The following is a 57,671-nucleotide window of genomic DNA, read 5'->3' on the forward strand; positions in this document are numbered from 1 at the left end:
GGCCTCCTGTTATGCGTGAGCGGTTCCTAGACAGCTCCACTCTCGCAACGGGAGGCCTTCACCCGTCAACAGATCACGCGCGATTCACGCAACAACGTCCCTGGACATCACACCTAGGTACGCCCACATGGCGGCAGCACCGGCCAGGCCGACGAACGCCACTAGGGCTGCTCCGCCGAGCGTAGCCGCGCCGTCTGTGGCGAGTGCGAACCAGAGCGCCACGGGACTCATGAGTGCGACCTCGACGCCGAAGGCGGCCTGGCTAGCGAGATGGTGATGTTTGCGCAAAGCGAAATAGACCGGATACCCCAGGCAGATCACCAACGTCACCCACGAGAGCGCGGCGGTTGCAACGAGAGAAATACTGACCGCGACGATCGCGATTGCGACCGCAATCCATTGCACTCGGCTCACCGACTCGCCGAACACCACCCGACCGACGATGACCAGAGAAATTGGCAGGAGCAGGTAACCGAGTGACGCATCGAGGCCATGGCCATGCAATGGGCTCCAGGAGAACAGCCACATCTGCACACCGACGATCAAGGATGCGGCCACTATGACGATAAGGCGTCGTGGCATCTCTCGCAGCAGTCGCATGAGCGCGCGTAGAGCGCGCCGCCCGCCCGGTGACGCCAGCGCGATCAGGAAGCACGCCAGGGTAATGACGATGCGCCAGCCGAAGATGAATTCGGCAGACGCGTCTAGCGCTCCGGAAATGTAGAACATCAGCCCGAACAACACGCTGGCAGCGAGCGAAACAACGACGCCGCGCTTGGCGCTCGAGTGGTGCCGCGTGCTCACGAGCCAGTCCGCGAAGGCGCGGTGCGGGGTGCGGCGCGCTGTTGTCCGATCAGGATCCCAGCGATAATCAATAGCGCGCCGACCGGCTCGTTCCAGTGCACGGACTCGGACAGGATGATCACGCCGAGCGTCACTGATACGACCGGATTCAGGTAGGTGACCATCGAGGCCGTCGTCGCGCCCATTGCCCGGACCACGTTGACGTTGAAGACATAGGCGATTCCGGTGCCAACGCAACCGAGCAGCAGCATGCAGATCACGATGGTTGCGTTCAGATCCACATCGTGGTCAGCGGCGACCCAGCCAGTAGCGAGTAGGCAGAGTACCGATCCGATGCCGACCTGTAGCGCCGCGATCGTGATCGGCGACAGCTCGTATTTGGCAACGACACGGCGCAGCGTGACGTAACCGCCGCCATAGCAGGCTGCCGCGCCGATACTGGCCAACTGACCGAGCAGGGTGCTGCTGCCGGTGATTGTCCACGGGCTGAGCAGGACCACGACGCCGACGAACCCTAAAGCCAGCGCGACGTACTTGCGGCCGGTCGGGCGTTCCGATGGCAGTGCCGCGATCGCGATGAGTAAGGTCCACAGCGGCGTAGTGGCGTTGTAGATGCTCATCAAGCCACTGGTGATGAACTGCCCGCCGTACGCGATCAGGAAGAACGGAACCACCGTGAGCAGCAGCGACGGCGGAATCATCTCCAACCAGACGCGTCCGCGCGGCCAGTTTTGTCGCGTCAACACGACGATCAGAACGAGGGTGATGCCCCCAAGCACCGACCGAGCCCACGCGACTTGCAGCGGGCTCAATCCGTCGAGACCGACCTTGATGAACAGGAAGGACGAGCCCCAGATGATCGGCAGGGCAGCGAACTGCAAGTAGGCGCGGACGCCGACCGACGTTGGCGCGCTGGTGTGCTCTGTCATTATCACCGCCGTCCGACGACCCAGTACTTCTAACGACTCAGTACTTCATCGCAGCACGCTACCGGCACGATGGCCGCAGCGTCGGACGGGGAGGGTGGCTATGCGGTCCCGGCGAGGACGGCGATCGTTGTACCCGACGTGATGATGTCGCCGACCTGAACGCGAACTTCGCTCACCTCGCAGTCAAAATCGGCGCGTAGCTCGTTCTCCAACTTCATCGCCTCGACGGTTGCGATCGCAGCCCCCTTACGTACGACGTCGCCCGGGCTGACGTGCAGCCGAATGATGGTTCCCTGCATGGGGGTGACGAGAGTGGAAGCCTCACCGGCCTGCATGGTGGTGCGACTCTGCATCCCGAACCCCGATCGGCTCGGGCGGGCCACGTGCTTCCCACCGTGAATTCGGTGGAATTGCCCCGCTATCCAGACCCCGCGGTCACCCGGACCGTTAGCGTCGGGTGCCGGAGCGAGCTCAGCCGCGCGGTCAAGGGCGGGGACAATGACGGTCTCGAACCAGGTGGTCGACACGCTACCGGCCTGAAATGCCGGCGAATCGGCAAGCCACGCTGCCAGAGCGAACGTGGAGGGCACGCCGGAGATTTTCGCAGTGTCTGCTATATCGCCGAGTTTGGCGAGCGCGCGTGAGCGGGTGGCTCCGTACACGATTACCTTGGCGATCAGACTGTCGTAGGTTGGCGGTACGGCATCACCGGCTAGATAGCCCGAGTCGACACGGAGGCCCGGGATCGGCGGAAACTCGAGCCGCTCGATCTGACCCGCGTGTGGTAGGAAGCCGCGAAGCGGGTCTTCAGCGTTAACCCGCAACTCGATGGCGTGGCCCCTCGCCTGGGGCTCGGTGGGCACGCACTCCCCGGCGGCCAGCCTGAGTTGTTCTTCAACGAGATCGAGGCCGTATACCTCCTCGGTGACAGTGTGTTCGACCTGCAGCCGCGTGTTCATTTCGAGGAAGTAGAAGGAATCACCGTCGAGGAGAAACTCGACGGTTCCGGCGCCTAGGTAATTGACCTGTGTTGCTAGCCGGCACGCAGCCTGCGATAGTTCGCCCCGCAGGTGGTCGGACAGTCCGGGCGCCGGCGCCTCCTCGAGTAACTTTTGGTGTCGGCGTTGTATCGAACAATCACGTGAGCCAATCGATACGACAGAGCCATATCGATCACCAAGTATCTGGATTTCGATGTGGCGGGCGTTTTCCACGAGCTTCTCGACGAACACTTCGCTACGGCCGAACGCGTGCGTGGACTCATTCCGGGCGGATTCGAGTGCAGCAGTGACGTCGACCGCGGAATCGACGCGGCGCATACCGCGACCGCCACCTCCGTGCGCTGCCTTGATCAGCACGGGCCAGCCGACCTGATCGGCGAACTCCGCGACCCGTTCGGCGGTGATGTCGCCGCTTATTCCTGGTACGAGGGGTACGTCGCCGGCCATCGCGCTGCGGCGGGCCGCGGTCTTGTCGGCCATCGTGGCAATGGCTGATGCTGATGGACCAATAAAGGAGATTCCAGTGTCCTGAAGCGCTTGAGCGAGCGCCGGGTTCTCCGAGAGGAAACCGTATCCGGGATGCAGCGCATCGCAGTTGGTACGGACGGCAGCGTCAACGATGGCTTCGACATTCAGATATGTCTCGCGCGGTGCGACGCCTGCAAGCACGACCGATTCCGTAGCCAGACGTACATGCAATGCGTCGGCGTCGTCCGGTGCGTGGACGGCGACGGTATCGATCCCAAGCCGTTCACAGGTTCGGATAATTCGCGCGGCGATCTCGCCACGATTGGCGATGAGGACCTTCGTGTACATGGTTGTCCTTAGATCGGCGAGATGGCGTGGATACGGGGCGCGGCCGACGACCGATGGCGATCGGGGACCCGTTTTAGGGTGTCGATCAGTACGGCACGTGTCTCGCTGGGCATCACCAATTCGTCGAACCCGAATCCACGTGCTGCGTAGAACGGACCGACGTGTCGAGTGAATTCATCGATAAGCGCCTGGCGATGCGCAGTAGGATCGTCGGCCGCGGCGACCTCGCGCCGATAAGCCACATCCACCGCACCAGGTATTGACATGGCGCTGATTTCAGCGGTCGGCCATGCTAAAGAAGCATCGGCGTCATAGCTACGGCCACCCCCCATCGCGACGTACCCAGCCCCGTAACCCTTGCGCATCACGACGCTGAGCAGCGGCACGGTCGCTTGTCCCATCTCGAACATCAACCGACCACTGCGACGGGCGAGTTGAGTGACCGCAGATTCGGTGCCCACCAGGAATCCGGGGATATCGATCAGGAAGAGCAGGGGCAGGCCGAAGGCGTCGCACACCGAGATGAAGTGCGCGGCCTTTTCGCAAGCGGGGCTGTCCAGCGTGCCGCCGAGGTGACTGGGCTGATTGGCGACCACCCCGATCGCGCGACCATCTAGTCGTGCAAACGCGGTCACGACGTTGCGGGCGTACTCCTCCTTGATGCTGAAGACGCTGTCCGCATCGACGAGCCCATCGATAACGTCGTGGACGTCGTAGATGGTCTTTGGGTCGGCCGGAACCACCTCGTTAATTCCTGCAGCGCCCGACGGCTCGCTGCTAGCGCCCGACGGCGGCGCCGTGGTCGCGTTCGACGGCAGGTAATCCAGGTAGAGACGAACCGCGTCCATGGCTTCTTCTTCCGAATTCACCGCTATGTCGGTTACGCCGAGCGCGGCCTGGATCTGTGCACCGCCGAGATCCTCATTGGAGATGTGCTCACCGGTTGCGGCCTCCACCAATGCTGGTCCCGCGATGCCCATCGTCGAGGTTCCTTTCACCATCACGACGAAATCGGCGAAAGCGGCGTGATTGGATGGGCCGGCGAACCCCGGACCCATGAGTACCGCGACGATCGGTATTGCGCCGGACAGGTCGGTCATGTCTTTGAATCCATGCGTTCCGCTCGCGAAATGATGGCTGTCTAAGCCCTCCTGGATACGGTGCCCGCCGCCGTCCATCAGCATCACGAGCGGAATGCCTTCGACACCGGCTCGTTCGACAGCGCGACCGATCTTGCGGCCACCGGCGACGCCGCTACTACCTCCGAAGATGGAGAAGTCGTAAGAAACGATCGCCGCGGACCGCCCGTCGATCTGGCCGATCCCGGTGACGACGCCGTCGGCGGCAGCGATGGGCTTCTCACGCCCAGGGTCGCCTTTGCCGGTGTCGACGAGAACACCGAACTCCCTGAAGGTTCCGGTATCGACGAGCATGTCGATGCGTTCACGTGCCGTGAACTTTTCGAGCTTCCGCTGCCGCTCGAGCTCGTCGGCACGTTGTGCGTCCAGCACCGCGCTGCGACGCGCACGCAGTTCGCGGGTGAGGTCCTCAAGGCTTGCATAGGTCGTCATCGTTACCCGTTCGTCCGTTCTGCTTCACAGCCGTGTGAGTCGGTGGAGTAAACATTAGTCGGTCAGCGGGCAGATTTCGAGACCGAAGGACGAATTCACCAATGCTCAAGAAGCCAATGATAAGTGCGAAGTGGTTCTCGACGTATGGGTGATTGGCTTGACATAGTCGGGCATGCGCCCGATTATTGGCAATCGAAGACACGCAATTGCCGCGGCGCATTGCGGCGGGCAGCGCTCTCGCCGGAGTGGCCTTCGCGGTACGACGGAGGGGACTACATGAAGCTGACGGTTGGGCAGGCCTTGGTGAGCCGTACCGATTCGACCCACGTGGTCGTCGTACGGGCGCCGGATCGCGAAATAGAGATTGCTTGTGGTGGACCGCCGATGGCGGATGCAAAGTCAGCGGATGCCGATGCCGCTCGGCAGGAGCCCGCTGCTGAATGGCTCAATGGCTCGCTCGTCGGCAAGCGGTATATCAGCTCGGATGAGGAGACCGAGGTACTTTGCACTCGCCCCGGTCCGGCATCGCTAGCGGTCGATGGTGTCCCGATGGACGTGAAGGCGGCTAAGTCGCTGCCGTCCTCAGACTGAATCGGCGACGGGGTACGCATGAATCTGCAACTGATCCTGGATATGGCCGTCGGTTCATTTGGGAATCGAGTCGTACTAGGTAGACGCGATGGTGGGATTACCGCCGCGGACCTGCAGCGCTCTGCCCAGGGTGGAGCCGATGAGATTCGTGAGCGTGGTGCGGATTCCCTGGTCTTCCTCGCGCCGAACGGGCCAGCATTTGTCCTGGCTATATTCGCCGCAGCGTACGCCGGTGTGCCGATGATTCCGCTCAACTACCGACTCGGCGCCGAGGCGATCAACGAATTGCTCAGTCGCCATCCCGGCGCGTTATTGGTGAGCGAAGAGCGTCGCAGCACTGTTGCCACGGGTAACTGCCTTACCCCACAGCAATGGGTTGATACGTGCGCGCAGCGCGGAGCGGATGATCTGCATGCCGAAGAGGTGCCATCAAACGACGCCGGTGACCCGACGGCAGTAATCATTTATACGAGCGGTACGACTGCGGCACCGAAGGGGGTGCTACTTGGACACCAGAATCTGATGTCCTACGTGATCGGTACGGTCGAGTTCGGTGCGGCTGAGGAAAACGATGCCGCGTTGGTGAGCCTTCCGCCCTACCACGTGGCGGCTGTCGCGAACGCCTTGACCAATCTGTACGCAGGTCGTCGGGTCGTCTCGCTGGAATCGTTCACCCCAGATGAGTGGATCGACACCGCCCGCGCCGAGGCAATCACGAACGCGCTCATCGTGCCGACCATGCTTAGCCGGCTTATCGATGCCGAGCGGCTCGATCTTCCGTCGCTGCGCACCCTGTCCTACGGCGGCGCGCCGATGCCGACAGCGTTACTGGAGCGCGCCTTACGGCGCCTGCCTGCGGTCGACTTCGTTAATGCGTACGGGCTCACCGAGACCAGTTCAACGATCACCCTGTTGAGCCCGGCCGATCACCGCACCGCAGTGTCGAGTGACGACCTGGCCGTCCGTCGGCGGCTCGGATCGGTAGGCACGGCACTTCCGGGAGTGGACATCGAAATTCGCGATGCGCACGGGCAGGGCGTGCCGAACGGGGTCAGCGGGCGGATTTGGGTTCGTGGCGAGCAGGTGTCCGGGCGGTACGCCGAAACGGGGAGTGTCCTGGACGCCGACGGCTACTTCGATACTCGCGATCGCGGAACGGTTGACGATGCCGGCTATCTGTTCATCGAAGGGCGGGACGACGACACGATTATTCGCGGCGGGGAGAATATCGCCCCAGTCGAGATCGAGGACGCGTTGTTGTGTCACGAGGATGTGGAAGACGCAGTCGTCGTAGGAGTCCCTGACGAGGAATGGGGGCACCGTATCGAGGCAATGGTGGTCATCCGTGATGGTGCCGTAGTTGATAACGGCGAGTTGCGCGAGTACGTACGAAGCAAGCTGCGTAGCAGTAAGACGCCCGAGCGAATCACTGCGGTCGCGTCAATACCGCGCACAGATACGGGCAAACTGTTGCGCCGCGAGGTACGGCGCACGCTGGCTGAGGATCATTGATCGCTCAGATATCGGATGCGACCTTGCCCGATGGTCGCGCGTACTGGGTCGGGATCCTCGGAGGCGATGACGTCTTCCAAAGGAGCACGCAGTAAACAAAGGTCGGCGCGACCGCCGACCGAGACCGTTCGTGCGGGCCCGCCCGGATCCACGGGATGAGTCAAGAACCCGCGTAGCGCCTCCCGATACGGCACGCGCTCGCGCGCACCCAAGATGGCGCCTGAGGCCGTTTTCCTAGTGACAGCTGCAGCAATGCTGCGCCAGGGGTTGAGGTCGCCGTACGGGGCGTCAGAGGACGGCGCCACTGCGATACCCGCATCAAGTAGAGATGCGTAGCGGTACAGGTGCGGCAGGTCCGCGTGCTCTACCTCGGCGAGGTAGGTGTCGCCTCGTTGCGGGATGAATGATGGCTGCGTTACGACGGTTAGCCCTAGGCGTCGAATCATGTCGTGGGTTTCGGGCGGCGTGACTGCGGCGTGCTCGAGTCGGTCACCAGCGATAACGCCGGCCGCTTGCATGGCAATGAGCACGAGTAGTAGTGACTCTCGAGTGACCGTGTGTATGGCCACCGCACGGCGGCGTGCTCCACGCGCCTGCCGGATCCGATCGATTACTGTGTCGAGGCCCGGAAGTTCGTGGTCTGAAATGACTATCTTGCGGGGGACTCGCCGCGGCTGATGCCAGATGTCGTCGTGGTCGGTCCCCAACAACATCAGCCGCGACGGGATCATCCCTTCGCACGCGGCCGCGACCAGGTACGCCGCAGCCGATTTGTCGAGATCAGGCGTGGCATCGGTGACTCCGGTGATGCCGTATGAACTCAATACCTGTCCCAGTCGTGCCAGCGGAGGGAACCGGCGTTCGATTCCGTGCAAGAGGTGATCGCGACGCCATAGACGCCCGGCCGCAACTTCTAGATCAGCGTGAGCGGGGTCGTCGGCCTCGAGTGTGCGAAGAAGCTCCGCCAGGCCGAGAGAGTTCAGATACCACAATGAACCACCCCGGTGCTGGATTCGGACGGGGCGATCGGCCACGATGCGGTCAAGGTCAAGGCGATTAAAATGGCCGGCGATGTCCTCGTGATAGTTGACCACCCGCAGCCACACTCCCGGCGCAGCGGAGTTGCTGGCTTCGCGCACGACTCGCAGGAACGTATCGCCAACCGCCCGGTCAGGGCAGTGGACCGATTCTGCGGCAGCTGCGGATGCGAGTAGGTGGATGTGGTGATCGTGCAGGCCCGGGAGAAGAGTGCCCCCGTCAGCATCGATGACGCGGTCACCGGCTTTACGGGCCACATGCGCTTCGATGAGCACGACCCGGTCGTCTTCGAGGCGAACGTCGGCGAGGTGGCCGCCGATCCGCGCCCGCCGGATGAGCACGCTCAACTGACTAGCCAACGTCGCACGGGCTCGGTATCACGGCCGAGGTCGGGCGCCGATCCTGCTGGTGCTCGAGTCGTCGGTGGTAGGACTCTAGCGGTGCCGGACCGAGTCTCGACGATCCAGCCATGTGCAACGCGAACCACCCGGTTGTCGTCAATAGCTTCGTTCGGTCCACCTAGTGCGACGGTGCTCGCAGCAACGTCGACCATTGGTATGTCGAGCATCCGTCCGCGATCGGAGCGAAGCGCGGCTAGAGTGGCTGTGGCAGCGACGACGCCGGTCAACGGATCGGCGATGGCATCCCCACAGGGAAAGCATCCTCGATCGGATATCCGGATGAGCCCGCCCTCCGCGGCCACATCGTCCCCGAAGCCCACCCGCTGAGCTTTGTCACCGGATCTACCGTGAGCGGTGATAGACGTCCACACCGTGCCCGAGGCGACGAACGATTCAGCATCAAGTCCGAGTTGTCGTAGCGCGCGCGGTCTGGACGCTTCGATCACGGCATCTGCCCGTGTCAATAACTCTCGCAGGAAAACAATGCCCGTCGCCGTCGTGAGATCCACGCTGACTGATGCTTTGCCCGCATTGAGAAGATCGAAGAACCTAGGAGAGCCGTATCGCGTACCGTCGGGTCGTCGATGGCTCTCAACCTTGACGACGCGCGCACCGGCTCGTTGCAGCATCGATCCGCACAGCGGTGCGGCCCAGAGTGATCCGAGTTCGAGAACGACCGGTCGATCTGATCGCGTGCGTCCACCGAAGGGGCGGCCGAAGCAGAACGGGGGCCGGGATGCCTGCCTACGCGGTGAGATCGTGGCGGCAGGCAGGCCGAGTAGGACAGCGCGATCAGTGGCTTGCGAGGTCGTCGTTTCGCTAGCCCATCGTCGTACGGCGTCGACAGGATCGGTATGCACGGACTCCCCGGTGAGTGCCGGCACCAGATCGAGGTCGTCTGGGCGCGCTAGAGACAACCCGAACCAGCCGTCGATCGTGCGGTACGGCGCAAACGCGCCGCCGACCGATGCAGGACCATTGCGCTGCCATCCCATAAGTGCCGCGCGCTCGGACAATAGCTGCGAGGACAGCGGTGGTGAGTCATGGAACGAGCGAGAGCCAGCCAGGTGCTCGAACATTGCCAACGCACCGGTCATCGCAGAAGCAGGGGCGCCAGGGGCGATCATCGGAGCGGCCCTGGCATGGCCGCTGAGCCACATCGCCCCGGACGCTGCCCAGTCCGCCAGCGCATCCGGCGCGTCGGAAAGGTCCAGCGGGCGTCCATTGGCGTCAGTTGATACGTCGGCCCCACAGATCGCCGCCAAGTTCCGTGCATATGCGGCTGCGGGGCCAGCGCCTAGAACCGGCATCGCCCATCCGGCCAACGGCGGGGAAGTGGCGTCAGTCGAGCTCATCAACCAATCCCCATTCCAATGCGGTGGCGACGCCGATTGGGCGTGCGGAAAGTGCAAGGTAGGACGCGCGCCATGGCCCGATCCGTGCGCGGATGCTCACCGTGCCACCAGATCCAGGGATGAGCCCCATCCGCAGCTCGGGCAGGGTGATCGTCGTGTTCTGTGCCGCAGTGACGCGTTTGGCGAACCCAGGCAACTCGATGCCTGCCCCGTAACAGCGTCCGTGCATCCGAACCTGCACCCGGTCGCTGAGGCGGAGCAATGACGCTGCGACGCTTCGTGCCATGCGCACGCGATGCGCCGTGGCGACGTCGCCCGCAGTCCCGAACTCATCGAGGTCGCCGCCGCTGCAGAACGTCGGACCATGTCCGCTGATGAGGACGTCGAGAATCGTTGGATCCTGTTGCGCGATGGCAAGCGCATCGAGTAGGTGGTGGCGCATACTCGCGCTGAAGGCGTTGTGTCGCGCCGGATCGTTCAGCGCGATCACGAGTGTGCTGTCACGGCGGGTGGTCGATACTGGCGCGGAGCTTGCCGCACGACCTGAAAGTGGCGTCGCTGATCGCCAGGTGGTGAACTCTGCGGACGCGAGCAGCGTGGAGTACGCGATGGATTCCAGATGGAGACGGTCATACGCCGGTACGGAAACGGGGATTGCGAGTAGCCGATTCAGGATATGAGTGGCATGTGGGGCCGTGTGGACCGTTGTTGCGATCTGGCGGAGTTCGGTAGCGACGTCATCGACCACGACGATCCACGGAGGTACCGGATCGCGATGACGTGCCGTGGTCAGGGTGACTGTTGCCGCGTCGCCGGCAGGCATCGGAGTGTGTGGCTCGTGAATCGCGATGATGGTTCGACCCACCTGCAGCAGGCGGCGCGCTGCACCCGCGTAATCGGCACGCAGCAGCACCTCCGAGTCGACCACAAATAACTCGTCCTCGGTCACGGGCATGTCGTCGAGCTCGTACCGGTCGACTGCAGCAAGAAGTTCCGGGCCGCCTGTCAACCGTGGCGGGTAACTATCTGACACGTGCTGATCCCGATGAACTAGCCGGGTTCGTGGAGCCTGCGCATGGTGTTCGCATCCACGAGCTCGGTAAGTATGTTCATCGTGTCTCTGGGTAGGAAGAAGGCCGCCGCAGCATCAGGGCCCAGGTCGATCTGCCGCAGTCCCTTGTCCCGCAGTTGTGCCGCGTGCAGTGCAACATCATCGACGAGGTAGGCGAGGTGGTGAACGCTGGGCCCGCGTTTGTTGAGCCAGCGGCCCATCCCCGCGCTGGCGTCGCGCGGCAATAGCAATTCGATCCGGGTGTCGCCCGCGCCCACTTTGATGAAGTGGATATCGGCATTCTCGCGCGCCATGTAGATACCCGTGTCGGGGTTGCGCTCGGCGTCGAGGGTGAATCCCAACGTTTCCAACAGTGTGTCTGAGGCTTCCTCGTACGAACGAGCAACGATGCCTACGTGATCGATCCCAAGAATCATCTCGCGACCCCTTGGCTGCCGTGATTCGGTCATCGGCAATCGGTTGTCTGCCAGATTAGAACTCTGGGTGGCGTTCGGCAAGCCGTGGTCGTCTTACCGGCCAGTACTTTGAAATACGCGCTGATTCCTCATATATCAGCGGTATCCGGGTCCGACTCGCGCAGAAAAACTCTGTCCCCGGTATTGACACGGTTCGGGTTGTTCGCTCAAAATCGGGCCACTGACCCATTAAATGTTTTCTGAGTCACACGTCGCGTCGGCGTCGAGCGTCAGGGCTGCGAATCCGCGCGCACACGCAATCGCTGAGGAGTGCACATGGCCGTAGTAGAGATCGAACGTCACGACAGCATCCTGGTCGTGCGGATGAATCGTCCGGAGAAGCGCAACGCGATGAACACCGAGATGCTCACTGAGTTGGGCAAGGCATTCACCGAGTTTCGAGACGACGGCGACCTGTCGACTGCGATTCTGACCGGCAACGGTGAAGCCTTCTGCTCGGGCGAGGATCTTGTCGAGGCAGCTGAAAGAGGCACTCCAGGTTTCGATCCCGAATTGCCGTATGACCCGTTCTGGAATGACGGGATGGGGCCCGGCGAGACGATCCGTAAACCGATCATCGCGGCGGTGAACGGTTGGGCGATGGGCGGCGGGTTCATCCAAGCGTGGATGTCCGACTTCAGAGTCGCCGCGCGCAGTGCTGTCTTCGAGATTTCAGAGGCGCGCCATTGGTTGCTCGGTGCCTATCAGTACGGATTCACCGACACACTGCCGTGGGCGATCGCGTCTGAACTCGCACTCGGCTTCCGAATGTCTGCCGAGCGCGCGTACCAAGTTGGTTTCGTGAACCGGCTCGCCGACGATGACAAGTTGCTCGACGTGGCGTTCGAAATGTGTGACCACCTGAAGGCGATTCCGCCGGCGTCGGTGGCGAACACCCTCACCATGGCCAGGGCGTTGCGCCCGCGGATACCGACCGGCGCGCGACTCTTGGGCGAAAAGCTCAAGGAGAACGGCAATCTCGATGACGTTATGGAGGCGCGCCGCGCCTTCGCTGCCAAGCGTAAGCCCGAGTTCACCGCCCTTTAGTTCAGCGAATCCTCCGTTTTAGAGATCTAGACAGCCAGGAGATCCGATGTCTCATCCAGACTCACATGACAATGCACCGGGTGCGATTCGCGCCATCGCCCAAACCGGTTTCAGTCGGCGTGGATTCCTGCGGGCAGTCGGGATCGGAGGCACCGCGATCCTCGGCAGTCAGTTACTCGCAGCATGCGGCGATAGCTCAGGTTCGGGTGCCGGCGGAACGGCAGACCCGGATGCCACGCTGAAGGCGGCATATCATCTCGCGACTACTTCGCTTGATCCGCTGCTGATGACCACGGGGCAGTTTGTGACCTTCATGTACCCGATGTATGACACTCTCTTGCAGCTCGACGAGAACGCGGCACCCGCGCCGATGCTGGCCACTGAGTGGGAGTATTCCGGTGACGGTAAGCAACTGAAACTCACTTTGCGTGATGATGTGAAGTTCCACGATGGCACCGTATTCGACGCGGAAGCGGTCAAGGTCAATATCGAGCGCGCGTTGAAGACAGAAACGTCTTCGGTCTTCACGCAGGCGAAGTCGATCGACAGCGTTACGGTCGAGTCGCCGACAGTGGCCGTGCTCAACCTGAACACTCCTGATGCGACGCTGCTGGGCGTTCTCGCGGATCGCATTGGGGCCATGGTGAGCCCGAAGGCGATCGCAGAGGGCGTTGACCTGGGAGTAACGGACGCGGGATCCGGTGCGTACACGATGGTGGAGTTCCAACAGGGAGCGCACACCTATTATGAGCGATTTGACGGTTATTGGAATCCCTCGGTACAAGCGGTAGAGCGCATTGAGTTGATGTCGGTGAATGATGGTCAGGCGCGGCTCAACGGGGTCCAAACCGGTTCGTACGATCTGGCCTACGTGACGCCGACGCAATTCCAGGCTGCAGACGGAGCCGGTCTCGGTACGTCCGAAGGCCAGAGCTTGTGGATCCTGAACATCGCTCTCAATCGGGAAGGCCCCTTGGCCGACCCTAAGGTGCGCCAGGCAATTAGTTACTCGGTCGATCGAGACGAGATTGCCAAGTCGATTTACTTCGGGCTCGCCGAGCCGACTTCGGCTTGCTTTCCCGAGTGGTATTGGGCCGGCAATCCCGATATCCCGGTGGACTACTTCACCTACGACACCGACAAGGCGAAGCAGCTACTTCAGGAAGCTGGCCATGAAGACCTAGAGTTCGAGCTGATCTTCGCTGCCGGTTCGGACCCGTATCCGCAGTTCGCTGAGATCCTGCAATCGCAAATGAAGGGGTCCGGGATCACTCTGAAAGTCAAGGCGGTCGACATTAATCAGCTCGCCGTAGATTTCTCCGGCGGCAAAGCGCAATCACTTCTCGGCGGCGGCGGTCAAGCCACAGACCCGTCGCTGTGGCTCGAGACGATGTTTGCGGAGAACGGCTTTTTCAATCCCGCCGGCGAGATCCAGCCGGAGGTTGAGGCGGCGCTAACGGCGTTGCGCACGACGACTGACCCAGATCAGCGCACACAGGCCGCAATGGAGTTGACGGGCCTGGTGGCCGAGTTGGCGCTGAATGTACCGATCGTCATTCCGAAGGTCCTGGCGGCGTACTCGACCCAGCGGATAGCGGACTACACGACGGCGCCACTCGGCGCGATCCTGCCGGTCGTGGGCGTCGAGGTCATGAGCGGATGACGCACGAAGGCAACCGCACCGACTAATCCGACACCACATCGACAGGGGGGTTCGTGAATGCTGTTGTTCATCGCCAAGCGCGTGCTCGCGATGATTCCGGTGCTTTTCATCGTCACTTTGATCACCTTCTCGCTGCTGCACATCATTCCCGGAGACCCCGCTGTCGCGATCGCTGGGCAGAGTGCAACGAATGAGCAGATCGAGTCGATCCGGCAGATGCTCGGGCTGAATGATCCGCTGATCGTCCAGTACTTCTCGTGGCTTGGATCGGCCGTCACGGGCGATCTCGGCAATTCTCTTCTCACCCAACAGCCTGTACTGGGCTCGATTCTGGATCGTGCTCCGGTAATGCTGTCGCTGTCCGTCGGAGCATTACTGGTGGCGCTGCTGGTCGGTCTGCCCGCCGGCGTCATCGCGGCAGTACGACGCGATAGAGGTGCAGACCGCGCCGTGAGCGTCGGAGCTGCGCTGGGCCTCGCATTGCCGAACTACTTCGTGGGCATGTTGTTGATCATCGTCATATCGGTGCAACTCGGGTGGTTGCCGGCGACCGGCTACACACCCTTCGCCAGCGACCCGGCCAGTTGGTTCGCGCACCTGGTGCTGCCCTGTATCGCGCTAGGCATGGTGCCAGCGGCAGTACTCACCCGCCAGCTGCGGGGGTCTTTGGTCGGTGCTTTGGAGCAGGACTACGTGCGCACGGCCCGGGCCAAGGGAATGTCGCGCAATATCGTCCTGCTCAAACACGCGCTGAAAAACGCCGCAATCGCACCGATCACTGCACTCGGCACCCAGTTTGCTGTTGTCGTAGGTGGATCTGTGGTGGTGGAGAAGGTCTTCGGTATGCCCGGACTCGGAGACCTCGCCATCTTTGCGGTGCAGAACCGGGACATACCAATGATCCAAGGAATCGTCGTGATCACAGCGATCCTCGTGCTCATCATCAACATCCTGGTCGACATCAGCTATGGATGGCTCAATCCGAAGGTGAGGGCGACCGCATGACAAGCACGATCAAGGAACCGACCGGCGCCGAGGTTGTAAAAACTCGCAACCGGCGCAATCCATTTCTCAGTCGACTGCTCAAACAGCACTTAGCTGTTGTTTCGGCAGCGTTCATCGGACTGCTCATCGTGATCGCGGTGATCGGACCCTGGATCACCCCGTTTGACCCGGATGCCCAGGACACCTCCGCATCGTTCGCCGCTCCATTTACCTGGCCGCACGTGTTAGGTACCGACCAGCTCGGTCGCGACACCTTGTCGCGGCTGATCGCCGCTGATCGTATCGCTTTGATTGCAGCAGCACAGGCTCTAGCAGTTGCCATGATTGTTGGTGTCCCGGTGGGCGTCGTGGCAGGTTATTGGGGTGGGTTTGCCGATCGCATTATCATGCGAGTCGCTGATGCCGTACAGAGCCTCCCGCCGCTGATCATCGCTATCGGTATCGTCGGCGCGCTCGGACCAGGTCTGCGTAACGCAATGCTCGCCCTTGGGCTGATCTTCTCGCCAGCGTTTATTCGCATCGTCCGAGCGTCGATCATGGAGGTGCGCGAGGAGACCTATATCGAGGCGAGCCGGAGCATTGGAACGCCGTCCTGGCGAATACTGGTGCGGCGGGTCGCGCCGAATGCATTGCCGCCGGTCCTGGTCCAGATCTCATTGGTGGCCGGAATGTCGCTCACAGCAGAGGCAGCGCTGAGCCTACTGGGCCTCGGCGTTCAGCCGCCCGATGCAAGTTGGGGCAGCATGCTGGCGCAGGGATACAACTCGATGTATATGCAGCCGTGGCTCGTGGTTTTTCCAGGTATCGCCATCGCCCTTGCCGTTCTTGCATTCAACCTGGTGGGCGACGGTCTGCGCGATGCGATTGGTAGGAGGAAGTGATGGCGATCGGCACCAGCAGTGCTGCGTCCGCTGCGATCGAACCGCTACTGAAGGTCGAGGGACTGTCGGTCGAGTTCGATATCAACGACGAATGGCGGCGCGTCGTCGACGATGTTTCCTTCACCATTAACCCAGGCGAGACCATGGGGCTGGTAGGAGAATCAGGATCCGGTAAGACGGTCACATCGATGGCCATCATGGGTCTGTTGTCGAAGCGGATTAGCCGAATCTCCAGTGGTCGCATCGATTTTGAAGGCACCGACCTACTGGCGCTACCGGAGAAGAACCTCACCGCACTATGCGGCGACCGCATTTCAATGATCTTTCAGGAGCCGATGACTAGTCTCAATCCGGCCTTCACCGTAGGGGAGCAGATCGCGGAGTCCGTTCGGCGTCACCGCAAGGTGAGTCGCAAACAGGCGAAGGCGCGCGCAGTCCAAGCCTTGTCAGATGTCGGTATTTCGGCGGCCGAGAGGCGCGCGAACGCCTACCCATATGAATTCTCCGGCGGAATGCGTCAGCGCGTCATGATCGCCATGGCCCTGTGTTGTGAGCCGAAGTTGCTGCTCGCTGACGAACCCACAACGGCGCTGGACGTGACGATTCAGGCGCAGGTGCTCGACCTGCTGCACCATATGCGCGACACGCTCGGAATGTCGATCCTGTTCGTCACGCATGATCTAGGCGTCATTGCGGATATCGCCGATCGAGTTGCGGTCATGTATGCGGGTCAAGTTGTCGAACGTGGCGGAGTCATCGACACCTTTGAAGCGCCGTCGCACCCATACACTCGTGCACTGTTACGGGCGATGCCAATGAACGCCGGAGACGATGGCCGCTCGGCGCTGTATTCGATTCCTGGCAGTCCGCCGACTGCTGGAGCTTTCCCGCCAGGATGTCGTTTTGCCCCGCGCTGCGACCTAGCGAGCGATGCGTGCGAAGAATCGGAGATTGCGCTCCTCACGCACGGTGAGCGCGACTCCCGGTGTATCAAGATCGACGAAACCCTCGCGTTGCAGAGGAGTCAGGTATGACCGAAACCCAGGACCCACTCCTGACGGTGTCCGGGCTGGGCGTTGACTTCGCTTCGCGCCGCGGCCACAAACGAGTGACGGTACGAGCAGTCCGCGACGTTAGCCTTCAGATACGCCATGAGGAGACGCTGGCGGTCGTCGGCGAGTCCGGAAGTGGGAAGTCGACGCTCGCACGCGCCGTTTTGCGACTGTTGCCCAATAGCGGTGGGACAGTCGTGCTGGATGCCACCGACCTGACAGCGTGCAAGGGCCGTGCGCTACGTGCGCAACGCAGGAATATGCAGATGGTCTTTCAGGATCCGTATTCGTCGCTGGATCCCTCCAGCACGATTCTGGGCATAGTGGGGGAACCACTACAAGAACACTTTCGGTTGCGTGGCGCGAAGCTGCGTGAGCGAGTGTGCGAACTGCTTGAGGCTGTGGGACTCAACCGTGCGGTGGTCGATCGATACATTCATGAGTTCTCTGGCGGACAGCGCCAAAGACTTGCGATCGCACGAGCCATCGCGGTTGACCCCAGTCTCGTGGTTCTCGACGAGGCGGTCAGCGCGCTCGACGTGTCAACCCAGAATCAAATACTCGAACTGCTCATCCGGCTGCAGCGCGAGAAGGGACTGAGCTATCTGTTCATCTCCCACAACCTGGGAGTCGTGCGCTGGATCGCGGATCGCACGGCGGTCATGTACCTCGGCGAGATCGTTGAGGAGGGCCCTGCCGGGCGAGTGCACGAGTCACCGGCTCATCCATATACCCGCTCGCTGCTTGCGTCCATGCCCGTGCCGGACCCGGCGCGGCAGCGCGCGCGTGAACGCGCTGTACTGCGCGGCGAGACACCAGACCCGGCGGCCGAGCTGACGGGCTGCCCGTTCCGGGGGCGTTGTCCTGTCGAGATCGAGATCTGCGCCGAAGTCAAGCCGGACTTACGGCCCGTAGCCGGTGGCGGCAGCGCGGCGTGCCATCTGCTGCCGAGCCTCGACGGCCACTACGAACCAACACTGATCGCATCCAACGAAGGGACAACGCGCCATGAAGGATAGTTTGCAAGTCGGACTGAGCAACGTCGAGGAGCGTGAGATCACCGAGGACCTCACCACCGGGCATGTGGGCGGAACGCCCGTACTCAGCACGCCGTCGATGATCGGGCTGATGGAGGGCGTCTGTCTGAATGCTGCCATCGCGCACCTCGACGATGACGAGACGACCGTCGGGATCCATGTGAACGTGTCTCATGTGGCGGGATCGGCGCTCGGCGAGCAGGTGACCGTTGCATGCCGACTTGCAGAGATCAACAAACGCCGACTCGTGTTCGAGGTGAGTGCTCGCGTGGGCGATCGGCTGCTGGGGGAGGGCACGCACCAACGAGCTGTCGTCAAGCTGAAATAGCGCGGTGATGTCTCCGCCAAGCGGGCCGGCGACGATTACGTTGTCGACCCACCACACACGCGCGATCGTGACGGACGCATTTGCAGCGGCCGGTTTGGCCCTGGACGAGGCGTCACGGATCACCGACTCACTTCTTGAGGCCGAGTTGCGTGAAGTGCCGACACACGGGATTTTTCGGGTGCCCGGATACTTACAGCGACTGCGGGACGGATCGTTGGCGCCGGCCAGGGATCTGAGTATTGAATCGGTGACCGGCGCCTGCGGCATGATTGAAGCGCCCGGGTGTTTGGGATACCTGCCGACCTGGCTGGCCGTTGAGTCGGCGGTTCGCTCATCGCACGAGTTCGGCATCGGGGCATGCGGAGTGCGTGGCATATCCGAATTCGGTCGCGCGGCGTACTACGTCGCCCGGGCAGTGGACCTCGGCGCAGTGGCGATCGTCTGCCAGAACACGCAGCCGATACTTGCGGCACCCGGGGCCGCTGTAGCGACGCACGGTAACAACCCGATCGCGTTTGGCAGCCCGGGTGCCGATGCACCGATCTTCGATGCGGCGCTGAGCCGTCGTTCGATGGGCGAGATTAAACGGCGATCCATGTTGGAGTTGCCGATTCCCCTGGAGTGGGGATATCTAGACGAAACGGGTAAGCCCACGACCGATGCCGCTCGGGCCGCTGAATCGCCACAGCAAGCCGTGGGCGGCGCGAAAGGCTTCGGTATCGCCGTACTGGTCGACCTGCTAGCAGGAGTGCTCACCGGTGCTGCTAGCGGTCCAGCAGTTGTCGCCGGCGATGCGACAGTCGGCGCCATGGTCATCGCGCTCAGCCCCAAGCGCTTCGGTCTGTCTCAGGAAAATCTGGCCGATGCGTTCGGCAACAGTGCGCGGCATGTGCGTGATGCGGGCGGTCGATGGCCCGGTGACCGTGCCTCAGCAGCGGCGGAGCGGAACAGGATGGCCGAGTCGTTCGAGGTGCCGCAACCGATACTCGCGTCAGTCTGCACGTATATCCCGGAACTGGCGAACGCGGTCCGGTAATCCTGGCACTTGGCATCAGCGGCTGGCACCTGCGGAGCCTTCACGTCCGCGGGCACTATCTCGTCACAGTGACAGTGGCCGATCACCGATCACATGATCGCGTTCGAGTTCCGCGTAGGTCTCAGCGGAGGTGCCCAGCTCATCACACAACACCTCGCGATTGTGTTCGCCCAGATACGGAGCACGTCGCGCATTGACGGTCGCTAATGGAGTGTTGCGGTAGCTGAAAGGCTGACCCGGATACTGCTTGGGGCCCGTACCGGCCCGATCCTGCACGAGATAGAAGTTTCGGGCGGCGAAATGTGGATCTTCCAGTGCGCGACGTCCATCGGCGACGACTGCCGCGATCACGCCGCGCGACTGCAATTCATACATGACGTGCTCTGCGTCTCGGGTGCTGCTCCACTCGTTGATCATGGCATCGATTTCGTCGTGCCGCGCCATTCGTTCGTCGAGGTTGAGTTCATGCAGTGCCTGAGGTGCGCCGATGTGGGCGGCAAGCGCGGCCCACTGCTGTTGCGATTCGCAGGCTATTGCGACCCAGCTGTCCGATCCTGCGCAGCGATAGATTCCTTGTGGCGCGTGGTGCGGGCTACGGTTACCGAGCCGCCCAGGCTCGGTGGACGAGAGCTGCGCTTCGACGAGTTTGTCGCCGACGAAACTCGTCGCAGTCTCCACCTGGCTCAGGTCGACGTGCTGGCCCTCGCCGGTGGCGCGGCGATGCCGCAACGCCGCGAGAATAGCGATCGCGCCCATCAGTGCGGCTAGTTCGTCACCCCCGGTGGTACCGGTGAAAACAGGTGGTCCGTCGGCATAGCCGGTGAGGTGGCACATGGTGGACATTTGCTCGGTGGTCCACGCGAACGCCGTGTAATCCCGCCACGGACTGCTCACGCCGAATCCGGGCATGGACACCATGATCAGATCCGCACGCACGGATCTCAGGTCCGCGTAACCGAGGCCGAACCCTGTCAATACCCGGGGTGTGTAGTTCTCCACGAGTACGTCGCTGGTCGCCGCCAGTCGACGGAACAGGTCGCGGCCGCGCTCATCTTGCAGGTTGAGGGTGATTCCGCGCTTGTTGCGGTTCGCCCAATTGAAGGCGGGCGAGTTCTCCCACTGATCCTCGCCTCGACCGACACCGCGCCAGCCGTCGACTCGTTGGATGGATTCGACTTTGATGACGTCGGCGCCGAGGTCCGCCAGCGGTTGTGTCGACATCGGGCCCGACTGGAACTGAGTGAAATCGAGGACCCGCACCCCGTCAAGCGGCAGCACTCCGCGATTCGTGACAGATTCGTTTGCTGCTTCGGTGGTCATCCGATGACCCCTTCTTGACGGAGTTGCTGGATGTGCGCGGCATCGAGGCCGAGCACCGATTGCATGACCGCGTCCGTCGCGTTGCCGAGCGCCGGAGGCGGCGTTGGGGCTGACGGGGATGCGCCCATCACGAACGGCACACGCGGCGTACGGATTGGCCCGACGCCGGGGATGTCGTGCGTGCAGAAGTAGTCGCGCGCCCGATGGGGGTCGAGTTCGAGGGCTTCACTCGGGGACGGGACAAGCCCAAATGGCAGTCGCCATTCCTGCGCCTCGTGGAACGCCTCATGCGTTGACTTATCGCCCAGAGCTTGCTGTGTTGCCTCGCGAATCGAATCGATCGCAGCGAGTCGCCCTTCGGCCTCGGCAAGCGATTCATCCGCGATGAATTCGCCGCGTCCGATGAACGCGCATTGCAACTCCCACTGCGGGGTTGTGAGCACGTTGATACCCAGGTAGCCATCAGTGCACTCAACGAAGTACGACGGGCCCGTCATGTAATCAGAATGCCGCCCGTCGAGTTCCTCCCAATATTCCCAGCGCATCGGATGCAACATGGTGCAGGTCAGCGCAGCCTCGTGGCCGCACACATCGATGACATCGCCGCGATCGGTGCGCTCCCGGAGTTCAAGCCCGCCGATCGCGGCGAGCGCGGCGTACGCGCCGGTGACCGTGTCAGCGAGTGAGCCGCCCGGCTGTAGGGGTTCGCGGTCGGGCGCACCACAGGTCGCCGCCCAGCAACCTAGAGCAGCGAGAGCCAAGGGATTGCCCTGGAAGTCCCGATACGGCCCGGTTGATCCAAAGGGCGACACGCACGTGATGATGAGGCGCGGAAACTTCGACGCTAACTCGTCGATAGTGAACGGACCGACGCTGCTGTCGGTGCGTCCGGCCAGGATCACAATGTCAGCTGACTCCAACAGCGGGGCGAGAATCTCTGGCGAGGCGTCGTCGGTCTGCAGCGCAACACTTCGCTTTGAGGTATTGAAATACAGGAACTCTGCAGAAGCCGGTAATTGATCTCCGTCACCGCTGCGGGACCTGCCGCGAGACGGATCGCCGCGCTCGGGCGGCTCGATCTTCAGCACATCGGCTCCGAGGTCGCCAAGGAGTTTGGCTGCATAAGCGGTGGCGGTGGACGAGCCGAACTCAAGAACACGACTACCGGCCAGCGGTCCAGAGCGTCGTTCGGCATCCGGGCCGGTGATGGGAGTGGTCATCGATAGCCTCCTGCAGGGGTGAATATCGGCCAACTGCCTGATTTATACGGCGCGACTCACCGTCGTGTCAAGGAGCGGGGAGGAAGAAGGACGCGTATAAATGCGGTTAACGAATTTCAGGAGGTCCTCCACTGTGCCCACGACCGCAAGTAGATCTGCCGGGCGGCCGCGCGACTCCAACGGCGAACGCACGCGGGCGCTGCTCATTGATGCGGCGATTGAGATGTTCTCGCGCCAAGGTCTCGCGCGTACCACGCTGAGAGATATCGCCGAAGCAGCGAACCTCTCGGGCGGAACGCTGTACCACTACTTCAATTCCAAGGCGGACCTGTACCGCGCCGCCTATCTATGGGCGATTGAGGACCAGTTCACCGATATGCGTGCGGCTATCCGCGGTAAACGTACGGTGCGATCACGCATGGTAGCGGTGATTGAGCGCAACTACGAACGCTCTTTCTCGAAACCGCAAGTGATGAATTTCGTGCTTCGGGCTTGGGTCGAGCACAACGCGGAGGACCAGCAGCCGCTACCCGTGCCGGACTATGTCGGCGAACTGTATGACGCCATCATTGGCGATGGGGTCGAGAACGGGGAGGTGAGTGCTGGCGGCGCGCAACGGGTCATTGATGCCCTGCGCTGTATGCAGTGGGGGATCTCGGCGCTGGCAGTGACCGGACGCAGCCCGAAGGAAGCGGTCGAAGGCCTGAAGGCCTTCGTGGCTGACCCGCTCGCTCGAGTGTGATGATCCAGCACGTAGTCGGGCAAGTGGCCGATTAAATGCTAATCAAGGTCTGAACTTGGTCTATCGCCCGGCAAAGCTACGCCGGGCGATAGACCGCTGAGAATCAGGCCGTTGTATTTAGATGCCGTGGCTGGGTCCGGATGCGCCCTCGGCGAGCCCGGCGGCTTCCTTCGCGGACTGCATGGCGGCTTCCATGTCGTAGTGCTTGCGGGTCACGATGCGCTGCGCGTACAGACCCCCACCGGCCTGAATGTTCGTGACCTGCTTCCAGCCGCCGTACGAATCGGCAGTAAGGTCGCGGATCGCGTGGAACAACCGGGTGCGATATTCGCCCTCGGAGGCTCCCGACATGTACTTCGACACGAGCGGGCCGATCTCGTCGTTCTCCAGATCGGAGATCGAAGGTGCGGTCACGATCGCGCCGCCGGCGATGTCATGCAGGTGACGCACCATCAGGTTGTAGTTCGCGGCGCCGGTGTACTTGCCGGCGTTCGTGTAGAGCTCGCTGGGGAACACCGCGCCGAGCGCGCCGGTCTCGGCGTGCGTGAGTGCGGCCTCCAGGCACGCGCGCACCGTCGTCGCGTGGATGATCATCTCCGAGATCTTCTCGCGCACGTGCGACATCCGGCCAAGGCCATTGGCGTTCGCGATGAGCTGCGCGAGACCGACCATGACATCGGCGCCGTCCGCCATTGAGCTCAGGCCGCCCAGGCGCTCCCATAGCCCGAGTGAGTGCGCGAACACGGCGGCACTGCCGGACTCGCCGTCCAGCATGATCCGCTCATTAGGCACGAAGACGTCGTCGAAGATGACGAAGCCTTCGGGGAAGCTCTCCTGGCCCGACACGGGGAAGTCGCGGGTATCGGCATGCCGTGGCGCGTAGGTCGTGTTCACGATCTTGACGCCTTCGGCGTTCACCGGCACCATGGCGGCGATTGCGTACTGCTCTTCACCCTGGCGCATGGACTTCGTCGGAATCGTCAGAAGTTCGTGGCCGAACGAGGCCGCCGTGATGTGCAGTTTGGCGCCGCGGATGACAACGCCATCAGCCTGGCGGTCCACGACACGGACATACTGGTCCTCGTCCTTCTGCTCTCCAGGGTGCTTCGCGCGATCACCTTTGGCGTCGGTGATGCATTGGGTGATGCGGACATCACGGTCCTGCGCGTCCTGCATGATGGCTTGGATCCGCTCGACGTAATCGGGCGCGGATTCCTTGAGGCGTCCGGCGGCAGTGGCCAGAGTCTGCAGCGATGTGTAGGTGACGTGCGCGATCATTCCCGCGTGGTGGACGAGTTCGACCGATGCGCGTAACTCCTCTTTCGTCTTCGGGATGCCGCTGAGCGGGCTCTTGCCATCGATGGCATTCGCGTTCAGCCAGTCGTACCCGTGGGCAACATTATCGACGACACCGCCGAGCAGTGGATGGTTTGGCAGGTCCTTGACTCGTTCTCCGTCAAAGAATGTTGCGCGCCCGTCATCGAGCGAATCCTTGTACTGGGCTCCGGTGAGCATGTGTATCTCCTATATCGGTTACGCGCGTTTGCGCTGGTTGAAGGGAACGCCACGCTCGGGGTCCACATCGCGTGGTAGTCCGAGCACACGTTCGCTGATGATGTTCTTCTGGATTTGGGTCGTGCCCCCTGCGATGCTCGTGGTCTTCATCGCGAGGAAGTCCTGCGAGACCCGTCGTTCCTGTTCATCACTCCAGGCCAGAGCGTGCTGGGGGTCGATCTCGGCCGCGAGGGTGCCGAAGCCCTCCTCGATTGACGCGTTGACGAGTTTTCGAATCGATCCCTCGGCGCCGACGCCACCGGGCCCGACCTCGGCGAAGGAGCGCATCGTGGTCATCTGCAGCGCGCGTTCTGTGACCACCAGCTTCAGGATCGCGTCTCGAAGCAGCGGATCGTCCCACGCGCCATTGCTGCGCGCCCGGCTGATGAGCTCATCCGAGACACCCTCGCCGACCGCCGGACGCCCGGTCAGACCGCTGCGCTCAGCCATCAGAGTCGTGATCGCGACCGACCAGCCGCCGTTGACCTCACCGAGTACGGCGTCCGCCGGGACAACGACGTCGGTCAGAAAGACCTCATTGAACTCGGCGTTGCCCGTCATCTGGCGCAGTGGTCGCGCCTCGACGCCCGGCAGCGACATGTCCAGCAGGAAGTAGGTGATTCCCTTATGCTTCGGCGACTGCGGGTCGGTCCGCGCCATCAGCAATCCGAACTCGGACACGTGCGCGTACGAGTTCCACACCTTTTGGCCGTTGATCAGCCACGACCCATCCTCCTGCCGCACTGCGCTCGTGGAGAGCCCGGCCAGATCCGAACCAGCGCCCGGTTCGCTAAAGAGCTGGCACCACCGATACTCGGCGCGGGCCAGCGGGCGCAGGAAGCGTGTCTTCTGTTCGGTCGTGCCGTGGGCCAGGATGGTCGACCCGGCGAGTGCGAGCCCGACGAAGTCATCCATACCCCGACCGGCGCGATAGTGCTCGAGAGCGTCGGCGATCGGCGCGGACTCATCTTGGCTGAGTTCCAGGCCACCGTATTCGCTGGGCCAGGTCGGTGTCGCTAACCCCGAGTCGCCGAGCGCCGCGAACCACGGTTTGCATACCGAATCATCGGCACGTAACTTCTCAACGGCCGCCCAATCGCGCGCTTCGGCCGCCTCGCGCCACTGCTCGGGCAGATTGCTGCGGATCCAATCGTGTGCGATCGCGCCGATCTGTTCTTCGGTGGCGTTGGTCGGCAGTTCGATCATGCGCTGGCTCCCTCGGTAGCCGGGGTGAGGACATCTGCTAGACGGGCGCGCCAGGACGCGGGCGTACCCAGCAGCCCGTACGCGGCGCGGGCACGACGCGCGTAGAGGTGGGCGTTGTGTTCCCAGGTAAAGCCGATCCCGCCGTGCAGCACAATGCAGTCCTTGGCCGCCTGCAGCGCTGTCTCGGATGCCTGACTGCGGGCAACTGCGGCGCCGAGTGCGAAGTCGTCAGATCCCGGCTCTTGCCAGGCCGCCCAGTATGCCGCCGAACGGGCCAATTCCAACGGTACGAGAACATCAGCCAACCCGTGTTTCACCGCTTGGAAGGACCCGATTGGCCTGCCGAACTGATGGCGGGTCTTGGCGTAGTCGGTCGTCTGCTCCAGCAGTGCGGTCGTCGCGCCGACCTGTTCGGCAGCCATCCCAATCGCGGCGGTCTGCAAGGTGCGCTCAAGGATCTTCGTGCCGTCCCCACGCGCGCCAACTCTCTTCGCTGGGGCGTCGCGCAGTTCAACGTCGCAGAGCGAGTGCGTGCCGTCGAGGGTGTCGCGGCTCAGGATCGTCGCGTCCGATGCTTGCACCGCGAATACGGAGAGTTCGCCGGCATCGAGTGCGGACACAAACAGGACGTCGGCGGCGTCGGCGTCCAGTACGAGCGTCTTCGAGCCGGAGAGCCGGTCGCCATCGGCGACAGTGGCGATGTTCGGGTCCAGCCAACCCAAGTTCGCCGCTTCGGCGGCAGCGACGGTAGCTTTCAACTCACCGGCGGCGATACCGGGCAGGTACTCCTGGCGGGTCGTCTCGTCACCGGATTCCTGCACTGCGGTGGCGGCGAGTACGACGCTCGCGAAGAAGGGGCCGCCGTACAGCACGCGGCCCATTTCCTCCAGCACGATGCAAAGATCGACCAGCGAGCCGCCCATCCCGCCGGCGTCCTCGGCTATGGCGATGGCATGAGCGCCCAGTTGGTCAGCAAGCGTCGACCACGTTCCGCGATCGGACCATCCGTCGGCGTCAAGCGCCGCGCGCGCTTGCGCGATGCACTCCTCACCACCGAGCAGCCGGCGCACCGCGTCGCGCAGCGCGTGCTGCTCATCGGTCCAGTCGAACTCCATCTAGCCCACCTTCCATGTCCGCAGGTCTCGTTTGAGAATCTTCCCGCTGGCATTTGTCGGCATCTCGTCAATCACGATGAACTCTGCGGGCACCTTGTATCGGGCGAGGCTCGCGTTGCAGTGTTCGGTCAATTCCGCACTGCTGACTTCGGCGCTCACGGTCAGGAACGCGCGTACCGTCTCACCCCAGTGTTCGTCCGGCACACCAACGACAGCGCTCTGCACCACGGCCGGATGCTCGGCGAGCACGTCCTCGATTTCATGCGGATAGATGTTCTCTCCACCTCGAATGATCATGTCCTTCTTGCGTCCGTGCAAGTACAGGTAGCCGTCCTCATCCAGATATCCCATATCGCCGGCGCGGAACCATCCGTCGCGCAGCGCATACTCGGTAGCCTCGCGCATCCCGAGGTATCCGTTCATCACCTGGTCGCTGCGGGTGGCGACTTCACCGACTTCGCCCGGAGGCAGCGGGTTCATATCGTCGTCCACGATCCGCATCGCGACGCCGAACGACGGGCGGCCATTTGAGCCGAGGAGCTTGGGTTCGCCGGCCAACGCGCGACGATGATCCTCAGGGGTCAGGACCGCCTGCAGGCCGGCCTCGGTGCCAGCTCCGAAGGCCTGTAGGAAGTCGCACCCGAAGGTGTCCAATGCTCGACGAAGCAACCCCGGCGTGATGGGGGAGGCGCCGTAGGTGATCAACTCGAGGCGGTCGTAGTCGTGATCAGCCACGCCGTCGAGTTGCAGGATGGTGCTGATCATCGTCGGCACGAGAAATGCGGCGCTGAGTTCATCGCGCGCCATCAAATCCAAAACGCGGACGGGGTCGAACTGCGGCATCAGGACCGACGTGAACCCGACTGCGATACCCATATACAGGCCGCACACGCCGGATATGTGGAAAGTGGGCGCTGCGCAGTAGCGGATGTCGTCGGCCGATGCGCGATAGTCGACCGCGCATGACTGGGTTATGGATTTCATCATCCGTTGTGACTGGATGACGCCCTTGGGCAGACCAGTAGTTCCAGAGGTGAAGGCGAGGGCGAGGATGTCCTCGTCATTGCAGATGACATTCGGCTCTGATTGCGCACCGGTGGCCAGCAGGCGCTCATAGTCGGAGTCGGCGCCGTCGAATGTAATCCACATGCGTATTGCGGGATGCTGCTCTCGCAGCGGCGCCAGTAAGTCGGCGTACCGCTCGTCGAAGAAGAACGCGTGTGGCTGCGCGCGTTCGAGTAGCGTGCCTACTTCCGAGGTCATCAACCGGTAGTTCAGCGGCACGTACGCCACGCCCATCTTCATGCAGGCGAGGATGAGCTCGATGTATCGGTGCGAATCAAGGGCGAGTACGGCGATGCGATCGCCTCGCGTGAACCCCTCGCGTCGCAGTGCATCCACGAGTTGATTCACCCGCGCGTTCGTCTCGGCGAACGATTGGCAACGGCCGTCCGGAAGGATGAACGCTGCCTTGTCACGCTCCCGTTCGGCGCTCAGCGTCAGCATTTCGCCGACCGTGATGTGCGGGCGTGCAGCGAATTGCGAAGTGAGTTCGGGGGACGACAATCGGGCCTCCGGGTTTCCTCGACCGACGGACGACCCGGCCCTGTCGCGGGCGGGCCGACACACCAAGGTGACGTGCGCGTCACCTTCCTTCGGTTCTACGGCGTGGTGGATGATCTGTCAAACATTTACGTGCATTTGATCGTACGTTCAGTATGTGCCCTCAAGACGTTGACATGTCTACCCCCGCGGTGACAATCTCGAATTGACCCACCTGTAAATTTCGCCCCGATTCCGCGGCGGCGTACGCGCTCCGGTGTGTGGTCTTCAGCCCCTGGGGCCGCGCATCATGAGATGAGGTTCAATGCTCACTGGACAGCAATACAAGGATTCGCTGCACGACGGTCGCAAGGTGTACTTCGAAGGCCGCCTGATCGAGGACTTCGCGGACGAGCCCGCGCTGGGCGTCCCGATGAACGTGGCGGCTGAGGGATACGACAAGTACTACGACGGCACTCCGGGCGCGGTCAATCCGCTGATTGACGCGCCCCGTAGCGTCGAGGAACTGCGCGACAAGATTCCATCTCTGATCGAGATGGACCTGCTGCTGAACACCACCTACCAATCGTTGATGACGCTGGCGGTCGCCGCACCGCAGATTGAGGGTGCGGCTCCTGAATGCGTCCCGCGGATCCATGAATACCTGCAGGCCGCCCGCGTCGGGGACATCCGGATCACCGAGTGCATCACCGATGCAAAGGGAAACCGCAGCCGCCCGCCAGCCAAACAGGATGACCCAGACTCGTACGTGCGGGTGGTAGATCGTGGTGCGGACGGCGTCGTGATCCGCGGCGCCAAGCTCCACATCAGCGCAGCGGCATTGGGCCATGACCTGATGGTGATGCCGACCAAGACGATGAAACCGGGCGAGGAGGACTACGCGATCGCGTGCGCCGTACCGGTCAATTCGCCGGGCGTGCACATCACGAATACGACGTACCACCCGTTGGCCGGCGACGCCCGCGACTTCCCGGTGTCCTCGCAGCACAGCGTGCCGGACAGCATGTGCATCTTCGATGACGTGTTCGTGCCGTACGAGCGGGTCTTCCTCGATGGTCAGAGCGCACAGGCAGCGGTGTTCGCGCATTCGCTCGGCCTCTGGGAGCGGCTGGGCGGGACGGCGTTCATGGTGCAGCAAGCTGACGAATTGGTCGGCCTCGCGCACCTGATCGCCGAAGCCAACGGGACTCTGAAGATTTCGCACGTGCGCGAGAAGATCGACGAGATGATCATCCACGCCAGTTTGCTGCGTGCCGGCCTGGAAGCCGCGATCACCAACGCCGGATCGACGCCCGAGGGGTACTACTACCCGGACGACATGTACACCAACGTGACCAAGTATCAGGGTGCGGTGCAGTTCAGCACGATGGTGCGACACCTGCACGACATCTCGGGAGGTGCCGTTCTCACCGCGCCGTCGATGTCGGACTTCGACAACCCGACGCTGCGGCCATTCCTAGAGAAGTACATGTCGACCGGGAACGATATCGCCGGCGAGTACCGCACCAAACTGTTCCACGCGATCCGCGACACCACCGCGGATGCCTACGGCGGCTGGCATCTGGTGACCAACCTGCAGTCCGGCGGCGGGCTGTTCGCGCAGCGCTTGGTCACTCGTCGGCACTACGACATGGACCGGGCGCGCGCGTTAGGTCTGCGCGCCGCGGGCCTGGGCGACTGAACAGTTACCCGCGGGACTCGATCAGCGCGGCGAGTTTGTCCAGCCGGGCGAGTACGACGTCCGCCGATGCTGACGGCAAACCCAGGGTGACTTCCTCGACGCCCATCGACTCAAGTTCATCCAGGCGCTCGTTCTGCGCGGGGACACCGAACGGCGCGATCCGCAGATGCTGCGGGTCGCGCCCGGCGTCCTCCCACAGTCGGCGCAATTCGGCGAAATCATCTGCGCCGTAGTTACGTAGCGGCATCCAGCCGTCGTACGCCTCGACGATTTGGTCATAGGCCCGAGCGCCCGCGCTTGATCCCAGTAATAACGGCACTCGAGGCGCATTATCCGCCCCGCGCTGCTCGGGCTTGGGCCAGGACCAGGACGGCTCGAAGTTCACATACTTGCCGTCGAACGATGCCTCGTCCTCGGCCCATAGCCGCGTCATGGCCAGCACGTGTTCCTGGGTGCGGGTACGGCGACGCTTCGGGTCGACTCCGTGCGCGGACATCTCTTCTTCGTTCCAGCCGTACCCGATGCCGAGTTCGACTCGTCCGCCGGAGATTCGGTCTAGAGTGGCGACCGCTTTAGCGGTCACCAGTGGATCACGCTGGGCTGCCAGCATGATCCCAGTGCCCAGGATGATCCGCTCGGTGGCGGCCGCGGCGGCGGCGAGTGCCACGAGCGGATCTACCGTACGGCGGTACCACTCGGGCAGTTCGGCGCCGCCCGGCCACGGGGTACGGCGGCTGGCGGGAATATGCGTGTGCTCCGGGAGCCAAAGACCGGAAAATCCGCGAGCCTCAACTTCTTTGGCAACGGTGACGGGGTCGATGGATTGATCGGTGAGGAAGATCGTTACGCCGTACTTCATGGGCCCTCCAGGGTTGCGGTATTCGACTCAGCCTACGAAAGACAGCGACCGATTCGATAGCGTGAGCAACAGACACGTTGGCGAGGTCGAAAGATCCACCAGGCCGGGGAGGGTATCGATGGGCGACACATTCGATTGGGAGCGGGCAGCAACCGAGGCGGGTATGCGTGAGGGTCGGCGTTTCAACATCGCGTCGATCGACCTGCCCGAGGACCGTGCGTTGATTTGGTACCGCGAGGACGAAAGCGTCATCGAACTCAGTAAGAAGCAGGTGCGGGCGCAAGTTACCCAACTTGCGGCTGAACTCCGGGACCTCGGAATCCAGCCGGGACAGCGCGTGGCAGGCTTGTTGAGCAAACGTCCGGAATCGTTCACTGCAGCCTTGGCCACCTGGTACATCGGCGCCGTCTACGTCCCGCTATTTTCGGGATTCAGCGGGGACGGGATCGCGGTACGACTAGGCGATAGCGGCACGTCCGCGGTGATCACCGATACCGCGAACGCTCCCGCGCTGGAAAGCATCAGCGACCAGTTCCCCCATATGCAGACGATTGTGGTCGACGCCGACGGTGATCTGTACGGTGACCTGGACGCCGAGGTCGGCGTATACGAGCCGTTCGATTCGAATATAAGCGATCTAGCGACCATCATGTACACCTCCGGCACGACTGGAAAGCCGAAAGGCTGCATGATGAGCCACAACATCATCGTTACTTTGCGTCCCTACCTCGATCACAGTCTCGGCCTCGAGCCGGGCGAGACGCTGTTCGCTCCCTCGGACGCCGGCTGGTCCTTCGGCCTGTTCACCACCGGCCTGGGACCGCTGTCACGGGGAAACCCGCGCGTCATCTATGAAGGCCGCTTCGACCCCGCAGCGTGGTGGACCGCGATGGACCGCACCGGAGCCGGACTCATCGCCGCGGCGCCAACCGCTTACCGGCAACTGGCTGCGGCGGGGCGCGAACTCATCCCGTCCTCATTCCGTGCGGCTTCAAGCGCTGGTGAACCACTGGACGCTGCGATCGCGGCCTGGTTCGAAGAGAACCCCGGGGTAACGATCTACGACTGCTACGGGCTGTCCGAGGTCGGGATGGTGGTCGGCAACCTGCGCGGCGACGTTGGACTCGACCCCATCCCGGGATCGATGGGTACCCCGGTCCCCGGTTTCGAGATCGAACTGCGTGCCGAGGACGGGTCGACCGTGTCGGGCATCGGGTCCGGGCGCCTGGCGATCAGGCAGAACGGATTCTTCGGTAGCTACGGTTATTGGGAACGAGACGAAGTCTGGCAGAAGCGTTTCGACGGCGAATGGTTCGTCACCGAGGACGTCGCACGCCGCGATGCCGACGGGCGCTACTGGTTCGAGTCCCGCAGCGATGACGTGATCGTCGCCTCGGGTATGAACGTCGGTCCGTCCGAGGTCGAGAACGCACTACTGGAGCACCCGCTGATCGATGATGCGGGCGTGGCCGGGATTCCCGACCCCACGAAGGGATCCATAGTCACTGCGCATGTGGTGCTGAATGGCGCTGCGCCTGCAGACCTGGAAAAGGAACTGCGAGCGTGGGTAACTGAGCGCGTTGGACGCCATGCGGCGCCGCGGCGGGTGAGCGTCTGGGACCAACTACCGCGAACCGCGAGCGGAAAACTGCGCCGCGTCGACTTGCGCGCCAGGCTGACGGACGAGTGATCAGGCGGGCCGCAGCCCGTGCACTTGCATCACGAACCGTAGCCGGCTGACATCGCCGAGGTTCTGCAGATCAAGTCCGGTCAGCTCGCTGACGCGCTCCAATCGGTACCGCACCGTGTTCTCGTGCACCCCGAGCGTCTTGGCGCTCGCGCGTATCTTGCCGTCCGAGGCGAGAAAGGAACGTACGGTCGGCATTAGTACATTCTCAGGATCCGCTGCACAGATGGGATCTACGAGGTCCGCGGCGTACTCCGCGGCCTGTCGCAGACCACCGGTGACGGCTGTCAGTGCGACCAAGGGCATCTGGCGCATCAGCACCGACTGAGACGCAGTGCCGAGGTCCTCCAGGGCGTTTTCGAACGCGCGAGCCTCTTCGGAATGGCGCGGCAGTTTCGCAAGCCCACACACCGGTGGGCAGACGAACAGGTATTGGGCGCCTTTTCGTTGTACACGTGGAAAGTAGGTGCTCAGCGCGGACTCGACGTGGGCTGGGCCCACCTCGTCCGGAAGCGTGATCAAGAATAAGTCCGCTCCAGGCACGCCCGTGCCGAGCAAGCTGTAGTCCCTGCCGAGTTCGTTGCGCAGTTCGGCCTCGATCTCGCCGCGCCGTGTCGTACCGGTATAACTCGCGCTTTCCACGCCGTACGAAATGCGTACCAACACATGCTGTGCATCTGCGCGTACGCCGAACACATGCGCACGGTCGCTGAGCAGCCCCGGTTCGCGCTGCCCGTGCAGCACATCGGATAGGAAGTCTCGTCGGGCGAGATCCGCGTTTTCGCCATGTTGTATATCGGTCAGCAGCTTCAGCGCGACGGCGAAGGTAGCTTGCGCGAGGATTTTCGAGTCGAAGGCCGCGAATCGCCGCCCCTGTTCCACGAACTCCAGGAACCCTTGATGCCGGCGCCCTATCGTCATCGGGTTGATCAAGCGCCGATGGTGCGATCCGATCGCAGGTATAGGCGGAATCTCCACCGTTTCGCGCAGTCCTTGGATCACCAGGTCTTTCAGGCGCGGGACCCGCAACGCGTTACGGGGGAGCGTCGGCGGTCGCTGATGCTCCATTCGCTCCGGGAGTGAGGCGGCGATCAATGCCAGATCCGGGCCGTACACGAGCACCGGAAGTCCGGCGATCTGCTGGACCCGGTCCAGTACCGATTGCAGATCGCCTCCGGCGAGCATAATCTCGGTCAGTTCGGTAGAGATCTGCGATAGTCGATTAAGGTTGCGGTTCTGGCTGACGATTGTCCGATGCCGCGCCTCCAACTCTTTGTGCAGCTCACCCTGCCGGATCGCGATCGCCGCCAGAATCCCGAAGGCGCGCGCCGTCGACATGTCGGCGTCGGTGTACTCATGCGGGCGTTCCTCGTTGTCGATATAGATCATGCCGATGACAGCGTCACTGACCACCAGCGGGACAACCAGTAGATCCCGAACCCCGAAGTACTTCATCGCGCGCTGGTTGGGGCGCGGATCTCGCTGCGCGTCGCGCACCAGTATCGGCTCGCGAGCGTGAACCGCCTCGGCCGTCATCCTGTCCCTGCCGGTCACCAGCGAGCGCACTTCGTCACCCATATCGCCAGCCCGGGCCCAGCCGACGTGGCATTGGAAGTTCTCTTCGTCCCGCCGCAAGTAGACCGTGCAGCGACTGACTCCGATCAACTCACAGAGCCGGCGTCCGATTAGACGCAGGACCTGTTCGAGGCCGGTATCACCGGCCATCGTCGTCAGCGCGATTTCTTCGAACGCGCTCACGACGTTCGCGTACTGGACGGCCCGCGTGGATGCGGGGAGGGCGGTAGGGCCATCCTTTCCTGCTACCGCATTGTCGTGCTTCATCTGCGACATGTTCGCACTAAGACACTAGAGTTCGGAAGGGTGCTTTGTAGATTCCTCCAAGCCCGTGTCGCCCATCCTCATCAGGACTCATATCGCCCTCGGTAGTTTGACCGGACTGTGATCGGCCTCACCAGGGGGCCGAATGGTGGCGGTGGACGTCGATCGACATCACCCGACGATGAGCACGCATGGTGGAGGACAGATGAGCCAGGAAGACGACAATCGCAAGCTGATCGAGCGTTTTATGGTCGATTTCAGCAGCGGTGGGCCGGAAAAGATCGCCGAGTATTTAGCGGACGACGCCACCTGGTGGACAGCGGGCAGTCTGGAAGGTCTGTCCGGCACGTTGGGCAAACAGGACTGGGTCAAGGGGATCTCCGGCGTGGCGTCGCTGGTTAAGGGCGGCGCGATCACGTTGTCCCCGAAGGCGTTTACCACCGGCGGCGACCGGGTAGCCGTCGAGACCGAGTCGTACGCCGAACTGAACAACGGCCGCGTCTACCAGAACCAGTACCACTTCTTGTTCGTGGTTCGGGACTCGAAGATCGTCGAGGCGAAGGAATACATGGACACCGATCACGCCCGAAAAGTCTTCCTGGACCCGTGATCGCTGCCTTACGAACGCTCCCGCGGTTCGCCCGGTACCTACCGTTGCCCACACCTTAAGGAGAAAGACCATGGAAGTTGGCACTCTGCTCGTCATGCAGAACTGGTACGAAGATCGCTCTGACGAGGATGTTTTTGCCAAAGAGATCAGCCTCGGCCGAGTCGCCGAGGAAGCGGGTTTCGACTCCGTGTGGTGCGCGGAGCACCACTTCGACGACTACTCGATGTCCCCGGACAATTTCCAGATACTCGCGTACGTCGCCGGGCAGACCGAACGAGTGAAGCTCGGCCTCGGTGCGGCGATTTTGCCGTGGAATGATCCGCTGCGGGTGGTGGAGAAGGCAATTTCGCTCGATCATCTCGCCAAGGGTCGCGTCGTGATGGGCCTCGGGCGCGGTCTGGCGAAGTTGGAGTACGACGCGTTCGGCATCCCGATGGATGAGGCCCGCGGACGTTTCAACGAGTCGGCGAAGATCGTCATCGATGGGCTGTACACGGGCGTGGTGGCCTCGGATGGTGAGTTCTACAAACAGCCGAAGATCGAGGTCCGGCCGCGGCCGAACCCGGACCGTACCTGGGACGACCGGATCGTGATGGCCGCGATGTCGCCGGACTCGATTCCGATCGCGGCGGAACTCGGTGTCCGAATGATGACCTTCATGCAGTTCGACAACGAAACTCATGGCGAGACGATCAACAAGTACCGCGAGTTGTTCAAGGAGGCGCACGGCCGCTATCCGGCTGCGCCGCTGGTGCAGGACTTCGTGGTGTGCCATGAGGACGAAGAGGAGGCACGGCGTCTCGCCGAGGAATACATCGCCAAATACTTCCTGTCGGTTATTCGGCACTATGACTTCGCCGGGTCACACTGGCGCGAAACCAAGGGATACGAGACATACCAGGTGGGCGCGGACATGATTCGTGAAGCCGGTATGGAGAACGCCGCCGCCGGCTACGTACAGGCGAATGTCTGGGGTACGCCCGAGCAGATCGTGGAGAAGTACCGCGCCCGGCGCGACATTTGGGGTTGTGACTTCAATGCGAATGCCGCGTTTTGTTTCGGCGGAATCCCGTTTGAAACCTCCGAGCACGGAATGCGGTTGTTCGGGGAGAAGGTGATCCCCGAATTGCACAAGTTCTGAGTTACGAGCGGGCGAGCATCTGCCGAACTCCCTCGGCCCATCCGCCACGCCAGCACGCCATATCGTGTCCGCCGTTGTACTCGACGTACGTCAGTTCGTGCGGCGTCACCGTGAGCGATTCGCGTAGCGCGCGATTGGGCTCGAGCAGCACGCTTTCCTTGGTGCCAACTGCGAGGTAGACCCGTACAGGGTGCTCGGCGCTGGCTGCGCGATCGAGCATGTCGTGCTGCCACAGCGAGGCGGACTGGCTCACCGCGCAGCCCACGCTTTGCGGGTGATCAAAGGCGACCTTGAGGGCGGTGAGTGCGCCCAAACTCTCGCCGGAGACCACGACATCAGCCGGATCCTCGCTGATTGCGAACATCGAGCGCGCCCAGGGCAAGAGATCGCGCACGATTTCTTCGGCCATCGGTCCATCGATGTGCAGGTCGGCGACGCGCTGCGCGGTCGGACCCGGATCGACCATCAGCACTAGCGGCGCTCGGATTGCGCCATCATCGATGAGCGCATCGATGGTCGTCGCGGCGTACTGGGAGGCGTGCCATACGTCGCCGTCCAGGACGACGACGATCGGACACTCGGAGGTTGCCTCGGCCGGAAGGTACGACCAGACGCGACGGCCGGTCGCGGTGACATGTTCGGTAGCGGTGCCACGCGGGTGCGCGTGCGGATCGAAGTAGCGTTGTACTGGGGCATCTTTTAGCGCCGCCACGGAGGATCGGCGGTGTCCGTGTGCCAGGCAGGAGTGCCGATTGCGCGGATCGCACACGCCGTGCTGGCGGATGTGCGCCATCGCCGCGCGTGGTTCCATCGAACACAAGGTGCTCAGTACGGCGGCATCGGCGGCGAGCACGGTATACGAGCCGCGCCAGTCGTTCTCCAGCAGGTACGAGGCATGCCATACGTCAGTGTGCGGAACGCGCTGCATGGTGCTGGACTCAAGGTCGTTCGTCACGCGGTTTACGGTGACGAGTACGGCGGCGGCTTCGGCGTCCCGCCACAATAGTGTCAACGCGGTTCCGTCGGCGACCGGTTCGATCAGCGGTGTATCGGTAGCAGTCGTCGCCCAGAACTCGGCTAGCGCCTGCTCGTGTCGTGCTCGCGTTGCTGCTCGCAATTGGTCGCTGAGCGTCTTGATCGCTGGGCTCGCTGTGCGCTCGGTCGTTCTCGGGTGCGCCGCCAATGCCAACTTCGACGGAGCGTTCATCGTTGTCTCTCCTGACGGCTCGGACCTGGATGCTGTGGCGAACGGTAATGCCCGGACGCGACCAATGCAGGGACTACCTCACTGGTGAATAGTTCTAGGGAGCGAATCGATCCGATCGGTAGCACGATCAGCCCGTCGCAGGCTTCGGTGTCGGCCCACTCGGTGATCGCGACGACCGCGTCGTCGGGCGTTCCGGTAACAGACCAATGTTGTACGTGCGCGCCAGTGCCCCGAGTGCCCGCCTCCTGGGCGAGTCGTTGCGCCTCGGCGCGAGTATCGGCCAGGCACAGTGCTAATCCCGGCAGAAGCCCCACCCGTCGACGACGCGGTTCGGCTGCTGCCCTCAACGCGGCGCGCTGCCGCTGGGAATCCTCGGGAGTCGAGGCCATCGCGAATACAAGATCGGCGTACTGCGCTGCGAACTCACGAGAGCGCGCCGAACCACCGGCGTGAACCAACGGCCACCGTCGCTGCGACACCGCCGGCACCGGAATAGGGCCGTCCGAGGCGTAGCGTCCGCGCGGCGTGGCGGTCTTGAGGGTCGATATATCGGCGAACCGACCGTTGCGGCGGTCGACGAGCAGCGCGTCGGCAGGGAAGGTCTGGCGCAGAGCCTCAATCATCTCGACGAAGTCAGTCGCGTTCGCATAAGGATCGTCCACCGAGGATTCAGGAAAGTTCTGCGCACCGCCGAGTGACGTGACCACGTTCCAGCCCACGCGCCCGCCGCTGAGCTGATCTAGGGACTGCAGTTGACGCGCCACGGTATATGGGTGCGCGAAGGTGCTGGAGATCGTCGGGATAAGCCGGATCTGCGATGTCTGCGTCGCTAACGCGGTCATGAGCACGATCGAGTCCAACGCGGCGAACCCGACGCCCCTACCCAGCGGTGCGGGATCGAGAAAACCCGCGTCCGGTTTGAACAGGAAGTCCAACTGTGCGGCCTCGGCCAGCTTGGCCGGGCCCAGATAGAACTCGGTGGAGAACATCGACTCCGCGCCGCTGGCGCGTTGGCGCCATGAATCGCCACGCAGCCACGTAGGGGATAGCGATAGCCCGATCCGTAGCGTCATCCGGCCGCCTCGTCCTCGTGCTCGCGATCGGTAAGACTCGCGATCGGGATCACCATGGGGCTCCCGAGCACCGGATCAGGTACGACCCGGCATTCGAGGTTGAACACTCGCGCCAGCAACTCCTCGGTGAGTACCTCGGCAGGGACACCGGACGCCGCGACAGCGCCGTCCTTCATCACGATCAGGTGATCGGCGTATCGAGCAGCCTGGTTCAGATCGTGCAGCACCAGCACCATCGTGCGCCCCTCGCGTTGATTGAGCGTGCGGCACAACTCCAGCACATCGAGCTGGTGGGCGATATCGAGATAGGTCGTCGGCTCGTCCAACAACATCAACGGTGCGTCTTGGGCAAGTAGCAGCGCTATCCACACCCGTTGGCGCTGACCGCCGGAGAGTTCTTCTATGTCGCGATCAGCAAGCGCCGTGGTACCGGTAGCATCCAGTGCTCTCGCCACGGCGATCTCGTCGTCGTGTGAGAACTGCTGCAGGATGCGTTGGTGTGGGAATCGTCCCCGCGCGACGAGGTCGGCTACCGTGATACCGAACGGCGCTACCGAGGTCTGCGGTAATAGACCGAGGCGCCGGGCAAGTTGTTTGGGACCGAACTCGCGCAGGTCAGCACCGTCCAGCAACACCTGCCCGGCACTGGGTTTGAGCAGCTTCGCCAGCGCGCGCAGGAGCGTGGACTTGCCGCAGGCATTGGGGCCGATGATCGTGGTCACTTGGCCCCGCGGGATTTCGACATCCAGTCCGCGGGCGACCTCTCGAGCTTCGTAAGCGAGGGTGAGTTGCTGAGCGCTTAACTCGGCGCTGCTGTCCATGATTTCCTTCCCCGCCGTCAGACTTGTCGGGAGCGACTAATGAGATACAACAGGTAGACGCCGCCGATGATGCCGGTCATTCGTCCGATCGGCACCGAAGCGCTGATCGGTAGTAATTGGGCGATGACGTCGGCGCCTACGAGCAGGCACGCGCCCATCAGGGCGGCGCTGACGACCGGCATGCCGCGGGCGGCGGTCAACCGAGCGACGATCTGCGGTGCGGCGAGCGCCACAAACGCAATGGGACCGGCGGCAGCCGTTGCGAGTGCGGCAAGCAACACCGCGGCCAACATCAGGAAGACGCGAGTACGTTCGACCGGCACTCCGAGCTGACGTGCGAGATCGTCGCCCATCTCCATCAGCGTTGCCCGGCGCGCGAGTATCGAGATCAGCGGCAGTAGGACGACGACGCCGACCATGACCGGGATCGCGTGCTCCCAAGTACGGGCGTCTAGTGACCCAGACAGCCACAAGTTTGCGGTTACCGCATCGTCAAGGTCCCCGCTGACCAGCAGCAGATCGTTGATTGCCGCGCAGATCGCGCCGACGCCGATGCCGGTCAGGATGAGGCGGTATCCGCCGCTGACCCCGTGTTTGACCGACAGCAGGTACACCACGAGCGCGGTGACGACGCCGCCGATGATGGCGCCGAGCGCTACTTGAGCAGCGGGTGCGCGGAACACGACTATCTGCAGGATCGCCCCGGTAGCCGCCCCCACGGTGAATCCGATGACGTCGGGGGAGCCGAGTGCATTGCGAGATACCGATTGGAACACCGCTCCCGAGGCGCCGAGTGCAGCGCCTGCGAAAATCGCAGTCACCACTCGAGGTAGCCGAATATGGTGCACGACCCGTTCGTATTTGATGTCCTCGAGCCCGAACAGCGAAGCAAACACGTCCGCGAATGAGATCGGCAGTTTACCGATCGTCATCGCCCAGATCCCAAGGATGATCATGATCGCCAGCAGCACGGCGGACACGATGATCAGGCGTGGTGTGGCCGCGAGCGACACCGAGCGCGTCCGAATGATCTTCGCGCTGCCGCGGGCCGCGCGTAGTGACTCATCGCTAGGCATATTGCGCATCTGAGTCATAGTTCGGCCATCCGGCGCCGTCGTACCAGGTAGATGAAGAACGGCCCGCCGATCAACGAGGCCATGATGCCCACGCCGATCTCGCCTTGCTCTGGGATGATGCGTCCGAGAGTGTCAGCGACCACCATGAGTACGGCGGCGATCAACCCGGACAACGGTAGTACCCGCAGGTGATTGGCGCCGACGAGTAGGCGCGCGAGATGCGGCGCGGCGAGTCCGACGAACACGATCGGTCCGGCGGCGGCGGTGGCGGCGCCGGCGAGCAAGATGACTGCCAGTCCGGCGAGTCCCCAGATCTTCGCTGGGCTGCCGCCGAGTGAGCGACTGAGATCTTCGCCCAGCATCGCCGAATCGAGCGCTCGGGCGAGGCTGAAGGCGAGCAATACGCCGATCAGAATCAGCGCCCCAGCGGCATAAACCGCATCGAACCCGCGACCGGCCAAGGAGCCGACCATCCAGTGTCGGAAACGGTCGTATACCTCGTCCGGGCTGTTAACCAGGACGAAGTGAGTGAGCGCGGTGAGTACGACGGTTAATGCCGCTCCCGCGAGCACCAATCGAACCGCGTTCGTGCCCCGGCGTACCCCACCAAGCACGTAGACCAGGCTCCCCGCGATGGCTGCGCCGATCGCGCCGAGCCACATGTAGCCGCCGACAGTCGTGATGCCGAAGAAGGAGATGCCCACGGCGATCGCGACGGCGGCGCCGGCATTGACCCCGAGCAGTCCCGGCTCAGCCAGTGGATTGCGCGTGAGGGCCTGCATCACCGCTCCAGCGACGCCGATGCCGAATCCAACGACAGCGGACAGTAGCGCCCGCGGAATGCGCTGATGGCGTACCAGGAGGTGATTGGAGTCGGCCGGATTGAACGAGAAGACCGCGTCCCAGGTGGTACTCACGGGGATGTCGAGTGTGCCCACGCACGCACTTGCGAATACCCCGACGACGAGTGCCGCGATGAGCGCGGGTACGCCAATGCGCATCGCGCGCGAACGCGATGTACGTGCGGAAGCGGTTACGGTCATGAAGAACTCGCCGGTGGCGCCGACCCCGAAGGCTCGGCGCCACCAGGGGTACTACTTGGCGAAGTTCTCGACGACGTCGTCGACGATCTCGGTCGCGCTGAACATGTCGACGCGGAACGAATTCACGCCGAGGCCGTATATCTGCTCGGCTTGCACGGACGGAAGATTGGCGAGCACCTCGTCGGCGGCGAAGCCATCTTCGGCGCCGGCGTTGTCCTGGCTGAGGATGAAGCTCGTATCGGCCGTGAGTTCGGTGAGGTTCTCGTACGGCGCAAATACGAAATCATCGCGGGGCTGAGGCTGCGTATGCCACTCGACCGGCGGATCTTCCACGGTGAATCCCAGGTCGGTCAGCAGTAATGCTTGAGCCGAGGTCGCGCGGGCGATCGGGTTGTCCTCGCCTGGTCCGTTGTACGAGACAATATTCGCCTCCCCATCCGGGACGTCGATCTTCGCCGCGGCATCGGCGACGTAGGAATCGAACTCCTCAACGGTGGCGGCGGCCTCATCCTCCAAGCCAGTGGCTTCACCGAGCTGCTCGGCGAGTTCCTGCCAGGTCTGGCCGCCGTAATCGACGACGATCGTCGGCGCGATTTCGTTGAGTTCATCGACCTGGTCGGCCACCGAATCGTTGCCGGTCGCAGCCACAACGATCAGATCTGGTTCGGCGGCGTACAGCGCCTCGATGTCCACCGATCCTGCCGGCCAGAGATTCTCCACATCGGCGGCTTCGTCCGCCCACTGCGCGAAATACTCACCATTCGCGGCCGATCCCGACGCGGCGACCGGAGCGTCGAACGCGAGCAGCGTGCCGGTGACCGTGACCGACGTGGAGGCGATCTGCTGCGGCTGCTCGGGAATTTCGGTGGTGGTGCCGTCTGCGTTCTCGAACGTCCGTGGCCAGCTCGCATCGGCCGTCGTGTCGGAGTCGGAGTCGGCGCTGGCGGAATCGCCGGAGCCGGAATCGTTCGGTCCTTCCTCGTCCGAGGATGAACAGCCAGCGAGCGCGAGCGTGCCAGCGGTGACCAAGCAGGCGACGCCAAACAACCGGGAATGCCATGAGCGCGAATGAACCATGAGTGACCTTTCGTAGCGAATCGGTCCTCGTGGGCGCGACAAAACCACGGTAGTTCCGGCAGACAGCGCGCGGAACTACCGTGGTGAATGCGTCGTACGGCGCCTCACAAGTGACTGTAGGTGAGCCTAGCCTAACTGCGAGGACTTTACGCCGTTGTGACGCTGTGTTTTCGAGTGACCCTGATCGCGACTAGGAGTACTCCAGCCCGTCGTCCAAATCTGCCACCGGCAAGGTGTGACGCTCTTGGTGGAACTCCTTCATGTGGATCCACGGTTCACGGTCACCTTGCCGGAACATCTTGTCGCGGGTGCGCATCATGTAGCCCGAGCTGACGTCGTCCTCCTCGATGAACGGGCGCCGTTCCAGGTCCGCATCCTGCGGTCGTAACCGCGGGACGACAACCTCCGCGCCCTTGGCCTTCATGTGATCCAGGAGCCTCATGACATACCCGGAGACCATGTCCGCTCGCAGCGTCCAGCTTGCCCGGAAGTATCCGAAGACGTACGCCATGTTGGGGATATCGCTGATCATGATCCCGCGATGCGTGAGGTGCTTGGTGAAGTCGACGGGATCACCATCGAGGTCGAACTGGATTTCGCCGAACAACGACAGGTCGAAGCCAGTAGCGGACACGACGATATCGGCATCGATATGTTCGCCCGACGAGGTCTGAATGCCGCTCTCGGTGAACCTTTCGATCGTGTCGGTGACCACCGATGCGTGACCATCGCTGATGGCCTTGAACATGTCGCCCTCAGGAACGACGGCGATGCGCTGCTGCCACGGGCGGTACGGGGCGTTGAAATGCTTTTCGACATCGAAGCCTTCCGGCAAGAGTGCGCGCATCTCGTCGAGGAGGAACTTGCGGAATTCGTCCGGGTTGTTCTTGGCAGTCGTGATGACCTCTTCGCCCTGCGCGAAGTACGCGCGGCGGACGATCTCGTGCGTCCACTCGTCGGGAGTATCGAGACTGCGCAGCGTCTCAGCGAGCTCCAGTGTCCGCGGGCGTGCCAGGAAGAAGGTCGGCGTGCGCTGCAGCATCGTCACATGCTCGGCCGTACCAGCCATCGCCGGGACCAGGGTGGCGGCGGTCGCGCCGGATCCGATCACGACCACCTTCTTGCCTGCGTAGTCGAGGTCCTCGGGCCATTCCTGAGGGTGCACGATCGGCCCGTTGAAGTTCTCCATCCCCGGCCACGTCGGCTTGTAGCCCTGTTCGTGCTGGAAGTAGCCGCCGCACATCCAAAAGAACGGAGTTGTGTACTGGACCTCACCATCGTCGGTGCTCACCGTGATCGTCCACTGTTTGTCCTCCGACGACCAGGATGCGGTACGCACCTTGTGGCGGTACTTGATGTGCGGCTCGAGATCGTTTTCCTCAACCACCTCGTGCAGATAGCTGCGGATCTCCTCCGCCGTGGCGATCGAGGGGCCGCGCCAAGGCTTGAAGCTGTAGCCGAAAGTGAACAGGTCGCTGTCGGAGCGGATTCCCGGGAAGCGATGCGTCCACCAGGTGCCGCCCGCGCCATCCAACGCGTCAACAATCTCGAACGTCTTGTCCGGGAAGTGCTTCGACACGTGATACCCGGCGCCGATGCCAGAGATTCCGGCGCCGACGATCAGAATGTCAACATGACGTGTGGCGCGCGTCTGGTCGTTCGTCGACTGCGGTGCGGTGTCGATCAGAGTCACGATGGAGCCTTTCATCTGGGCGGCTGTGCTTATCGTCACCAGGGTAGCGCTCATGCCGAACGATCGTTACACGACTGTCGTGGTGGCGCGGGGCGCTGATGTGCTGCTGATCGCCCTGACTGCCGGTCGGGAGGAACCGAGAGCGGAACTGGTGCCGTCGGTATCGTGGATACGACGTTCGTTTCTCGCGAGGAGTGCGCCATGAAATCCGCTGTCCGGTCCCTGATGATCCTGGCGGGAGTGCTACTACTGAGTGGCTGCTTCCTGATCGATATGAAAATGACAGTCAGCTCCGATGACACTGTTTCCGGCACGATGGTGATCGCCGTGGAGGAAAGCGCCGCGGCCGCACTGGAAGAGATGGGCGAAGGCGACGGCCTGGTCAACGGATCGGAAGATATGCCGGCCGGTGCCACGGTCGAACCGTACGAGCAAGACGGCTACGTCGGACGCCAGATTAGTTTCGACCAGGTGTCGATCGACGAGTTCAACGAGATGTTCCAGGAGAACGGCGGCACTTTCACGCTCACCCGTGACGGTGATTCGTTCGTCTTCGAGGGCAACCTCGATACGGGGTCCGGATCCGGAGGCGCCGATCCGTCCGCAGGAGGCGCCGATCCCTCGGACCCGGCGATGCCCGATATGGACGCAATGATGGAGCAGATACTGTCCTCGGCGTCGATGTCGATGTCGATGTCGTTCCCTGGAGAGGTCACCGACACCAACGGTGAGGTCGACGGAACGACCGTGACCTGGGACCTTACGGACCTGCAGGACGGCGGTGAGGTGCACGCGACGGCACTGGCCGAAGACGGTGCAGGCAACATCGATTCAGGTGATGCCGCAGAGGCTGCCGGTACGAGCGACGATTCTGGTTTCCCGGTGCTGCCGGTCGTCATCGGTGTCGTCGCGGCCATCGTCATCATCGGCGGAATCCTCATCCTGCTGCGGATGAACAAAAAGGGCACGCCCACGATGTAACGGCGACGGGTTGCCCGTTACCGCTGCTCGCACAACAACTCGGCCGCATCCGCGCGACAACGGATGCGGCCGAGTTGTGATTGAAGTAACTTGGCTGCAACTTACGAGCACAGGGAGCCGAGCCATGCCCGACACCGTCCTTGACCTCTTCCACACCACAGCCGAGCAGCGCGCAGATCAGATCGCATTCCAGTCGTTAGAGCGCGACGGCGTGCCGGCCGTCAGTTACACCTGGGGAACACTGCGCACCGAGGTTGATGCTCTTGCCGCGGGGTTGCACGAACTCGGCGTCGGCGCCGGCGATGTCCTCGCGCTGATGTTGAACAATCGCCCCGAGTTTCACCTATGCGACCTCGCCGGTATGAGCCTGGGAGCGGCTACAACCTCGATATACGTGACGCTGGCTCCGGAACAGATTGCGTATGTCCTCAATGACGCCCAGGCGAAGGTGGTCGTCACCGAATCGGCCTTCCTTCCGGTGATCGAACGGGTGCGCGCCGAGGTGCCATCGATCACCCAAGTGATCGTGGTCGATGCTCCAGCAACCGAGAACACTCTCGCGCTGGCCGATGTGCTGGAGTCCGGGCGCGCCAGTGGTGTCGACGTCGGCGCGTTATCGGCCGGGATTGATCTGGACACGGTTATTACGTTGATCTACACCTCCGGCACCACCGGTGATCCGAAAGGCGTACAGCTCACCCACGGCAATGTGATCGGCGCCTTCCGCGCCACCGAAGGTCGCACGATCTTCCCCGAGCCGTCGCGGGTGATCAGCTGGCTGCCAGCGGCGCACATCGCCGAACGAATGGCCCACCACTACTTGCCACTGAAGTTCGGCACTGAAGTCACTACCTGTCCGGACGCCCGGCTGGTGGCCGAGTACCTGCCGCAGGTCCGACCAACCTGGTTCTTCGCCGTACCGCGCGTGTGGGAGAAGATGAAATCCGCGCTCGAGGCCGGGCTTGCAGCGATCCCGGGCGAGCCCGGTGACCAGGCGCGTGCCGCGGTGCAGGCGGCCATCAGGAAGGTTCAGCTCGAACAAGCGAAGCAGCCGGTACCGCCGGAATTGGCCACGGCCGTCGAGCGCGCCGATGCGGCAGTGTTTGCCGGACTGAGAGCGCGCCTGGGTTTGGATGCTGTCGAGGTGGCGAACGTCGGCGCCTCACCGGTGCCTCCGGAGGTCATCGAGTTCTTCCTGGCGATCGGCGTACCGCTCGGGGAGATCTGGGGGATGAGCGAGACTGCTGGTGTCGGGGCATCCAATCCGCCGGAGGACATCCGCATCGGAACCGTCGGTACGGCTCCGGCCGGTGTCGAGCTGAAACTTGGCGAAGACGGGGAGTTGCTGGTGCGAGGAGACGCCATCATGCGCGAATACCGCAACCGTCCAGAGCAGACGCGTGACACCGTCGTCGACGGGTGGTTGCACACCGGCGACATCGCCACGATTGACGAGGACGGCTACGTCACGATCGTCGATCGCAAGAAGGAACTGATCATCAATTCGATGGGCAAGAATATGTCGCCCGCACTGATCGAATCGCGGTTGAAGAGCGCATCGCCGCTGATCGGCCAGGCCGTAGCGATCGGGGACAACCGCCCGTACAACACCGCGCTGATCGTGTTGGACCCCGAATCATTGCCGGTATGGGCGGCATCGCAGGGCATCGAGGCGGCGTCGGCGGAGGAATTGGCGCACGACGAGCGGCTGCTGTCGGCGATCGAGGACGCCGTTCAGCGCGCGAATCACCGCCTCGCGCGGGTCGAGCAGATCAAGAAGTACACGGTGCTGCCGCACGAGTGGCTACCGTCCGGGGATGAACTCACCCCAACGATGAAACTGCGTCGGCGTCCGATCTCCCAGAAGTACGCCGAGCAGATTGACGCGATGTACGCCTGAGTCGTCGGCTACTGCTCCAGGAACGCAGCGATGCGGTCGGTCGGTCGGCCAATGATCGCCGCATCGCCGCGGATCAGCACGGGACGTTCCATCAATCGAGGATGCTCGGCCAGTAGCGTGGCAACCTGCTCGGCCGAGCGGATGTCCTCCTCACGCAGGCCCAGTTCGGTGAAAAACCGGTCGCGGCGCACCAGCGCCGCGGGCTCGTCGGTGAGCTTGCTTAGCAGGTCCAAAAGTTGGGCCTCATCCAGTGGCTCCTTGAGGTACTGAACGACTCGCGCATCGTCGCCGGCAGCGTCGAGTGCGGCGCGGGATTTGGAACACCGTGGATTGTGCAGAATTGTCAACTCGGCCATGGCGCCAGATTACGCCGCGGCGGCTACTCGTTAGTCGCAGCGGCTGCGCGCCGCCGGGCGGCGCGTTCCTCGCGGGCCTTCAGATGGCGTTCGGTGACGTCGCGCGCTACGGCCACGGAGCCAGCAACGGCTCCGTCGGCGTCGTATACCAGCGCGAAGGACATTTCCACGTATAGAGCACGATCCGGATCGGCGTGCAGCCCTTTGGTGAGCCGAGCGCGCCGTCCGCCGGTGGTCGCGCCGCGCTCGAGTGCGGCGTCGAAACCGCGCCAGTGTGCTTCTCGGAGCTCTTCGGGGACGATGAGGTCGAGGTTCTGTCCGAGCGCCTCGCTCTGAGCAAATCCGAAGACGGCGTGCGCTCCGTCGTTCCAGTGGCGAACTACTCCGTCGGTGTCGGCAAAGATGACCGCGTCGGCGATTGCGGCGAGGATCTGCAGGTCAGGGACCTCCGCTGAGTTACTCATCGTGTCCTCTCTATATTTATGAACAGTGATATCTATCGATCCTGATCGAGCCACAGAAGCGCGGGCGCCTCGAGTAGTTCGATGATGCGAGCAATGAACCCGGCGGCATCCGCGCCATCGACCACGCGGTGATCGAAGGAGGACGAGAGGTTCATAACGCGGCGAGTGCGCACCTGACCTTGGTGCAGCGTGAGTTGCTCGCGAATGCGGTTCACGCCGATGATCGCGACCTCGGGTGCGTTGATGATCGGGGTACTCACCAGACCACCGCGCGCGCCAAGGCTGGTGATGGTGATGGTGGACCCGGTGAGATCCGAGAGAGCAATTCGGGCCTCGACGGCCGCCTCGGAGAGGTCGCGGACCGCGGCGGCGTTTGTAGAAATATCAGCAGCATCGGCATTGCGAACGACAGGAACCAGCAGCCCGTTAGGGGTCTGCGTCGCGATGCCGAGGTGCACCGCGTCGTGCACCTCGAGCGTTTCGGCGTCATGGTCGTATCGGGCATTGAGCTGTGGGAAGTCTCGTAGCGCGATGCAGACTGCGCGCATCAGGAACGGCAGCAGCGTGAGCCGGGTGTCACCGGTCGAGTTCAATCGAGCGCGGAGGTCTTCGACGGCCCCAACGTCCGCCTCCTCCACATAACTGAAGTGCGGGATCCGGTGCGCTTCCTGCATTCGCCGGGCGATGTGTCTGCGTAAACCAGTCAGTGGGACGTCAGTAACCGCGCGTGCGCCAGCGAGTGTGGGCGGCTGCGCGCGCAGCAGTGCATCCAGATCGGCGTGTACGACCCGTCCATCCGGGCCGGTGCCGGACACGTCACCGAGATCGAGCCCAAGGTCGGCCGCGCGCCGGCGTACTGCGGGGGCTGCGCGCGGGCGCGGTGCATCAGTGTCCGCGGTGGCCGCAGGGGTCGCTGTGGCAGCAGGGGATGGTGCCGGTGACGCGGGCTCCACAGGTGGTTCAACGCCGTCCGATGATGGGTCGGCGGTCGCGGTCGTTATCGCTTCGGTTGCGGGCAGTGCGGCATCCGGCGTCGACGCGGTATCGCTCTCCTCGATCCACAGCAGAGTTCCGCCAACGGGCACGAAATCACCGACCGCGGCAGCCAGGCGAGTGACGATCCCGCTAGCTGGCGCGGGCAGTTCCACGGTCGCCTTGTCGGTCATCACGTCGACCATCGGCTGATCGAGTTCAAGGGTGTCCCCGGCGGCGATATGCCACTGGACTACCTCCGCTTGCGCGACACCTTCGCCGACGTCGGGGAGTTTGATCTGCGACTCGGTCATCTACGCCTCCAGGACGCGCGCGAAGGCAGCTGCGACCCGTTTGGGGCCGGGGAAGTAGTCCCACTCCTGCGCATGCGGGTAAGGCGTATCCCAGCCGGTCACTCGTTCAATCGGCGCCTCGAGGTTATAAAAGCAGGCCTCCTGGACCTGCGCCGACAGCTCCGCGCCGTAACCGCTGGTACGGGTGGCCTCATGGATGATCACGCAGCGTCCGGTTTTTCGGACGGACGACACTATGGTGTCGATGTCCAGCGGCAACAGAGTGCGCAGGTCGATGATCTCGGCATCAACGCCGCTCTCGGTGGCTGCGGCTTCGGCGACGTACACCATCGTCCCGTAAGCGAGCACTGTGACATCAGAACCGGTGCGTCGTACGGCGGCCGCACCGAGCGGCACCGAGTAATACCCATCAGGAACCTCGCCGAGCGGATGCTCGGCCCACGGCACGATGGGGCGCTCGTGATGACCATCGAAGGGGCCGTTGTAGATCCGTTTGGGCTCCAAGAAGATCACCGGATCGTTGTCCTCGATCGCCGAAATCAGTAAGCCTTTGGCGTCGTAGGGGTTGGAGGGGACGATGGTGGTCAGACCGCACACGTGCGTGAAGATGCCCTCCGGGCTCTGGCTGTGCGTCTGGCCGCCATGTATCCCACCGCCGCACGGCATTCGCACCACCAATGGCGCCGTGAACTGTGCGCTGGAGCGGTACCGTAATCGCGCGGCTTCGGAGATGATCTGGTCCAGTCCGGGATACACGTAGTCGGCGAACTGGATCTCCGCAACCGGACGCAGTCCGTAGGCGCCCATGCCGACAGCGATTCCGATGATGCCGCCTTCTGCGATCGGGGTATCGAACACTCGATTCGTTCCATACTTGCGTTGTAGGCCGTCGGTGCATCGGAACACGCCGCCGAAGTAGCCGACGTCCTCGCCGAACACAACGACGCGGTCGTCTCGTTCGAGCATCACGTCCATTGCCGAACGCAGCGCGGCGCTCATCGTCATCGCGCTCATCGCAGCTTCTCCATCCACCTGCGCTGTTGCTGAAGATGCGGTGGTAGTTCCTCGAATACATCCTCGAAGATCGATCGCGGGTCGCCCGAATGCGCATCGAGCAGCGTGCCGTACTGTTCGGCCTCCTGCTGGGCTGCGCGAACCTCGGCGGCGCAGTCGGCGAGCAACTGTTCCTGCTGCCCCGCGGACCATTCGCCGGCAGCGGTGAGGTGAGCGGCGAGCCGTTCGATCGGATCACCCAAGGGCCACGACACCGGCTCCGATTCCGGTCGGTAGCGGGATGGATCATCGGAGGTGGAATGCGCGCCCACTCGATACGTCACCCACTCGATCAACGTCGGTCCGCCATTGGCACGGGCACGTTCGGCCGCCCAGCGAGTAGCCGCCAGCACGGCCAGGTAGTCGTTGGCATCAACGCGCAGCGCTGCGATCCCGTAACCGAGCGCGCGATCGGCGAACGTGGCATGTCCACCAGAGGCAACTGACTGAAACGTCGATATCGCCCATTGGTTGTTGACGACGTTCAGGATGACCGGAGCGCGGTACGTCGCGGCAAACGTCATCGCGTGATGGAAGTCGGCCTCCGCGGTAGCTCCTTCACCGACGACTCCGGATGCGATCCGGTGATCGCCACTGATGCTGGAGGCCATCGCCCAGCCCACGGCCTGCACGAATTGCGTAGCCAGGTTGCCGGAGATGGTGAAGAAATCCACTTCGTTGGCCGAATACATGATCGGCATTTGCCGACCATGTAGCGGGTCGCGGTCGTTGGAGTAGACCTGGCACATCATGGTGACCAGGGGCCAGTCCCGCGCAATCAGCCAGCCCTGTTGGCGGTAAGTCGGGAAGAACATATCGCCGCGCCGTAACGCGAACGCATGCCCGACGGCGAACGCCTCCTCTCCCGTGCATTGCATGTAGAACGATGCTTTGCCCTGCCGGTGCGCAGTGAGCATCCGGGCGTCGTACGCGCGGGTGCGGACCATCGCGCGCAACCCGGCGCGTAATTCGTCGGCGTCCGCTCGTGGGTCCCAGTCGCCGACGGCGATGCCGTCGTTGCCGAGGACTCGGATCAGCGATCGTGATAGATCAGTGATGTCGGCGGGATCGGTCAGTGGATCGGGCCGCCGTACCGCGCCGGCATCGCTGACCTCGACATAAGAGAAGTCCGGCTGCTCACCAGGGCGAGCCGGCGGTTGCGGCACATGAAAGTGCAGCGGTGCTTGCGATGATGATCGGCAAGTGTCCACGTCTCCAGTGGACCACCAACGCGGGCTTTCGGCTAGTAACTAGGCCGGCCACACGCCGGAAGATCCACGCCGGTGGGATCCAAGAAGGTGCGTGTCGACGATGCCGATGGCTTCCATCAACGCGAACATCGTCGTCGGTCCGACGAAACCGAATCCCTGTTTGCGTAGTGCTACCGCGAGCGCTTCGGACTCCGGTGAACGGGTGGGGACGTCCTGCGGCGTCTTCGGGCGAGGCGTGCGGCTCGGCTGGAACGACCACACGAACTCAGCCAGCCCACCGCTATCGCGTAGCCGGATCGTCGCCTGAGCGTTCTTGATGGCAGCACGGATCTTGGCGTTGTTGCGGACGATCGCCGCGTCAGCCATCAGCCGGGTGACATCGGATTCGTCGAACGCAGCTACCTTCTCGGGGTCGAACTGCGCGAACGCATCGCGGAAGGCGGGACGCTTACGCAGGATGGTCGCCCAGGACAGTCCGGACTGGAACGCTTCCAAACTCAGCCGTTCGAACACGCCATGCTCGTCGCGAACCGGCATGCCCCATTCGGTGTCGTAGTAATTGCGAAGCAGTTCGTCACTGGCCGCCCACGACGGACGCGCGAGTCCATCGTCGCCGATGATCAACGCTGCCGGCTCGCTCACGCGACCTCCCGCAATCCTGAGCGCACCATGCGTGCGTATTCGGCCATCTGCTCCGCGTCGCGGTATGGCTGGCGGGGCCAAAAGAACCCACGCAACCCATCGCCCTTGGTACGGGGAACTACGTGCACGTGCAGGTGCGCGATGCTCTGGCTGACGACGTTATTCATCGCCACGAACGTACCCTGAGCGCCGAGCGCACCGGGCATGGTGCGGCTGACGCGCTGCGCTGCCTCGAGCACCAGCGGCATCACATCAGGCGGAAGGTCTGCGAACGTCACGTGATGCTCGCGCGGTACGACAAGAGTATGGCCGTGAAAGACCGGACGACGGTCCAGAAAAGCGATCACGGCAGGTTCATCCAGCACGATCTCAGCCCGGTCGGCACCGGCGATGATGGCGCAGAATGCACAGTCTCGGGACATGCGCGCAGCGTAGCGCGAGTAGTTCACGAGGAGGGACACCGTCGCGCGTAGTGCGTATCTCGTGTAACACTCACCGTCAGTGACGGTCCGCACAGTGGCGACCGCAATGATGACTTCGGGAGGACGCGTGCCGCACACCACGTCGACGAGCGGGGGATCGGCAGCGTCGCCGCTGCGGGGAATGAACATCATTAGCCTCGTCGACGGCGCGTTGCCTGCGTTAGGCAAAGCGCTGGTCGATCTCGGCGCTGACGTCGAAGTACCGACTGCGTCCGGGCGTGGGCAGGACGGCGGGTTCCGCCGGATATTCCAGACGCGCGGTAAGCGACTCATCGCGCTGGAGGCAGATCAATTGGGTGCGCATGTATCCGCGCGGCTCGACGATCTGCACGCGTTGATCGCCAGCCCAGAGGCGTTGGCCGCTGCCGGCCTGCCGAACGCCGATGACCTCGCCGCGCAGCATCCTGCGCTTGTGGTCGCCTTGGTCACCGATTTCGGACTGACCGGACCTCGGGCGAGTTGGCGCGGTACGGATGCGGTGTTTCAAGCGCTCGGCGGTGTGTTGTCGCGTTCGGGGGAACCCGGTGCGGCACCGCTGTTGCCGCCTGGCGAACTCTTTGTTCGCAGCGCCGCCATCCAGCTTGCCTGGACCGTCCTCGCGGCGATCTACCGGGCGACTGAAGGTCGCGGGGGCGGCGTACTTGATTGCTCGGTGTTTGAGGCCGGCGCCGTCAGCCTCGACCCGGTACACGGAATGTCGGGTTCGGGCACTCCGGACATCGTGAATGCGTACGGGCGCCCGGCCGCAGAGCACCTGTACCCGATCTACCGCACGAAGGACGGCTTCGTCCGGTTGTGCGTGCTGGCGAAGGGGCAGTGGGCCGCGCTGAAGGAGTGGATGGGCAATCCGTCGTACTTCCAGGACCCCGAACTCGAGTTGACTCAGGTGCGCCAGGAGTTCCCCGAGCGGGTGCTGCCGCATATCCAGGCTTTCATCGCCGATCGCACTACCGATGACATCGTGCAGGACTGCCGCGAACACCGCATCCCGGCTTCTGGGGTGCTGTCACCGGCCGACGTCCTTGTCGAAGAGCACTTCTGCAGCAGCGGAATCCTACGCACCGTAGGTGACCTCGACGGTCGGCCGATCGTAACCGCCGAAGGGATGGCGCGGATCGACGGCGAACGCACGGGAGTGCATGCCGAGGTGCCCGCGATGCCGGTGCCGGCAGATGACCGGTTACGCACCAGCAACCCGGATGCCGGACCGTATCCGCTTTCGGGCGTCACCGTTCTCGACCTCGGCGTGATCGTCGCGGGTCCCGTGGCAAGTGAGTTGTTTGCCGAACTGGGCGCACGGGTAATTCGGGTCGAGAACACTGGGTTTCCGGATGGGATGCGCCGCTCTTTCGACTTCAGTACGCCGAGCCAAGCGCGCGGGCACCGCGGTAAGGAGTCGCTCGGGCTAGACCTGCGCAGCGAGGCTGGGCGCGAGTTGTTCTTGCAGCTGGCTGCCCGGGCGGACGTCGTGATTTCGAATTTCAAGCCCGGCACGCTACAGCGACTGGGGCTCGGCTACGACGACTTGCAGGCCGTCAATCCGGGGATCGTGTGCGTGGAAACGACCGCGTTCGGTGATAGCGGTCCGTGGCAAAATGCCATGGGTTACGGACCGCTGGTCCGCTCGGGTGGCGGCCACACCTGGTTGTGGCGCGCGGATGCCGACACCGAGTACTTCGCTGACGGAATCACCATCTTCCCGGACCATCTGGTGGGACGTGTGTGTGCGTTGACCGCGCTGGCGAGCCTGCTGGATCGTCGCCGTAGCGGGCACGGCGCTCGGGTGACCGTGGCGCAGTGCGACGTCGGATTGGTGTTGCTGGATGAGATTCTCGCCGCCGAGTCGGCACGGCCGGGTTCCGCAACACCGCCTGGAGTCATCGACAACAGGCGTCTGCTACCGAACGTCGTACTGCCGGCGGCCGGCGAGGACCAGTGGTGCATCGTCGACCCGCAGAACGCCGAACAGTTCGACGCACTCTGCGAACTCCTCGAGGCTGATCACTCGGATGTTCCACGTGCGCTCGCCGAGTGGGTTCGTGAACGGGTACCGGACGAAGCGGCGGCGCTGCTACAGGCGCGCGGGGTTCCGGCGGCCCGGATGATCCGTAACGCTGAAATGGCGGCTCAACCGGCGTTGGTGGCCCGAGGTATGTACGGGACGACGTCCGTTGCTGGTAGTTACGAACACCTGCTGGTGGAGCGTTTCTCCGTGCCGAGCGAGAGTCTGGACCTGCCGGAGTTGGCGCCGATGCCAATGTTCGGCCAGCACACCCGCAGCGTGCTGAGCGAACTGGGGATCGCCCCGGAACGTATCGACGCGCTGTTTGAGCAGGGCGTCGCGCAGGCCTCAGAGTTGCTCGGCGAACCCACTGCGTGATTCGTGCGGTAGCTATCGGACGCCGAGGATCTGCATGGACAGGTCCAGGAGGCTCACTGAGCCAGGCGCGAACGTGTCACGGACTTGCCGCTGCAGGTTGATCGGGATAGCCGAAGCCCCCCAGGTCGCCCCGGCGAGTGCGCCCACGAGCGGGCCGCAGGCGTCGGCGTTGACACACGCGTCGACGAAGGAGTCTTGCCCATCGATCGTCAACGATTCCAGGAAGGTCATCCAGCGGAGTTCGCCGTCCACATCGGTGATGTTGGCGAGACTTATCGAAAGGTCGAGTTCGCCAGTGAGAATGATGTGCCGCAGCGTCCCGGTCCACAGCGGTGCGGCCCGGACTTCTTCGCGGTTCGCCCCGGCGAGCTCACTGAGCACTATCGATGCTTCGTGCAGGCGGGGTTCGTCATCAAGGTATGCGATCGCGAGCGGCGTCAGACTCGCCATCAGGCACTGCTCGCCCGATTTCCACTCGCGCATTACCTCCGCCTGGGTGGCTTTGGTGCAAAGGTCCTTGCCGGCCGATGCCGCGCGGGCGATTCGCATTGCGCCGGAGTGCAGCCAGTCATCGCGAGACCCGAACAGCAGGTCGCCGGCAGCGCTGCCCAGCATCAGTCCGTATGCGCGATCGATCTGCGCTGCGGATAGGGAAAACTCAGACAGCTCATGTAGCGCAGCCCCCGATGGGGAATTGAGCGGATCGAGGTAGCGGACCATGCCTGTATTCCTGCCCGTGAGAAGGTTTAGACGCGACGATTGATTGTGCGACCTTTAAGTTTTGGAGGCGCCACTTTCGGCGATAAACCCGTACAAGCCACGTGCTCCCGAACGTTAAGAGATGACATGCATTACACGATGTCCGAGTTGACCTCACGACAGCGATACAAGATCTTGGTCTCCACGGTGACGCCTCGCCCGATTGCCTGGGTGACCACGCGAAGTGTCGACGGTGTGGTGAACGCGGCGCCGTACAGCTTCTTCAACGCTGTGGGCGACGATCCGGCATTGGTGGTGTTGGGTCTACTGCACGGTCCGGAAGAGGGCGCGGACAAGGACACCGGTACCCACATCAAGCAGACCCGGGAGTTCGTCGTCAACCTTGTCGCCGAGCACGATATGGAGCGGATGAATCTGTCCTGCGTCGACGCGCCGCGCGAGGTCAGCGAGGTCGAGTACGCGGAAATCGAGACCGTCCCGGCGAGCGCTGTCGCCGCGCCGTTGATCGCGAGCGCGCCGGTGAGTTTCGAATGCCGGCTCGTCGAGGCGCTGGCGGTTGGTACTCACCAGACCGTGGTGTTGGGTGAAGTCGTCGTCGCGCACGTAAAAGACGAGTTCGTTTCTGACCTGGAGCGGATGCATTTCGATACGCCCGCAATGAAACTTGTCGGACGTATGCACGGATCCGGCACCTACTTGCGGAACACAGATCGATTCACCGTGCCGCGCCCGGCGTATGACCCGCAGCGGCTGACCGAACTACGCCGTACGAAGGACTGAAGGCACCGACCACGCCCTACGCGGGCCTGGTCGGTGCCTTCAATAAGTGACGCGTGGCTACAGTTCGATGCCCCAGTCGGCGACGACAGCATCATTCGACGAGCCCGCCGGCAACGGCCGGGTCGGGGTCGGCGGCACGGAACGCGAGAAGTGCGGTGCCGGCCCGGCCTGCGCCGCGCCGTCGAGCTCAATGATCGACCCGCGGGCACGCAGGTGCTCGTTGGCCGCAGCTTCTTCGTAATCCAGCACCGCGGTCACGCAGGCATCCGTGTCGGCGAAGTGCGCCGCCCACTCGTCCCGGGTGCGAGTGGCGAAGATGGCTGCCAGCTTCTGGGACATATCTGCCCACGTGCTCTGGTCCATCTGCTCAGGCAGATCCGTGAGTTCCAGACCCTTGACAAGGTCAGCGTAAAACTGGGGCTCGATCGCACCCACAGCGACGAACTTGCCGTCGGAACAGGTGTAGGTGCGGTAGAAGTGCGCGGCTCCATCAAGCAGGTTCGACTGGCGCGAGTTACGCCAGGCGCCCGAGGCGAGCAGCGACCAGATCGGCTGACCCAGCGAGCTGACGCCGTCCACGATCGCGGCGTCGACGACCTGCCCCTTGCCCGATGACTGCCGCTCGTAGAGCGCGGCGAGAATTCCCAGCACCAGATACAGCGAGCCACCGCCGAAATCGCCCACCAGGTTCAGCGGCGGAGCCGGGGGCGAGTCCGGAGTGCCCATCGCGTTCAGCGCGCCGGTGAGTCCGATGTAGTTGATGTCGTGCCCGACGGAGTTCGCCAGCGGACCATCCTGGCCCCAGCCGGTCATGCGTGCATAGATCAAACCGGGGTTGGACTCGGCGAAATCGTTCGGACCGTAGCCGAGCCGTTCGGTCACACCGGGGCGGAAGCCGTCAATCACGATGTCTGTCTTGGCGATGAGCGCCTTCACCAGCGCGAGGCCCTCGTCCGTCTTGACGTTCGCGGCGACAGAGCGCACGCCACGACGGCCCCACTCCACGGACCCTTGAGGGCCGACCTTCAGCCCACCCGAAGGACGTTCGACGCGTACGACGTCCGCGCCCAGATCGGCCAGCAGCATCGCGCCGTGCGGGCCGGGGCCGATACCGCCGAGTTCGACGACACGTAATCCTGTCAATGGGCCAGCCATATTCTCTCCTCAGAGTCGGTAGTGCATCAGGGTGGTCATATGTCGGCGGGTTTCGTCACGCCGAATCCCTCGCGACGTTACCGGCTCGCCGTACGCCTGGTGCCAAAGGGCTGAACCGATCGCTAGATTAGTTGCCATGA

General features: G+C 63.2%; 52 protein-coding genes (1 of these 52 running past the window's edge). 20 read left to right on the plus strand and 32 right to left on the minus strand.

Features of this window, described 5'->3' with window-relative positions:
- Positions 1–84: 84 nt before the first annotated feature.
- The 4 genes from rarD to E1H16_RS16315 all read right to left on the minus strand — a co-directional run bounded on the left by rarD (position 85) and on the right by E1H16_RS16315 (position 5,121).
- Entirely contained in the window at positions 85–804 is a 720-nt protein-coding gene (gene rarD / locus E1H16_RS16300; RefSeq protein ID WP_134324981.1) for an EamA family transporter RarD, read from the minus strand.
- Positions 801–1,733, minus strand: coding sequence for a DMT family transporter (locus tag E1H16_RS16305; protein WP_134324982.1), 933 nt, complete (start codon positions 1,731–1,733; stop codon positions 801–803). Before E1H16_RS16305 ends, rarD begins: the two co-directional genes overlap by 4 nt.
- A 98-nt stretch (positions 1,734–1,831) precedes the next feature.
- On the minus strand, positions 1,832–3,550 hold the full coding sequence (locus E1H16_RS16310; RefSeq protein WP_134324983.1) for an acetyl/propionyl/methylcrotonyl-CoA carboxylase subunit alpha: 1,719 nt from the start codon (positions 3,548–3,550) through the stop codon (positions 1,832–1,834).
- Between the two features lie 8 nt (positions 3,551–3,558).
- Positions 3,559–5,121, minus strand: a complete 1,563-nt coding sequence (locus E1H16_RS16315; protein WP_134324984.1) for an acyl-CoA carboxylase subunit beta — start codon at positions 5,119–5,121, stop codon at positions 3,559–3,561.
- A 276-nt stretch (positions 5,122–5,397) separates the two neighbouring features.
- Here E1H16_RS16315 and E1H16_RS16320 point away from each other — a divergent pair, with 276 nt between their 5' ends.
- Complete coding sequence (locus E1H16_RS16320; RefSeq protein ID WP_134324985.1) at positions 5,398–5,712, plus strand: hypothetical protein; 315 nt, start codon at positions 5,398–5,400, stop codon at positions 5,710–5,712.
- Between the two features lie 18 nt (positions 5,713–5,730).
- Entirely contained in the window at positions 5,731–7,224 is a 1,494-nt protein-coding gene (locus E1H16_RS16325; protein WP_134324986.1) for a class I adenylate-forming enzyme family protein, read from the plus strand.
- On the opposite strand, the gene E1H16_RS16330 is transcribed toward E1H16_RS16325, so the two are convergent.
- Genes E1H16_RS16330 through E1H16_RS16345 form a run of 4 tightly spaced genes read right to left on the minus strand, consistent with a single transcriptional unit; the run spans position 7,218 to position 11,506 of the window.
- Entirely contained in the window at positions 7,218–8,603 is a 1,386-nt protein-coding gene (locus tag E1H16_RS16330) for an amidohydrolase family protein (RefSeq protein WP_243837884.1), read from the minus strand. The genes E1H16_RS16325 and E1H16_RS16330 overlap by 7 nt on opposite strands.
- Positions 8,604–8,605: 2 nt before the next feature.
- A complete protein-coding gene (locus E1H16_RS16335) occupies positions 8,606–10,018 on the minus strand; it encodes a CoA transferase (RefSeq protein ID WP_134324988.1) in 1,413 nt (470 codons plus the stop codon).
- A complete protein-coding gene (locus E1H16_RS16340; protein ID WP_134324989.1) occupies positions 10,005–11,051 on the minus strand; it encodes an enoyl-CoA hydratase/isomerase family protein in 1,047 nt (348 codons plus the stop codon). Before E1H16_RS16340 ends, E1H16_RS16335 begins: the two co-directional genes overlap by 14 nt.
- A gap of 17 nt (positions 11,052–11,068) precedes the next feature.
- Complete coding sequence (locus E1H16_RS16345) at positions 11,069–11,506, minus strand: VOC family protein (RefSeq protein WP_166741809.1); 438 nt, start codon at positions 11,504–11,506, stop codon at positions 11,069–11,071.
- A 315-nt stretch (positions 11,507–11,821) separates the two neighbouring features.
- Between E1H16_RS16345 and E1H16_RS16350 the strand changes: the two genes are divergently transcribed.
- Genes E1H16_RS16350 through E1H16_RS16385 form a run of 8 tightly spaced genes read left to right on the plus strand, consistent with a single transcriptional unit; the run spans position 11,822 to position 19,594 of the window.
- Complete coding sequence (locus E1H16_RS16350; protein ID WP_134324991.1) at positions 11,822–12,592, plus strand: enoyl-CoA hydratase/isomerase family protein; 771 nt, start codon at positions 11,822–11,824, stop codon at positions 12,590–12,592.
- A 46-nt stretch (positions 12,593–12,638) separates the two neighbouring features.
- The gene (locus E1H16_RS16355) at positions 12,639–14,255 is read left to right on the plus strand and encodes an ABC transporter substrate-binding protein (protein WP_134324992.1); all 1,617 of its coding nucleotides are present in this window, start codon (positions 12,639–12,641) and stop codon (positions 14,253–14,255) included.
- Positions 14,256–14,312: 57 nt separating this feature from the next.
- Positions 14,313–15,260: an ABC transporter permease gene (locus E1H16_RS16360; protein ID WP_134324993.1), complete on the plus strand. Its 948-nt coding sequence runs from the start codon at positions 14,313–14,315 to the stop codon at positions 15,258–15,260.
- Entirely contained in the window at positions 15,227–16,141 is a 915-nt protein-coding gene (locus E1H16_RS16365) for an ABC transporter permease (RefSeq protein ID WP_208379111.1), read from the plus strand. The genes E1H16_RS16360 and E1H16_RS16365 overlap by 34 nt, the downstream gene beginning before the upstream one ends.
- A complete protein-coding gene (locus E1H16_RS16370; protein WP_134324994.1) occupies positions 16,141–17,175 on the plus strand; it encodes an ABC transporter ATP-binding protein in 1,035 nt (344 codons plus the stop codon). The genes E1H16_RS16365 and E1H16_RS16370 overlap by 1 nt, the downstream gene beginning before the upstream one ends.
- Positions 17,172–18,212, plus strand: coding sequence for an ABC transporter ATP-binding protein (locus tag E1H16_RS16375; protein WP_134324995.1), 1,041 nt, complete (start codon positions 17,172–17,174; stop codon positions 18,210–18,212). Before E1H16_RS16370 ends, E1H16_RS16375 begins: the two co-directional genes overlap by 4 nt.
- Positions 18,202–18,558 (plus strand): thioesterase family protein, encoded by a 357-nt coding sequence (locus E1H16_RS16380; protein ID WP_134324996.1) that lies wholly within the window; start codon positions 18,202–18,204, stop codon positions 18,556–18,558. The genes E1H16_RS16375 and E1H16_RS16380 overlap by 11 nt, the downstream gene beginning before the upstream one ends.
- 7 nt (positions 18,559–18,565) lie before the next feature.
- Positions 18,566–19,594, plus strand: a complete 1,029-nt coding sequence (locus E1H16_RS16385) for an Ldh family oxidoreductase (RefSeq protein WP_134324997.1) — start codon at positions 18,566–18,568, stop codon at positions 19,592–19,594.
- A 63-nt stretch (positions 19,595–19,657) separates the two neighbouring features.
- Here the strand turns inward: E1H16_RS16385 and E1H16_RS16390 are convergent, their stop codons facing one another.
- Positions 19,658–20,914, minus strand: coding sequence for a CaiB/BaiF CoA transferase family protein (locus E1H16_RS16390; protein WP_134324998.1), 1,257 nt, complete (start codon positions 20,912–20,914; stop codon positions 19,658–19,660).
- Positions 20,911–22,134, minus strand: coding sequence for a CaiB/BaiF CoA transferase family protein (locus tag E1H16_RS16395; protein WP_134324999.1), 1,224 nt, complete (start codon positions 22,132–22,134; stop codon positions 20,911–20,913). Before E1H16_RS16395 ends, E1H16_RS16390 begins: the two co-directional genes overlap by 4 nt.
- 133 nt (positions 22,135–22,267) lie before the next feature.
- On the opposite strand from E1H16_RS16395, the gene E1H16_RS16400 reads away from it, so the two are divergent.
- Positions 22,268–22,876, plus strand: a complete 609-nt coding sequence (locus tag E1H16_RS16400) for a TetR/AcrR family transcriptional regulator (RefSeq protein ID WP_166741811.1) — start codon at positions 22,268–22,270, stop codon at positions 22,874–22,876.
- 117 nt (positions 22,877–22,993) lie between these two features.
- Here the strand turns inward: E1H16_RS16400 and E1H16_RS16405 are convergent, their stop codons facing one another.
- From E1H16_RS16405 to E1H16_RS16420, 4 genes are read right to left on the minus strand one after another with little or no spacing between them, the layout of a single operon-like run.
- The gene (locus tag E1H16_RS16405; protein WP_134325001.1) at positions 22,994–24,391 is read right to left on the minus strand and encodes a 4-hydroxyphenylacetate 3-hydroxylase N-terminal domain-containing protein; all 1,398 of its coding nucleotides are present in this window, start codon (positions 24,389–24,391) and stop codon (positions 22,994–22,996) included.
- An 18-nt stretch (positions 24,392–24,409) separates the two neighbouring features.
- A complete protein-coding gene (locus tag E1H16_RS16410) occupies positions 24,410–25,636 on the minus strand; it encodes an acyl-CoA dehydrogenase family protein (protein ID WP_134325002.1) in 1,227 nt (408 codons plus the stop codon).
- On the minus strand, positions 25,633–26,751 hold the full coding sequence (locus E1H16_RS16415) for an acyl-CoA dehydrogenase family protein (RefSeq protein ID WP_134325003.1): 1,119 nt from the start codon (positions 26,749–26,751) through the stop codon (positions 25,633–25,635). Before E1H16_RS16415 ends, E1H16_RS16410 begins: the two co-directional genes overlap by 4 nt.
- Complete coding sequence (locus E1H16_RS16420) at positions 26,752–28,317, minus strand: class I adenylate-forming enzyme family protein (RefSeq protein WP_134325004.1); 1,566 nt, start codon at positions 28,315–28,317, stop codon at positions 26,752–26,754. It abuts the gene before it with no gap.
- Between the two features lie 301 nt (positions 28,318–28,618).
- Between E1H16_RS16420 and E1H16_RS16425 the strand changes: the two genes are divergently transcribed.
- Positions 28,619–29,995: a 4-hydroxyphenylacetate 3-hydroxylase N-terminal domain-containing protein gene (locus E1H16_RS16425; RefSeq protein WP_134325005.1), complete on the plus strand. Its 1,377-nt coding sequence runs from the start codon at positions 28,619–28,621 to the stop codon at positions 29,993–29,995.
- A 4-nt stretch (positions 29,996–29,999) separates the two neighbouring features.
- On the opposite strand, the gene E1H16_RS16430 is transcribed toward E1H16_RS16425, so the two are convergent.
- Positions 30,000–30,854 (minus strand): LLM class F420-dependent oxidoreductase, encoded by an 855-nt coding sequence (locus tag E1H16_RS16430; RefSeq protein WP_134325006.1) that lies wholly within the window; start codon positions 30,852–30,854, stop codon positions 30,000–30,002.
- Positions 30,855–30,972: 118 nt separating this feature from the next.
- Here E1H16_RS16430 and E1H16_RS16435 point away from each other — a divergent pair, with 118 nt between their 5' ends.
- Entirely contained in the window at positions 30,973–32,544 is a 1,572-nt protein-coding gene (locus tag E1H16_RS16435; RefSeq protein WP_166741812.1) for an acetate--CoA ligase, read from the plus strand.
- On the opposite strand, the gene E1H16_RS16440 is transcribed toward E1H16_RS16435, so the two are convergent.
- Entirely contained in the window at positions 32,545–34,383 is a 1,839-nt protein-coding gene (locus tag E1H16_RS16440; RefSeq protein ID WP_166741813.1) for a helix-turn-helix domain-containing protein, read from the minus strand.
- Positions 34,384–34,585: 202 nt separating this feature from the next.
- Here E1H16_RS16440 and E1H16_RS16445 point away from each other — a divergent pair, with 202 nt between their 5' ends.
- Positions 34,586–34,990: a nuclear transport factor 2 family protein gene (locus tag E1H16_RS16445; RefSeq protein WP_208379112.1), complete on the plus strand. Its 405-nt coding sequence runs from the start codon at positions 34,586–34,588 to the stop codon at positions 34,988–34,990.
- 70 nt (positions 34,991–35,060) lie between these two features.
- The gene (locus tag E1H16_RS16450) at positions 35,061–36,131 is read left to right on the plus strand and encodes an LLM class flavin-dependent oxidoreductase (RefSeq protein WP_134325010.1); all 1,071 of its coding nucleotides are present in this window, start codon (positions 35,061–35,063) and stop codon (positions 36,129–36,131) included.
- A gap of 1 nt (position 36,132) precedes the next feature.
- Here the strand turns inward: E1H16_RS16450 and E1H16_RS16455 are convergent, their stop codons facing one another.
- The 7 genes from E1H16_RS16455 to E1H16_RS16485 all read right to left on the minus strand — a co-directional run bounded on the left by E1H16_RS16455 (position 36,133) and on the right by E1H16_RS16485 (position 44,175).
- Positions 36,133–37,338 carry an enterochelin esterase domain-containing protein gene (locus E1H16_RS16455; protein ID WP_134325011.1) on the minus strand — a complete coding sequence of 402 codons (1,206 nt, stop codon included), beginning with the start codon at positions 37,336–37,338 and terminating at the stop codon, positions 36,133–36,135.
- Complete coding sequence (locus tag E1H16_RS16460; protein ID WP_134325012.1) at positions 37,335–38,411, minus strand: LLM class flavin-dependent oxidoreductase; 1,077 nt, start codon at positions 38,409–38,411, stop codon at positions 37,335–37,337. The genes E1H16_RS16455 and E1H16_RS16460 overlap by 4 nt, the downstream gene beginning before the upstream one ends.
- A complete protein-coding gene (locus E1H16_RS16465; RefSeq protein WP_134325013.1) occupies positions 38,408–39,232 on the minus strand; it encodes an ABC transporter ATP-binding protein in 825 nt (274 codons plus the stop codon). Before E1H16_RS16465 ends, E1H16_RS16460 begins: the two co-directional genes overlap by 4 nt.
- Positions 39,233–39,249: 17 nt before the next feature.
- Positions 39,250–40,317, minus strand: coding sequence for a FecCD family ABC transporter permease (locus E1H16_RS16470; protein WP_208379113.1), 1,068 nt, complete (start codon positions 40,315–40,317; stop codon positions 39,250–39,252).
- Positions 40,318–40,322: 5 nt separating this feature from the next.
- On the minus strand, positions 40,323–41,351 hold the full coding sequence (locus E1H16_RS16475; RefSeq protein ID WP_134325014.1) for a FecCD family ABC transporter permease: 1,029 nt from the start codon (positions 41,349–41,351) through the stop codon (positions 40,323–40,325).
- A gap of 51 nt (positions 41,352–41,402) precedes the next feature.
- Positions 41,403–42,428, minus strand: coding sequence for a Fe2+-enterobactin ABC transporter substrate-binding protein (gene fepB, locus E1H16_RS16480; RefSeq protein WP_134325015.1), 1,026 nt, complete (start codon positions 42,426–42,428; stop codon positions 41,403–41,405).
- 190 nt (positions 42,429–42,618) lie between these two features.
- The gene (locus tag E1H16_RS16485) at positions 42,619–44,175 is read right to left on the minus strand and encodes a flavin-containing monooxygenase (protein ID WP_243837882.1); all 1,557 of its coding nucleotides are present in this window, start codon (positions 44,173–44,175) and stop codon (positions 42,619–42,621) included.
- 147 nt (positions 44,176–44,322) lie between these two features.
- On the opposite strand from E1H16_RS16485, the gene E1H16_RS16490 reads away from it, so the two are divergent.
- Together E1H16_RS16490 and E1H16_RS16495 are read left to right on the plus strand one after the other, a co-directional pair.
- A complete protein-coding gene (locus E1H16_RS16490) occupies positions 44,323–45,102 on the plus strand; it encodes an LppM family (lipo)protein (RefSeq protein ID WP_134325016.1) in 780 nt (259 codons plus the stop codon).
- Between the two features lie 124 nt (positions 45,103–45,226).
- Positions 45,227–47,002, plus strand: a complete 1,776-nt coding sequence (locus E1H16_RS16495; protein ID WP_134325017.1) for an AMP-dependent synthetase/ligase — start codon at positions 45,227–45,229, stop codon at positions 47,000–47,002.
- Positions 47,003–47,010: 8 nt separating this feature from the next.
- Here the strand turns inward: E1H16_RS16495 and E1H16_RS16500 are convergent, their stop codons facing one another.
- From E1H16_RS16500 to E1H16_RS16530, 7 genes are read right to left on the minus strand one after another with little or no spacing between them, the layout of a single operon-like run.
- Complete coding sequence (locus E1H16_RS16500) at positions 47,011–47,358, minus strand: ArsC/Spx/MgsR family protein (protein ID WP_134325018.1); 348 nt, start codon at positions 47,356–47,358, stop codon at positions 47,011–47,013.
- Between the two features lie 23 nt (positions 47,359–47,381).
- Positions 47,382–47,822 carry a PAS domain-containing protein gene (locus E1H16_RS16505; protein ID WP_134325019.1) on the minus strand — a complete coding sequence of 147 codons (441 nt, stop codon included), beginning with the start codon at positions 47,820–47,822 and terminating at the stop codon, positions 47,382–47,384.
- Between the two features lie 32 nt (positions 47,823–47,854).
- A complete protein-coding gene (locus E1H16_RS16510) occupies positions 47,855–49,108 on the minus strand; it encodes a dihydrolipoamide acetyltransferase family protein (RefSeq protein ID WP_134325020.1) in 1,254 nt (417 codons plus the stop codon).
- Entirely contained in the window at positions 49,109–50,122 is a 1,014-nt protein-coding gene (locus E1H16_RS16515) for an alpha-ketoacid dehydrogenase subunit beta (protein WP_134325021.1), read from the minus strand.
- Complete coding sequence (locus E1H16_RS16520) at positions 50,119–51,372, minus strand: thiamine pyrophosphate-dependent enzyme (protein WP_208379114.1); 1,254 nt, start codon at positions 51,370–51,372, stop codon at positions 50,119–50,121. Before E1H16_RS16520 ends, E1H16_RS16515 begins: the two co-directional genes overlap by 4 nt.
- Positions 51,373–51,411: 39 nt before the next feature.
- Complete coding sequence (locus tag E1H16_RS16525) at positions 51,412–52,014, minus strand: DNA-3-methyladenine glycosylase I (RefSeq protein ID WP_134325022.1); 603 nt, start codon at positions 52,012–52,014, stop codon at positions 51,412–51,414.
- Positions 52,011–52,436 (minus strand): HIT family protein, encoded by a 426-nt coding sequence (locus E1H16_RS16530; RefSeq protein ID WP_134325023.1) that lies wholly within the window; start codon positions 52,434–52,436, stop codon positions 52,011–52,013. The genes E1H16_RS16525 and E1H16_RS16530 overlap by 4 nt, the downstream gene beginning before the upstream one ends.
- A 127-nt stretch (positions 52,437–52,563) precedes the next feature.
- Between E1H16_RS16530 and E1H16_RS16535 the strand changes: the two genes are divergently transcribed.
- Entirely contained in the window at positions 52,564–54,876 is a 2,313-nt protein-coding gene (locus E1H16_RS16535; protein ID WP_166741814.1) for a CoA transferase, read from the plus strand.
- Positions 54,877–54,888: 12 nt separating this feature from the next.
- Here E1H16_RS16535 and E1H16_RS16540 read toward each other — a convergent pair whose 3' ends face one another.
- Complete coding sequence (locus tag E1H16_RS16540) at positions 54,889–55,596, minus strand: hypothetical protein (RefSeq protein WP_134325025.1); 708 nt, start codon at positions 55,594–55,596, stop codon at positions 54,889–54,891.
- Positions 55,597–55,722: 126 nt separating this feature from the next.
- On the opposite strand from E1H16_RS16540, the gene E1H16_RS16545 reads away from it, so the two are divergent.
- Positions 55,723–56,376: a flavin reductase family protein gene (locus tag E1H16_RS16545; RefSeq protein ID WP_134325026.1), complete on the plus strand. Its 654-nt coding sequence runs from the start codon at positions 55,723–55,725 to the stop codon at positions 56,374–56,376.
- Positions 56,377–56,433: 57 nt separating this feature from the next.
- On the opposite strand, the gene E1H16_RS16550 is transcribed toward E1H16_RS16545, so the two are convergent.
- Positions 56,434–57,531, minus strand: a complete 1,098-nt coding sequence (locus E1H16_RS16550) for a CaiB/BaiF CoA transferase family protein (RefSeq protein ID WP_134325027.1) — start codon at positions 57,529–57,531, stop codon at positions 56,434–56,436.
- Between the two features lie 136 nt (positions 57,532–57,667).
- Here E1H16_RS16550 and E1H16_RS16555 point away from each other — a divergent pair, with 136 nt between their 5' ends.
- Positions 57,668–57,671, plus strand: partial view of an alkaline phosphatase family protein gene (locus tag E1H16_RS16555; RefSeq protein WP_134325028.1) — the 5' end (the start) only. It continues 1,145 nt past the right edge of the window; the window shows 4 of its 1,149 coding nt (coding positions 1–4); the start codon lies at positions 57,668–57,670; its stop codon lies off the right edge, out of view.

The sequence above is a fragment of the Cumulibacter soli genome (assembly GCF_004382795.1).
Taxonomy (GTDB): Bacteria; Actinomycetota; Actinomycetes; order Mycobacteriales; family Antricoccaceae; genus Cumulibacter; species Cumulibacter soli.

What these genes read in the sequence shown, in the direction of transcription:
- E1H16_RS16305 (WP_134324982.1), bottom strand. Translation starts at nt 1,733, where the DNA reads ATGACAGAGCACACCAGCGCGCCAACGTCGGTCGGCGTCCGCGCCTAC.
- E1H16_RS16310 (WP_134324983.1), bottom strand. Translation starts at nt 3,550, where the DNA reads ATGTACACGAAGGTCCTCATCGCCAATCGTGGCGAGATCGCCGCGCGA.
- E1H16_RS16315 (WP_134324984.1), bottom strand. Translation starts at nt 5,121, where the DNA reads ATGACGACCTATGCAAGCCTTGAGGACCTCACCCGCGAACTGCGTGCG.
- E1H16_RS16320 (WP_134324985.1), top strand. Translation starts at nt 5,398, where the DNA reads ATGAAGCTGACGGTTGGGCAGGCCTTGGTGAGCCGTACCGATTCGACC.
- E1H16_RS16325 (WP_134324986.1), top strand. Translation starts at nt 5,731, where the DNA reads ATGAATCTGCAACTGATCCTGGATATGGCCGTCGGTTCATTTGGGAAT.
- E1H16_RS16335 (WP_134324988.1), bottom strand. Translation starts at nt 10,018, where the DNA reads ATGAGCTCGACTGACGCCACTTCCCCGCCGTTGGCCGGATGGGCGATG.
- E1H16_RS16345 (WP_166741809.1), bottom strand. Translation starts at nt 11,506, where the DNA reads ATGATTCTTGGGATCGATCACGTAGGCATCGTTGCTCGTTCGTACGAG.
- E1H16_RS16350 (WP_134324991.1), top strand. Translation starts at nt 11,822, where the DNA reads ATGGCCGTAGTAGAGATCGAACGTCACGACAGCATCCTGGTCGTGCGG.
- E1H16_RS16355 (WP_134324992.1), top strand. Translation starts at nt 12,639, where the DNA reads ATGTCTCATCCAGACTCACATGACAATGCACCGGGTGCGATTCGCGCC.
- E1H16_RS16360 (WP_134324993.1), top strand. Translation starts at nt 14,313, where the DNA reads ATGCTGTTGTTCATCGCCAAGCGCGTGCTCGCGATGATTCCGGTGCTT.
- E1H16_RS16365 (WP_208379111.1), top strand. Translation starts at nt 15,227, where the DNA reads ATGGCTCAATCCGAAGGTGAGGGCGACCGCATGACAAGCACGATCAAG.
- E1H16_RS16370 (WP_134324994.1), top strand. Translation starts at nt 16,141, where the DNA reads ATGGCGATCGGCACCAGCAGTGCTGCGTCCGCTGCGATCGAACCGCTA.
- E1H16_RS16375 (WP_134324995.1), top strand. Translation starts at nt 17,172, where the DNA reads ATGACCGAAACCCAGGACCCACTCCTGACGGTGTCCGGGCTGGGCGTT.
- E1H16_RS16380 (WP_134324996.1), top strand. Translation starts at nt 18,202, where the DNA reads ATGAAGGATAGTTTGCAAGTCGGACTGAGCAACGTCGAGGAGCGTGAG.
- E1H16_RS16385 (WP_134324997.1), top strand. Translation starts at nt 18,566, where the DNA reads ATGTCTCCGCCAAGCGGGCCGGCGACGATTACGTTGTCGACCCACCAC.
- E1H16_RS16390 (WP_134324998.1), bottom strand. Translation starts at nt 20,914, where the DNA reads ATGACCACCGAAGCAGCAAACGAATCTGTCACGAATCGCGGAGTGCTG.
- E1H16_RS16395 (WP_134324999.1), bottom strand. Translation starts at nt 22,134, where the DNA reads ATGACCACTCCCATCACCGGCCCGGATGCCGAACGACGCTCTGGACCG.
- E1H16_RS16405 (WP_134325001.1), bottom strand. Translation starts at nt 24,391, where the DNA reads ATGCTCACCGGAGCCCAGTACAAGGATTCGCTCGATGACGGGCGCGCA.
- E1H16_RS16410 (WP_134325002.1), bottom strand. Translation starts at nt 25,636, where the DNA reads ATGATCGAACTGCCGACCAACGCCACCGAAGAACAGATCGGCGCGATC.
- E1H16_RS16415 (WP_134325003.1), bottom strand. Translation starts at nt 26,751, where the DNA reads ATGGAGTTCGACTGGACCGATGAGCAGCACGCGCTGCGCGACGCGGTG.
- E1H16_RS16425 (WP_134325005.1), top strand. Translation starts at nt 28,619, where the DNA reads ATGCTCACTGGACAGCAATACAAGGATTCGCTGCACGACGGTCGCAAG.
- E1H16_RS16430 (WP_134325006.1), bottom strand. Translation starts at nt 30,854, where the DNA reads ATGAAGTACGGCGTAACGATCTTCCTCACCGATCAATCCATCGACCCC.
- E1H16_RS16435 (WP_166741812.1), top strand. Translation starts at nt 30,973, where the DNA reads ATGGGCGACACATTCGATTGGGAGCGGGCAGCAACCGAGGCGGGTATG.
- E1H16_RS16440 (WP_166741813.1), bottom strand. Translation starts at nt 34,383, where the DNA reads ATGAAGCACGACAATGCGGTAGCAGGAAAGGATGGCCCTACCGCCCTC.
- E1H16_RS16445 (WP_208379112.1), top strand. Translation starts at nt 34,586, where the DNA reads ATGAGCCAGGAAGACGACAATCGCAAGCTGATCGAGCGTTTTATGGTC.
- E1H16_RS16450 (WP_134325010.1), top strand. Translation starts at nt 35,061, where the DNA reads ATGGAAGTTGGCACTCTGCTCGTCATGCAGAACTGGTACGAAGATCGC.
- E1H16_RS16455 (WP_134325011.1), bottom strand. Translation starts at nt 37,338, where the DNA reads ATGAACGCTCCGTCGAAGTTGGCATTGGCGGCGCACCCGAGAACGACC.
- E1H16_RS16460 (WP_134325012.1), bottom strand. Translation starts at nt 38,411, where the DNA reads ATGACGCTACGGATCGGGCTATCGCTATCCCCTACGTGGCTGCGTGGC.
- E1H16_RS16465 (WP_134325013.1), bottom strand. Translation starts at nt 39,232, where the DNA reads ATGGACAGCAGCGCCGAGTTAAGCGCTCAGCAACTCACCCTCGCTTAC.
- E1H16_RS16470 (WP_208379113.1), bottom strand. Translation starts at nt 40,317, where the DNA reads ATGCGCAATATGCCTAGCGATGAGTCACTACGCGCGGCCCGCGGCAGC.
- E1H16_RS16475 (WP_134325014.1), bottom strand. Translation starts at nt 41,351, where the DNA reads ATGACCGTAACCGCTTCCGCACGTACATCGCGTTCGCGCGCGATGCGC.
- fepB (WP_134325015.1), bottom strand. Translation starts at nt 42,428, where the DNA reads ATGGTTCATTCGCGCTCATGGCATTCCCGGTTGTTTGGCGTCGCCTGC.
- E1H16_RS16485 (WP_243837882.1), bottom strand. Translation starts at nt 44,175, where the DNA reads ATGAGCGCTACCCTGGTGACGATAAGCACAGCCGCCCAGATGAAAGGC.
- E1H16_RS16490 (WP_134325016.1), top strand. Translation starts at nt 44,323, where the DNA reads ATGAAATCCGCTGTCCGGTCCCTGATGATCCTGGCGGGAGTGCTACTA.
- E1H16_RS16495 (WP_134325017.1), top strand. Translation starts at nt 45,227, where the DNA reads ATGCCCGACACCGTCCTTGACCTCTTCCACACCACAGCCGAGCAGCGC.
- E1H16_RS16500 (WP_134325018.1), bottom strand. Translation starts at nt 47,358, where the DNA reads ATGGCCGAGTTGACAATTCTGCACAATCCACGGTGTTCCAAATCCCGC.
- E1H16_RS16505 (WP_134325019.1), bottom strand. Translation starts at nt 47,822, where the DNA reads ATGAGTAACTCAGCGGAGGTCCCTGACCTGCAGATCCTCGCCGCAATC.
- E1H16_RS16510 (WP_134325020.1), bottom strand. Translation starts at nt 49,108, where the DNA reads ATGACCGAGTCGCAGATCAAACTCCCCGACGTCGGCGAAGGTGTCGCG.
- E1H16_RS16515 (WP_134325021.1), bottom strand. Translation starts at nt 50,122, where the DNA reads ATGAGCGCGATGACGATGAGCGCCGCGCTGCGTTCGGCAATGGACGTG.
- E1H16_RS16530 (WP_134325023.1), bottom strand. Translation starts at nt 52,436, where the DNA reads ATGTCCCGAGACTGTGCATTCTGCGCCATCATCGCCGGTGCCGACCGG.
- E1H16_RS16540 (WP_134325025.1), bottom strand. Translation starts at nt 55,596, where the DNA reads ATGGTCCGCTACCTCGATCCGCTCAATTCCCCATCGGGGGCTGCGCTA.
- E1H16_RS16545 (WP_134325026.1), top strand. Translation starts at nt 55,723, where the DNA reads ATGCATTACACGATGTCCGAGTTGACCTCACGACAGCGATACAAGATC.
- E1H16_RS16550 (WP_134325027.1), bottom strand. Translation starts at nt 57,531, where the DNA reads ATGGCTGGCCCATTGACAGGATTACGTGTCGTCGAACTCGGCGGTATC.